65 protein-coding genes and 1 tRNA gene (1 of these 66 only partly in view) are annotated in these 40401 nt (G+C 64.0%); 25 read left to right on the top strand and 41 right to left on the bottom strand.

Going from position 1 to position 40401, the window contains the following annotated elements:
- The 34 genes from DFO63_RS20660 to DFO63_RS20485 all read right to left on the bottom strand — a co-directional run.
- Positions 1–3356, bottom strand: a 3356-nt coding sequence (locus tag DFO63_RS20660) for a DUF1983 domain-containing protein (RefSeq protein WP_259337451.1), incomplete at its 3' end; no start/stop codon positions are given.
- Positions 3353–3952, bottom strand: a complete 600-nt coding sequence (locus tag DFO63_RS20655) for a tail assembly protein (RefSeq protein ID WP_119007738.1) — start codon at positions 3950–3952, stop codon at positions 3353–3355. The genes DFO63_RS20660 and DFO63_RS20655, both read right to left, overlap by 4 nt.
- Complete coding sequence (locus tag DFO63_RS20650; RefSeq protein WP_119007737.1) at positions 3945–4685, bottom strand: C40 family peptidase; 741 nt, start codon at positions 4683–4685, stop codon at positions 3945–3947. The genes DFO63_RS20655 and DFO63_RS20650 overlap by 8 nt, the downstream gene beginning before the upstream one ends.
- A 60-nt stretch (positions 4686–4745) precedes the next feature.
- Positions 4746–5441, bottom strand: a complete 696-nt coding sequence (locus DFO63_RS20645; protein ID WP_119007736.1) for a phage minor tail protein L — start codon at positions 5439–5441, stop codon at positions 4746–4748.
- Positions 5438–6274, bottom strand: coding sequence for a hypothetical protein (locus DFO63_RS22060; RefSeq protein WP_147416500.1), 837 nt, complete (start codon positions 6272–6274; stop codon positions 5438–5440). Before DFO63_RS22060 ends, DFO63_RS20645 begins: the two co-directional genes overlap by 4 nt.
- A gap of 24 nt (positions 6275–6298) precedes the next feature.
- Complete coding sequence (locus DFO63_RS20635) at positions 6299–6634, bottom strand: phage tail protein (RefSeq protein WP_119007734.1); 336 nt, start codon at positions 6632–6634, stop codon at positions 6299–6301.
- Positions 6627–8798 carry a hypothetical protein gene (locus DFO63_RS20630; RefSeq protein WP_147416498.1) on the bottom strand — a complete coding sequence of 724 codons (2172 nt, stop codon included), beginning with the start codon at positions 8796–8798 and terminating at the stop codon, positions 6627–6629. The genes DFO63_RS20635 and DFO63_RS20630 overlap by 8 nt, the downstream gene beginning before the upstream one ends.
- 264 nt (positions 8799–9062) lie before the next feature.
- Positions 9063–9419: a phage tail assembly chaperone family protein, TAC gene (locus DFO63_RS20620; RefSeq protein ID WP_119007731.1), complete on the bottom strand. Its 357-nt coding sequence runs from the start codon at positions 9417–9419 to the stop codon at positions 9063–9065.
- An 83-nt stretch (positions 9420–9502) separates the two neighbouring features.
- Positions 9503–10006 (bottom strand): phage tail tube protein, encoded by a 504-nt coding sequence (locus DFO63_RS20615; RefSeq protein WP_119007730.1) that lies wholly within the window; start codon positions 10004–10006, stop codon positions 9503–9505.
- Between the two features lie 62 nt (positions 10007–10068).
- Positions 10069–10431 carry a DUF3168 domain-containing protein gene (locus DFO63_RS20610; protein ID WP_119007729.1) on the bottom strand — a complete coding sequence of 121 codons (363 nt, stop codon included), beginning with the start codon at positions 10429–10431 and terminating at the stop codon, positions 10069–10071.
- Entirely contained in the window at positions 10431–10919 is a 489-nt protein-coding gene (locus DFO63_RS20605; protein ID WP_119007728.1) for a hypothetical protein, read from the bottom strand. The genes DFO63_RS20610 and DFO63_RS20605 overlap by 1 nt, the downstream gene beginning before the upstream one ends.
- 5 nt (positions 10920–10924) lie before the next feature.
- Positions 10925–11263 carry a phage head closure protein gene (locus DFO63_RS20600; RefSeq protein WP_196769384.1) on the bottom strand — a complete coding sequence of 113 codons (339 nt, stop codon included), beginning with the start codon at positions 11261–11263 and terminating at the stop codon, positions 10925–10927.
- 1 nt (position 11264) lies between these two features.
- Complete coding sequence (locus tag DFO63_RS20595; RefSeq protein ID WP_119007727.1) at positions 11265–11609, bottom strand: head-tail connector protein; 345 nt, start codon at positions 11607–11609, stop codon at positions 11265–11267.
- Positions 11610–11611: 2 nt separating this feature from the next.
- Positions 11612–11854 (bottom strand): hypothetical protein, encoded by a 243-nt coding sequence (locus DFO63_RS20590; RefSeq protein ID WP_119007726.1) that lies wholly within the window; start codon positions 11852–11854, stop codon positions 11612–11614.
- 57 nt (positions 11855–11911) lie between these two features.
- Positions 11912–13099, bottom strand: a complete 1188-nt coding sequence (locus tag DFO63_RS20585; protein ID WP_119007725.1) for a phage major capsid protein — start codon at positions 13097–13099, stop codon at positions 11912–11914.
- A gap of 4 nt (positions 13100–13103) precedes the next feature.
- Entirely contained in the window at positions 13104–13991 is an 888-nt protein-coding gene (locus DFO63_RS20580) for a head maturation protease, ClpP-related (RefSeq protein WP_119007724.1), read from the bottom strand.
- A gap of 4 nt (positions 13992–13995) precedes the next feature.
- Positions 13996–15279 (bottom strand): phage portal protein, encoded by a 1284-nt coding sequence (locus tag DFO63_RS20575; RefSeq protein WP_119007723.1) that lies wholly within the window; start codon positions 15277–15279, stop codon positions 13996–13998.
- Entirely contained in the window at positions 15276–16973 is a 1698-nt protein-coding gene (locus DFO63_RS20570) for a terminase TerL endonuclease subunit (RefSeq protein ID WP_119007722.1), read from the bottom strand. Before DFO63_RS20570 ends, DFO63_RS20575 begins: the two co-directional genes overlap by 4 nt.
- Complete coding sequence (locus tag DFO63_RS20565; protein WP_147416496.1) at positions 16974–17324, bottom strand: hypothetical protein; 351 nt, start codon at positions 17322–17324, stop codon at positions 16974–16976. It abuts the gene before it with no gap.
- A gap of 223 nt (positions 17325–17547) precedes the next feature.
- Positions 17548–17739 (bottom strand): HNH endonuclease, encoded by a 192-nt coding sequence (locus DFO63_RS22225; protein ID WP_220452930.1) that lies wholly within the window; start codon positions 17737–17739, stop codon positions 17548–17550.
- A 124-nt stretch (positions 17740–17863) separates the two neighbouring features.
- Entirely contained in the window at positions 17864–18079 is a 216-nt protein-coding gene (locus tag DFO63_RS20555; RefSeq protein ID WP_119007720.1) for a hypothetical protein, read from the bottom strand.
- Complete coding sequence (locus tag DFO63_RS20550; protein WP_119007719.1) at positions 18079–18279, bottom strand: hypothetical protein; 201 nt, start codon at positions 18277–18279, stop codon at positions 18079–18081. Before DFO63_RS20550 ends, DFO63_RS20555 begins: the two co-directional genes overlap by 1 nt.
- On the bottom strand, positions 18266–18643 hold the full coding sequence (locus DFO63_RS20545; protein ID WP_147416494.1) for a hypothetical protein: 378 nt from the start codon (positions 18641–18643) through the stop codon (positions 18266–18268). Before DFO63_RS20545 ends, DFO63_RS20550 begins: the two co-directional genes overlap by 14 nt.
- Positions 18640–18942: a hypothetical protein gene (locus DFO63_RS20540; RefSeq protein WP_259337450.1), complete on the bottom strand. Its 303-nt coding sequence runs from the start codon at positions 18940–18942 to the stop codon at positions 18640–18642. The genes DFO63_RS20545 and DFO63_RS20540 overlap by 4 nt, the downstream gene beginning before the upstream one ends.
- Entirely contained in the window at positions 18918–19352 is a 435-nt protein-coding gene (locus DFO63_RS20535; RefSeq protein ID WP_119007717.1) for a hypothetical protein, read from the bottom strand. The genes DFO63_RS20540 and DFO63_RS20535 overlap by 25 nt, the downstream gene beginning before the upstream one ends.
- Complete coding sequence (locus tag DFO63_RS20530) at positions 19339–19605, bottom strand: hypothetical protein (protein ID WP_147416492.1); 267 nt, start codon at positions 19603–19605, stop codon at positions 19339–19341. Before DFO63_RS20530 ends, DFO63_RS20535 begins: the two co-directional genes overlap by 14 nt.
- Positions 19606–19610: 5 nt before the next feature.
- The gene (locus tag DFO63_RS20525) at positions 19611–19922 is read right to left on the bottom strand and encodes a hypothetical protein (protein ID WP_088470468.1); all 312 of its coding nucleotides are present in this window, start codon (positions 19920–19922) and stop codon (positions 19611–19613) included.
- Between the two features lie 2 nt (positions 19923–19924).
- Complete coding sequence (locus DFO63_RS20520; protein ID WP_119007715.1) at positions 19925–20425, bottom strand: hypothetical protein; 501 nt, start codon at positions 20423–20425, stop codon at positions 19925–19927.
- Positions 20426–20509: 84 nt separating this feature from the next.
- Positions 20510–20587 (bottom strand) — tRNA-Met (locus DFO63_RS20515).
- Positions 20588–20666: 79 nt separating this feature from the next.
- Positions 20667–21050 carry a GIY-YIG nuclease family protein gene (locus tag DFO63_RS20510; protein ID WP_119007714.1) on the bottom strand — a complete coding sequence of 128 codons (384 nt, stop codon included), beginning with the start codon at positions 21048–21050 and terminating at the stop codon, positions 20667–20669.
- The gene (locus tag DFO63_RS20505) at positions 21047–21442 is read right to left on the bottom strand and encodes a hypothetical protein (protein WP_065197438.1); all 396 of its coding nucleotides are present in this window, start codon (positions 21440–21442) and stop codon (positions 21047–21049) included. Before DFO63_RS20505 ends, DFO63_RS20510 begins: the two co-directional genes overlap by 4 nt.
- 198 nt (positions 21443–21640) lie before the next feature.
- Positions 21641–22009 carry a hypothetical protein gene (locus DFO63_RS20495; protein WP_119007712.1) on the bottom strand — a complete coding sequence of 123 codons (369 nt, stop codon included), beginning with the start codon at positions 22007–22009 and terminating at the stop codon, positions 21641–21643.
- Positions 22006–22476, bottom strand: coding sequence for a RusA family crossover junction endodeoxyribonuclease (locus tag DFO63_RS20490; RefSeq protein WP_119007711.1), 471 nt, complete (start codon positions 22474–22476; stop codon positions 22006–22008). The genes DFO63_RS20495 and DFO63_RS20490 overlap by 4 nt, the downstream gene beginning before the upstream one ends.
- Entirely contained in the window at positions 22464–22856 is a 393-nt protein-coding gene (locus DFO63_RS20485) for a Ref family recombination enhancement nuclease (protein WP_119007710.1), read from the bottom strand. Before DFO63_RS20485 ends, DFO63_RS20490 begins: the two co-directional genes overlap by 13 nt.
- Positions 22857–22888: 32 nt before the next feature.
- Between DFO63_RS20485 and DFO63_RS20480 the strand changes: the two genes are divergently transcribed.
- Positions 22889–23488 (top strand): hypothetical protein, encoded by a 600-nt coding sequence (locus tag DFO63_RS20480; protein ID WP_119007709.1) that lies wholly within the window; start codon positions 22889–22891, stop codon positions 23486–23488.
- Here the strand turns inward: DFO63_RS20480 and DFO63_RS20475 are convergent.
- The 4 genes from DFO63_RS20475 to DFO63_RS20460 form a co-directional block, all read right to left on the bottom strand.
- Positions 23482–24021 (bottom strand): hypothetical protein, encoded by a 540-nt coding sequence (locus tag DFO63_RS20475; RefSeq protein ID WP_119007708.1) that lies wholly within the window; start codon positions 24019–24021, stop codon positions 23482–23484. The genes DFO63_RS20480 and DFO63_RS20475 overlap by 7 nt on opposite strands.
- On the bottom strand, positions 24018–25502 hold the full coding sequence (dnaB, locus tag DFO63_RS20470; protein WP_119007707.1) for a replicative DNA helicase: 1485 nt from the start codon (positions 25500–25502) through the stop codon (positions 24018–24020). Before dnaB ends, DFO63_RS20475 begins: the two co-directional genes overlap by 4 nt.
- Positions 25499–26434, bottom strand: coding sequence for a hypothetical protein (locus tag DFO63_RS20465; protein ID WP_119007706.1), 936 nt, complete (start codon positions 26432–26434; stop codon positions 25499–25501). The genes dnaB and DFO63_RS20465 overlap by 4 nt, the downstream gene beginning before the upstream one ends.
- Before the next feature lie 91 nt (positions 26435–26525).
- Entirely contained in the window at positions 26526–26975 is a 450-nt protein-coding gene (locus tag DFO63_RS20460) for a phage regulatory CII family protein (RefSeq protein WP_119007705.1), read from the bottom strand.
- Between the two features lie 318 nt (positions 26976–27293).
- Between DFO63_RS20460 and DFO63_RS20455 the strand changes: the two genes are divergently transcribed.
- Positions 27294–27515, top strand: coding sequence for a hypothetical protein (locus DFO63_RS20455; RefSeq protein ID WP_119007704.1), 222 nt, complete (start codon positions 27294–27296; stop codon positions 27513–27515).
- A 17-nt stretch (positions 27516–27532) separates the two neighbouring features.
- Here DFO63_RS20455 and DFO63_RS20450 read toward each other — a convergent pair whose 3' ends face one another.
- Complete coding sequence (locus tag DFO63_RS20450) at positions 27533–27736, bottom strand: helix-turn-helix transcriptional regulator (protein ID WP_088470458.1); 204 nt, start codon at positions 27734–27736, stop codon at positions 27533–27535.
- A 92-nt stretch (positions 27737–27828) separates the two neighbouring features.
- Here DFO63_RS20450 and DFO63_RS20445 point away from each other — a divergent pair, with 92 nt between their 5' ends.
- The 20 genes from DFO63_RS20445 (at position 27829) to DFO63_RS20360 (ending at position 36813) form a co-directional block, all read left to right on the top strand.
- The gene (locus DFO63_RS20445; protein ID WP_119007703.1) at positions 27829–28503 is read left to right on the top strand and encodes a S24 family peptidase; all 675 of its coding nucleotides are present in this window, start codon (positions 27829–27831) and stop codon (positions 28501–28503) included.
- A 29-nt stretch (positions 28504–28532) separates the two neighbouring features.
- Positions 28533–29453, top strand: a complete 921-nt coding sequence (locus tag DFO63_RS20440) for a zinc ribbon domain-containing protein (RefSeq protein ID WP_147416490.1) — start codon at positions 28533–28535, stop codon at positions 29451–29453.
- A gap of 153 nt (positions 29454–29606) precedes the next feature.
- Positions 29607–30071, top strand: a complete 465-nt coding sequence (locus tag DFO63_RS20435) for a hypothetical protein (RefSeq protein ID WP_119007701.1) — start codon at positions 29607–29609, stop codon at positions 30069–30071.
- Between the two features lie 109 nt (positions 30072–30180).
- Positions 30181–30333, top strand: a complete 153-nt coding sequence (locus DFO63_RS22175; protein WP_182474444.1) for a hypothetical protein — start codon at positions 30181–30183, stop codon at positions 30331–30333.
- Positions 30323–30652 carry a hypothetical protein gene (locus tag DFO63_RS20430; RefSeq protein ID WP_119007700.1) on the top strand — a complete coding sequence of 110 codons (330 nt, stop codon included), beginning with the start codon at positions 30323–30325 and terminating at the stop codon, positions 30650–30652. Before DFO63_RS22175 ends, DFO63_RS20430 begins: the two co-directional genes overlap by 11 nt.
- The gene (locus tag DFO63_RS22170; RefSeq protein WP_182474443.1) at positions 30649–30798 is read left to right on the top strand and encodes a hypothetical protein; all 150 of its coding nucleotides are present in this window, start codon (positions 30649–30651) and stop codon (positions 30796–30798) included. The genes DFO63_RS20430 and DFO63_RS22170 overlap by 4 nt, the downstream gene beginning before the upstream one ends.
- Positions 30799–30841: 43 nt before the next feature.
- Positions 30842–31360 (top strand): hypothetical protein, encoded by a 519-nt coding sequence (locus tag DFO63_RS20425; protein ID WP_119007699.1) that lies wholly within the window; start codon positions 30842–30844, stop codon positions 31358–31360.
- A 91-nt stretch (positions 31361–31451) separates the two neighbouring features.
- Positions 31452–32345: an ATP-binding protein gene (locus tag DFO63_RS20420; protein ID WP_119007698.1), complete on the top strand. Its 894-nt coding sequence runs from the start codon at positions 31452–31454 to the stop codon at positions 32343–32345.
- A gap of 2 nt (positions 32346–32347) precedes the next feature.
- Positions 32348–32938 (top strand): hypothetical protein, encoded by a 591-nt coding sequence (locus DFO63_RS20415; RefSeq protein WP_119007697.1) that lies wholly within the window; start codon positions 32348–32350, stop codon positions 32936–32938.
- Positions 32935–33150 (top strand): hypothetical protein, encoded by a 216-nt coding sequence (locus tag DFO63_RS20410; protein ID WP_119007696.1) that lies wholly within the window; start codon positions 32935–32937, stop codon positions 33148–33150. Before DFO63_RS20415 ends, DFO63_RS20410 begins: the two co-directional genes overlap by 4 nt.
- Positions 33147–33377 (top strand): hypothetical protein, encoded by a 231-nt coding sequence (locus tag DFO63_RS20405; protein WP_119007695.1) that lies wholly within the window; start codon positions 33147–33149, stop codon positions 33375–33377. The genes DFO63_RS20410 and DFO63_RS20405 overlap by 4 nt, the downstream gene beginning before the upstream one ends.
- Positions 33374–33622, top strand: a complete 249-nt coding sequence (locus DFO63_RS20400; RefSeq protein WP_099604518.1) for a hypothetical protein — start codon at positions 33374–33376, stop codon at positions 33620–33622. Before DFO63_RS20405 ends, DFO63_RS20400 begins: the two co-directional genes overlap by 4 nt.
- A complete protein-coding gene (locus DFO63_RS20395; protein ID WP_119007694.1) occupies positions 33619–33837 on the top strand; it encodes a hypothetical protein in 219 nt (72 codons plus the stop codon). Before DFO63_RS20400 ends, DFO63_RS20395 begins: the two co-directional genes overlap by 4 nt.
- The gene (locus tag DFO63_RS20390) at positions 33834–34301 is read left to right on the top strand and encodes a hypothetical protein (RefSeq protein WP_119007693.1); all 468 of its coding nucleotides are present in this window, start codon (positions 33834–33836) and stop codon (positions 34299–34301) included. Before DFO63_RS20395 ends, DFO63_RS20390 begins: the two co-directional genes overlap by 4 nt.
- A complete protein-coding gene (locus DFO63_RS20385; RefSeq protein ID WP_119007692.1) occupies positions 34298–34909 on the top strand; it encodes a hypothetical protein in 612 nt (203 codons plus the stop codon). The genes DFO63_RS20390 and DFO63_RS20385 overlap by 4 nt, the downstream gene beginning before the upstream one ends.
- Positions 34906–35439: an HNH endonuclease gene (locus tag DFO63_RS20380; protein WP_119007691.1), complete on the top strand. Its 534-nt coding sequence runs from the start codon at positions 34906–34908 to the stop codon at positions 35437–35439. Before DFO63_RS20385 ends, DFO63_RS20380 begins: the two co-directional genes overlap by 4 nt.
- A complete protein-coding gene (locus DFO63_RS20375; RefSeq protein WP_119007690.1) occupies positions 35436–35636 on the top strand; it encodes a hypothetical protein in 201 nt (66 codons plus the stop codon). Before DFO63_RS20380 ends, DFO63_RS20375 begins: the two co-directional genes overlap by 4 nt.
- Before the next feature lie 4 nt (positions 35637–35640).
- A complete protein-coding gene (locus DFO63_RS20370) occupies positions 35641–35925 on the top strand; it encodes a hypothetical protein (protein ID WP_119007689.1) in 285 nt (94 codons plus the stop codon).
- A 104-nt stretch (positions 35926–36029) separates the two neighbouring features.
- The gene (locus tag DFO63_RS20365; RefSeq protein WP_220452929.1) at positions 36030–36539 is read left to right on the top strand and encodes a hypothetical protein; all 510 of its coding nucleotides are present in this window, start codon (positions 36030–36032) and stop codon (positions 36537–36539) included.
- A gap of 55 nt (positions 36540–36594) precedes the next feature.
- Entirely contained in the window at positions 36595–36813 is a 219-nt protein-coding gene (locus DFO63_RS20360; protein WP_065183319.1) for an AlpA family transcriptional regulator, read from the top strand.
- 316 nt (positions 36814–37129) lie between these two features.
- Here the strand turns inward: DFO63_RS20360 and DFO63_RS20355 are convergent, their stop codons facing one another.
- Complete coding sequence (locus DFO63_RS20355) at positions 37130–37546, bottom strand: hypothetical protein (RefSeq protein ID WP_147416488.1); 417 nt, start codon at positions 37544–37546, stop codon at positions 37130–37132.
- Positions 37547–37749: 203 nt separating this feature from the next.
- On the opposite strand from DFO63_RS20355, the gene DFO63_RS20350 reads away from it, so the two are divergent.
- Together DFO63_RS20350 and DFO63_RS20345 are read left to right on the top strand one after the other, a co-directional pair.
- A complete protein-coding gene (locus DFO63_RS20350; protein ID WP_119007687.1) occupies positions 37750–38196 on the top strand; it encodes a hypothetical protein in 447 nt (148 codons plus the stop codon).
- A 27-nt stretch (positions 38197–38223) separates the two neighbouring features.
- Complete coding sequence (locus tag DFO63_RS20345) at positions 38224–38709, top strand: hypothetical protein (protein ID WP_101765288.1); 486 nt, start codon at positions 38224–38226, stop codon at positions 38707–38709.
- A 14-nt stretch (positions 38710–38723) separates the two neighbouring features.
- On the opposite strand, the gene DFO63_RS20340 is transcribed toward DFO63_RS20345, so the two are convergent.
- Positions 38724–39185, bottom strand: coding sequence for an isoprenylcysteine carboxylmethyltransferase family protein (locus DFO63_RS20340; RefSeq protein ID WP_119007744.1), 462 nt, complete (start codon positions 39183–39185; stop codon positions 38724–38726).
- A 146-nt stretch (positions 39186–39331) separates the two neighbouring features.
- Between DFO63_RS20340 and DFO63_RS20335 the strand changes: the two genes are divergently transcribed.
- A protein-coding gene (locus DFO63_RS20335; RefSeq protein ID WP_119007686.1) for an alpha/beta fold hydrolase crosses the window boundary here: on the top strand, positions 39332–40401 show its 5' portion. The gene runs 952 nt beyond the window's last position; only the first 1070 of its 2022 coding nucleotides appear in the window; it begins with the start codon at positions 39332–39334; the stop codon falls past the right edge of the window.

Genomic DNA, 40401 nt, shown 5'->3' with positions numbered 1-40401 from the left:
GTTTGCCCTGACACGTAATCGTCGGACTGGATGGTGCCGCTGATCTTCGCGTTGGTGATCGCCGCATCGGCGATATTGGCGCTGGTGATCCACGCCGTGCCGATCAGCGCCTGGCTGATGAAGGTCTGGCCGCCCTGCACCACAAACGGTGCGGTCGTGGCCCCGTTGGCGATGTTGATCAGCGCGAAGCGGTCCACCTGGAACAGCGCCTGGCTCTGGAAGCTGCCGTCTGGCTGCTGCTCCACACCAAGGCCGAAGCCGGCGCCGTAGATCCGACCGTCTGAGGTGACCTGTGCTCGGAGCGTGTATGTGGCGCTGATCTTCCCATTGAGGTCAACCACAGCCAGCGAGGTCTGCTCGACCGCAGCCTGCGTTTCGCCGACTTGCGCCTCCACAGTGTCGGTCCGTTTCGCCTGGGCGTAGTCGCCCTCGGCGATCACCGTCTGGATGGTCAAGGTTCCGGCGAAGACCGTTTCGTCACCTGCGCCCCAGTCCTCGTCACCCGCCGCCTGAACGTTCAGCTGCACGAACAGCCCGTCCGTTTTCTGGCCGATGGCCTGAAGGCCCGTCTCCGGATCGTTGACCTGCAGCTCCAGCGTGTTCACCCGGCCAGCGACCGCGCCCGCTTCAGCAATGGCGTCGCCAACGTCTTGCCAGTTCGTGCCTGGTGGCTCTTCGTTGCCCGGATCCGTTCCCTGCCAGCTCCATATCTTCCCGTTGTACACGACGGTTTGACCCGGCTCGTAGGTTGCGGTTGCATCCCAGATCAACGGAACGATCTGGTCGATGCTGTCGATCTTGCCGCGCAGCGCCTGGCCAAGGGCGCTCTCGCTGATCTTTCCGGCGAAGTAGGCATCGTAGTCGGACTGGTTGGTGCTGGCCTCGCCCATCACCCCAGCGCCCGTCGGATACCACGGGCCGATGTTGCCACTGCGGTCGACCAGCCGCGCCCAGAAGAAGAAGCGGGCACCGGCGGCCAGGCCGTCCAACTCCAGGCGATTCTGCGGGTAAGCATAGTCACCCAGCTTCGTGGCCGTCTCGCGGTTCGGGCTGGGACTGCGCCAGATCTCGGTGCGCTGCGTGTCCGTTGCGCCTGGCGGGAAAGCCCAGGCCAGCCGAATGCCGAACACGATGGACGTTGCAGTCAGCGAGGTCACCGCCGGCGGCGGCTCGGTCTTGCCGGCGATCGTCGTGAGCGGGCTCATGGCCGGGAGCGAGACGGCATTAAGCGCGTTCACTGCCCTCACGCGCGCAAGGTACTGGCCGGCGTAGATCCCGGGCACCTCGATGCTGCTGGTGGCCACGCGCCCAGCGCGCACCCAGTTGAGGTCGTCGCGGCGCCACTCCACGTCGTACGCGATGGCCTTGTCGGCGGGGTCCCACTGGATGGTCAGCGTCGGGGTGGCGATGCCCTGCTCGATCACCACGTGCGAGGACAGGGCCACGTTGGTCGGCGGCGGTTGGACGCTGGGCGGGATGATGCTGATCGGCGGGAGTTCCAGGCGGGTGCCATCGTCGATCGCCGCATACTTGCCCGGGACGTGCTTCAGCGCGGTGATGTTGTAGGTCAGTTCCTCGCCTTCAGTGACGGCGATCACACGGAACAGCTGCAGCACCAGGTCGCTGGATTCGGTGGCCCAGACAGACTGCGGCACCGGGATTGCCGACCACGGTGCCGAGACTGTGACCACTCCCGTGGCGGGGTCTATCCCGTTGATGGTCCGGCCTTCGGTGCGCCCATTGGGTAGCGTGGCCCGCAAGGTGTCGCCCACGGCCATCGTCTCGGGCACCAGGTCAAGGGTGAGGCTGCTGGCGCCTGCGGCACGGATGCGGCCGGCGTTGCGGCGCCCTACCCGGTTCGGGTCGGCCACTTGGATGACGTCGCCTGGCATGCAGTTGAGCGCGTCCAAGCCTACTGAGAAGCTGACCGTCTCGGTCTCCAAGCTCTCCGTGTACAGGATGTGGTTGCCCACCCGCTGCGCCTGCGCACGCGAATGGCAGCCGATCGCCGTGACCTCGGTCTGGTTGACACCGTAGCGCGCGATGGCGTCGAGGTGCTGAACGACCTCCACCTTCTGCCGGCCGAAGTCGTCCGGATCGGTCCACGACACCAGCGCGACGGTATGGCGGGCCTTCCGGCCGCTGCCTTCATAGTGGAAGCGGCCCTCGATCACATTGGCCTGGCTGTAGGTCGGGCCCGGGTCCTTGGGCATGTCCGCCGAGGCCATGACCTGCCCAGCCGCGTAGAAGCTGATGCCGCGGAACATGCCGGCCATGTCCTGCAGCACCTTGTAGGCGTCCGCCCTGCTCTGCAGGTACAGGCTGCAGGTGAACCGCGGCTCTTGGCCGCCCATGCCATCGCTCACCAGCTGATCGCAGTACTGGGCGATCTGGTACAGCCGCCACTTGTCCACCCAGTCCAGCGGAATACGGTTGCCGAGGCCGAACCGGTCGTTGGTGACGATGTCGAAGAACACCCATGCCGGGTTGTTCGTCCAGGCCGACTTAAAGGTGCCGTCCCACACACCACTGTAGGTGCGGCCGATAGGATCGTAGTTGCTGGGGACGCGGATGATGCGTCCCCACACCCGATAGGACCGCGACGGGATGTTCTGGAACTGGCTTGCGTCGACCTGCACCGCGCACAGCGCGCTGTTGGGATAGCGAAGCTTCACGTCGATGATCTCGGTCATCGAGAGCACGTTGACCACGTCCGAGATCAGCGAGTTGTTCTGGTTCGGGGTCAGCCTGCGAATGCGCACCTGCCACTGCGAGCCGGCCGGCAGGTCAATCCGACGGCTGCGCTCATATTGCGTGGTGGTCTTGCCCGTGATCGCATCGTTGAGCACGGTGGAGTAGGCGCCACCGTCGACCGACACGTCCACTGCGTAGCTGATCGAGTAGCCGTTCCGGTCGCCGTTTTCCTCATCCACCTTCTGCAGGGCGGGGACGGCCAGCCGGATGCGCACGGCCGAGAGATCGGACCCGCTTACGGTGCGAACGACCGGCTGGTCGCTGCGCAGCTCCACGTTCACAGATATCTCGTTTTCGACCGAGGGGAACCCGGGGATGTATTCCTGGTCCTGCGTACCTGATCGGGTGTCGACGGTAACACCAGCGAAGTTCAGCCCGCCGTCCGGGTTCTGGATGGGAACCTGGTTCAGGTAGATCGACTGATTGCCGGCCACCAAGCCCCGGATCTCGCCCTCGCTGACAAGGTCGATGATCCTGGCCACGGCCATCGAGTGCAGGCTGTCCGGGGTCTCCACCGGCGTACGGCCGTTGCTGCCGCTCTTGCCGCCGGCGCCTGCCAGCTGCAGCCCGCGTGCGATTGGAGTTGCGACGGGCAGGTTCAAAGCTGATCCTCCGCCATGATGCCGCCGCTGATCACCGCGCTGCCGGTCAGCATGCCCTTCTGGTCGTGGCCCCCGTAGGCGATCGGCACAGGATTGCCCTGCGCTTGGGTATTGACGGTTCCGTTCATGCTGTAGCTCGGTCGGTTCTCGGCACTGTCTTGGGAGCCTAGGCCTTTCGGCTGCGGCCCCAGCATCTGGGCAACACCACCGATGACCATACCCACGCCGGCATTGATGAACGGCTGCCCCCAGCCACCAGCAATGTTTCCGTAGATGCCGACGACGATCAGGACGACTCCGAGGATGGTCTGCAGCACACCGCCTCGCTTGCTGCCAAGCAGCACCGGCGCTATGCGGATGTCTTCATTCCCCGGCGGGTCCTGCAGCTGCTCCTTGGAGAGGTTCTGCTTGCCGATGAAGACAGCGAAAGCCATGCCATTCCGCTTGGCGCCGTGGAGATACCGCTCGAAGCCCGGCAGGATCGCGCACAGCGCGCGCACGGCCTCGGCTGGGCTGTTGACGGCGAGGCGGAAGGAGCGGCCGAAGCGGCTGCCCAACTGTCCGTACAGGCGGATGGTGCGCAGGCGCTCAGACATGGCCGGCCTCCTTGTGGCGGACGATGTATCGGGTACGCTCGGCCCACATGCCGCCATAGGTGATCACTTCCGACAGGCGGCCGTGCATGTGATGGAGCAGCTGGCCGTCGCCTAGGTAGACGCCGGCGTGGTTCGGGACGGGCGAACGGATCTGCATCAGCACCATGTCGCCGCGCTGCGGGGCGCCTTCGATCAGGTCGAAGCCCTCGGCGCACAGCCGTTCCAGGCTGTAGAGGTCCTGGCCCTTCTCCCACCAGTCATCCTCCCGCTCGTACTGGCTGAGCTGGATGCCCAGCTCGCGGGCGTAGAAGTCGCGCACGAGGGTGTAGCAGTCCAAGGTGCCGTGTGCGAATTGCCTGCCCACCAGCGGCGCCTCGTAGCCGCACGGCTCGATCGTCTGCAGGTCACCGCACTCGGGATCGGCACCGGTGACCTGGCCAACACTGACGATGTGCCACGGCAGGCCGCTGGCCTCGCACATGACGCGGTCGGCATCGGATGCCGTGGCCGGCGCGTTCGGGTGGCTGTGCACGACGGCCAGCACTTCGCCCACATCCTCGGCATCGGCATAGTCCTCTGCCGGCAGGCGAAAGTGCTCGCTGGGCGTGGTGGCCACGTTCCGACAGGGGACATAGGCCTCTCCATCGCCGCCGGCCACTATCAGGCCGCATGACTCGCGCGGGTACTCGGCCACGGCGTGCGCCTGGATGGCCTGCAGGGTGCTCAATTCCATGGTTCGCTCATAGAAAAGCCCGCGTCTGGCGGGCTATGGGACACGGACATTGCCGATAGGTCAGGTGCGCAGGAGGCCGGCGGCCGGGAATCCGCCGTAGGGCAGCGGCTTGTCGGCACCGAAGCGAAGCTTGCAGCTGTTCACCCTGCCACCGCACTGGTCACGGGCCGGGTCCGTGGTCGGCACGTCGTTTGCGTCTGCCACGGCCGGCCCGGTGTAGCCGCAGTAGGGACCGCGATAGCCACCCCGGATCAGCCAGCCGCAGACGCCGGCGATGACCTGCCGGCCTGGCAGCTGCTCGCCGTTGAGGTCGATCGCTGTGGTCAGCTCGAACTCGACCGCTTCCTTCGTCTCGGAGATCTTGCGCTCGATGAACCAGATCTCGTCGAGGAAGTGCTCGTTGGGGTCGGCCGTGGGGTTTCCTTCGGGAAAGTTGACGGCGTCAAGGTACTTGGCCAGCGTCTGCCGGCGGATCACGCGCGCGCCGACCAGGTCGTCGAACAGCAGGCACAGGGCGGTGATCCGGCCATCGATGTTGCTCACCTTCAGGCGAGGGTTCGGCGGCTGATCGCTTGTCCGGGAAAAGCCTGTGGCCTCGATTGGCCATGGCCCGTACTCCTGTCCTTGCCACCAGATCACGCCCGACTGCAGGTGCGCGTGGAAGAAGAGCTGGTCAGCACCGAAGCTGCTGGCATCCAGCTCGAACAGCGTGATGCGCCCACCTGGCTCAAGCTGCTGCGCGTCGGCGGTGATCACGGCGATGAACCTCCGTGGGAAGCTGCCTCTAGGACAGCCAAACGTTCCTCTAGAGCCATGCGAGCAGTCGCTTCTTCCCTGAGCGCTCCCCACAGTTTGGAACAGACCGCCAGCGGATCAATATTCTGCGGCTGTGGCGTCCCGTTGAACTCGTTCACAGCATCTCGGTCACCAGACACCAACGTGGGATCTACATCCTCCAGCTCATTACTATTGAAGCTGCGCCGCCTGACGCCGTCATCGCTCCAGATGGCTATGTCCCGAAACCTCCACGTCTTCGGGACCACCGAAAGAACATCAGCCAGATCACCAGGCCCAACCGTCTCCCACAGGTGCTTGATGCGAGGGTCGGAAACCGTTGCGATGGTTCCGACATTCATGCCGTCCACCCACATGCGCATGCCCGAAGTCCATTCGAACGTAATGTAGTTCGGGCCATACGCTATGTTGTTCCTTGAACGAATGCCCGTGGACTGGATGAATCCGAAGCGCGGGGTGGCAGTCCAATCTTGACCGATGTCGGTACGGGCGACACTGTCAGGCAGATCAACGACAGCGATAGAACGCAGCCCTGGCGTTCCACTACCCTGTGCCGGTGTCGCCCAGAACAATCTCTGAGATCCACTCTCTGCCACAGGGCGGATCGAATCTGGCAGATCCGACACAGCTAGACGACGAAAGTCTGCGACGCCCTCAGCTGTGGAAGGGGCTGCGAGAACAGCACCCATCGCCTTGGGAGCGGTGAAGTTTCCGAAGTTGTCGTTGACCTTACCGAATGCCGTCTTCGCCGGATCACCCTTGTAGCTACCGTGATCCGTGGTCGTGTCAACCATTGTGAATTGCATAGCATTGAGTCCTTACGGTTGGAACGTCTGTTCGAATGTGGCATTCAGCGTGAACACGCCATTGCCATGGGGGATGAGGCTGTACGTCTTGCACAGGTACAGTCCCTGTACGCCGAGTGGTGGCGTCCACAGGAAAGACTCGGCCCCCTTCCGCGCGCGTAGGAAAGCCAGCGCGGGGCCGACCTTCGACTCCTTACCCACGATGGAAATAGGCCACTGCTGGGTCTCGTTGTTCAGCCCATCGGCAGCGGTCTGTCTGTAGCCATCGCCGAACCTGGCCTCTCGCGTCAGGAAGTCGCCGGTGCCGGTGATCTCGGTGCGTACGCACCAGGTGAAGACCTCAGCCATTGCGCACGCTCATCTGATGGAAGAGGCCACCGGGCCGAGACTGTTGGGTGGCCCACTCGTTCATCTTGGAGGCGAAGAACTGATTGAGCCTGCGTGCATCCTCGCTACCGTCGCCCTGCTGGGTAGTGTTGGTGCCGTCGGACGAAATGTTCATCGTGGTGTTGAAGTTGTTGGTGATCCCGCCACCGCCGCCAATGGCGGATGCGGGCATGCCTGCGGTGATCGGACGCACCGAACCGGCGTCGCCGGGGATGAGGTAGGTTTTGCCGCCCTGGTCGAACAGTTCCGGACGACCACCCTCGCCGACCCGGTACATGCTGCCGCCGGCAACCGGGCCGCCACCGGCGCGGCCGCCAGACGAACCGCTGATGGCACCGCCGATGGCATTGATCCAGCCGGCACCCGCGCCGCTGTAGCTGCTCGCCCAGTTTCCAATCATCTTGAATATCTGCGAAGCCGCAGCCTGCGCTGCCATCTTCTGCAGCGTCTTGGCGAAGCTCTGAACCATCCCGCCCAACCCTTCGGAGAACGGATCGAACAGGAAGTCGGCGAATGCATCCTGCATGTTGCGGGCGGCTTGGTCAGCGTAGGTGCTCCACTGGCCAAACGTTTGTTCCACCGAAGAGCTGGCGTCATCGATGCCGAACATGCCATCGAAGGCATCGGCGAACTTCTGGGCGCTCTCGCCCATGATCGACTCGGCCTCGTCAATGTTGCCGAGCATGTCCAGCAACGATGCGCTGGAGCGGAGCGCAGCCTGCGCGGCGGAATCGATTCCTTTCAGGCCACCGGACTGGATCTCGTAGTTGACACGGCCGAGCTCTGAACTGTCATCGAAGAGCGCGATCTGGCGCTCCAGCTGCTCGTTTGTCGAACGATAGGAGTCCTGAAGCTTCTTTGCAGCCTTGTCTTGTTCCGTGGCAGCGGCCTTTTGCTTCTTCGCACTCTCCGCCCACGACGCCTGGAGCTTGGCCTCCCATTCGGCAGCCTTCTGGCGCTGCTCCGCCTGCTCCTTGGCGGCCTGTACTTCTTCTGCGGTTGAGCGAGTGCTACGTCCTCGCGGGCCACTGCGAGCGCCGTCTGGAATGGCTCCGCCGCCACCTTGGGATGCCGCCCACCCCTTGTCCGCGTAGGCCGTACCGGCCTGATAGTCCTTCGCGAATGCGCTCCAGCCCCCACCCTGTGAGCCAAACAATCCGCTGTACTGGCCGGTAGCCAGCTTCACAACCGCGTTGCCCTGCTTCTCGACAGCCACCAGCCCGCCGCGCAGACGGTCGAGCCAGTCCTCGACCGCGCCGAAGATCTCCGCGGCCTTGCCAATCTCTCGGAAGGCACTGGCGATGCCGTGGGCCACGTCCCGCACACCGCCGCCTTCCTTAGCCACGTCCACCAGCTGCGTGGTCAGGTCAGTCAGCGTCGGCAACAACTCACTGGCCAGCTGGGTGAACCAGCCCTGCGTCGCGGCCCGGAGGTCGTCCAAACGGTCATTGAACTCGGCGGCCGCGCCAGCGGTGTCCGAGTCGATGACGATGCCCAGCGAACGCGCCCGTTCCTCCATGGTCCGCATGCCGTCGGCGCCGAGGCTGAGGAACTCCAAGAATTCCGCGCCTGACTTGCCAAACAGCTGCATAGCCAGCGCGGTCTTCGTGGTCTCGTTGCTGATGCCAGCGAACCGATTCTGCACCTCGGGCAGCAGGTCCTCGAAGCTCCGGAGGTTCCCGGCCTGGTCCTTGACCGAGATCCCAAGCGCCCTGAAGGTCTTGTCCGCGTCGCTGCCGGCTTTCGAGGCATCCGCGATGTTCTTGCTGAACTTCGGAATGATGCCGACCAGCCCTTCCAGGTCCGAGCCAGTCATCTTGGCGGCGTAGCCCCACCCCGACAGCGTCTCCGTCGAGATACTGAACCTGGCCGACAACTCGTCGATGCGATCGGCCGCGTTGATCGCATTGCTCAGGCCAGTGATCGCGGCATCCATGCTCGCGAAGGCTGCAATGGCTCCGCCGATCACGCTGCCGATGGCAGTGAAGCCGGCCACGATGCCCTTGCTGACGCCAGCCGCGGTCCGCTCCATCGACTTCATGGACTTCTCGGCCCGCTGGGTGTCCGTCACGAACGACCCAGTTTTCATCAGCAGGTCGATGACGATTGAGCCGGCAGTTGCCATGCGATCAGCCTCTCGGGGGTTTCAGGCCGAATGCTGCGAGGGTTCGCAGGTCGGCATCGGGGAACTCATGGGCAACCGGAGTCGGCTGCAGGAAGTCGAGGTTCTTCTGGATCGACCCGCCGAAGCTGGCGCCGATAAGCGCGGCTGGGCGGTGGTAGCGATGCAGATCGTCGAAGGGGTACAGCTGGTAGAACGCCAGCCATAGTTGAAACTCCCACTCAGGAAGATCATCGATCTCCCTGAGTGTTTTGCCGAGCGCGAGGCCTAGGATGCAGCTGAAATACTCGCGTCCACGCTCGGCGATGACTTTTTTGCGTCTTCACCGATGCCGGCCACAGCCATGACGTGGGGGAACAGGTCGGTGAGGCCGTTTGCAGTCAGGTTCTGCGACTCTGCCTCGCTCAGTACCAGCTTCCCGTCGGCGTCGCACAGGCTGGCCGCAACCAGGCGCTGCATTGCAAAGCAGGTTTCGTCTTCGTTGCCGGAGGCTTCCGCCGCACGCCAGCGGCGCATCTGGCCGGCGCTGACCTGCCGAAAGTGCACGGTCTCGGTGGTTCCGTCGCTGAATTTCACCTCGCGCGCGACGGGGGCGTTGCTCGTCAGGATCTTGCTCTTGTCCATCAGCCGTTCTCAGTAGGTGGGGGCCGGGTACGCGACGGCTGGGCGCGCAGAGCCGGACACCCCGAAGGTCTATGTGCGAGCCGTCAGGCCGAGTACGGCCCGTTCCAGTGGGGGACGACGCTGCCGCTGCGCTGGATCGTCAGCGTGCCGCGCACGATCTCGTTTGTGGCGATGTCGATGTTCAGATCAGCGACGTAGCCGCGGAAGCCGATCGAGGTGCGCAGGGGCGATGCCGGGGGCACCAAGGCATCGCCGGTGCCCAGGGTGGGCGCAGCTACGCCGTCGCTCAGGCCGATCAGCCAGTCGATGACCTCGCGCGATTCCTTCAGATCGAACAAGATCTGGTGCGACTGGCTGCGCGGGATGAAGTTGAACGGGACGCTTACCTGCCCCGGATTGCCCAGGCCGCCCTCGAACTCCTTGTCACCAACAGTGCTCAGGCAGGTGGATTCGATCTGGTCGGCAGCGCCGCCCAGGCCGGTGATGCCAGTCGGGCACTCGAACTTCAGGACCGAGGCGACGCTGGAACTCAGCTTGTCCACGGTGAAGAGCTCGGACCCCTGGGTTTTGATGACGCCCTCGGTCATTGCAAAGTCCTCTGGTCAAAGAAAAACCGCCTCGCGGCGGTCGTTGGGGTGATGCCAGCGGCTCAGCGCTGGTCGATGAAGTCGGCCTCCATGCCGACCCGGAAAAGCCCGGTGTCAGGGTCGCGGTTGTTGACCACCAGTCGATTGCAGATCAGGTCCGCGTCCAGTGCAGCCCTCACGGCGGTTGCCAACGCCTCCACTTGACCGTCGGCGTTATCGCCACCGCAGTAGCAGTCGATCTGCACCGTTGTGAAATCACCGGTTGGCGCGCTGCTGAGATTGTCGAAGGGCTGACCAGAAATGATCTGCCAAGTGATGTAGGGCCTCTTCTCCGTCTGTTTGACGAACCCGTGCCGGCCGATTCGGTCACCGACGATCGCCTCGACAGCCGGCGTGTGTATGGTCCGGAACACCTTCGGGAACATCAGCGGCCTCCCCGGTTCTGCTGGGCCAGCTTGGTCACCAGGCGATCAATCCGCACGGTCAGGTCTCCGACCACAAGGTTGATCGTTTCCTCGCCACGCTCGTTCACCGTTCGACGGATGAAAGAGCGCGCGGGCTGGTGCACAGACCCGTACTCCTTCAGCTGCGCCGACTTCAGGGTGCTGACCTGCTCCCCCTTGCGGCCCGGGTACATCCTGCGCTTGATCCGGACCAGGTAGCGCTCGCCGTTGCCGTCGCTGGGCGCCTTTCCGCGCGTCGCGATGATGTTCTGCGCCAACAGGCCGGTGGACTCATCGCCCGGTTCGAGCACCGCCTGCAGGTTCTGGCGCTCCTTGTCGCGCAGGAAGCGCGCCCCCTTGGCCAGCGCCAGCTTCACCGGCCCACCCTTCTTGCTCACGACCTCGCCCGGTAGGCTGCTCAGCGTCCGGATGATCCCGGGTATTCCGGTGATGTTGAACTCGACCTTCATGTCGACTACTGCCCGTCGTTGACGCCGGCCGAAACCGGGATCGTGATGTACTCCAGCCCAGACGTCTTGTCAGGCAGCAGACCTGCAACGTTGAAGATCTCGCCGCGATGTATCAGGCGCATCGACGGCAGCAGTCCATCGCGGTGGCGCATGGTGATGCGTGCGGTGACCGCCGATTGGGTCTGCCCGGATTGGATGAACTCGCGGGCCGAGAGCGGCTCAACCGAAGCCCATACCGTGGCCACGTCGACCCACGTCGTGGTCTGCACGCCGTCCTCGTCCTTGGTCGTCACCTGCCGCTGGATCAGCACGCGGTGGCGGAGCTTACCTGCCGGCAGGCTCATGTCAGACCCCGAGGCCGATTCGATAAGGCCATAGCAGGCTATGGGCGCCCATCGGGACTTGGACCGTCGCCCCGTCGCTGCCCTGCACGTCCTCACGCGTGCGGTACAGGTGCCCCAACATCAGGAGGATTGCCGCCCTGATTGAGTCGTTGGCCAGCATAGGATCGACGCCCGCCGTACCATCCAGGACTGCGGCGGCCATGGATTCAGTGTCTTTGAACACACGGCGATTGAGAAACTGCTGAGCAGCCCCTTCTGACGCGGTCCCGTAAAGCTCCAACAGCGCGTCATCGTCCGTATCGACACGGCAATGTGCTCGGGCCTGTTCCAGGGTGATCAGCTCCATGGTCAGGCCCTCGCCTTGCCTTGCCGTGCCTTCTTGCCAGCTGGCTGTTCGCTCACGGCGTCGGCGGCCTCCGCAGCGGCTTCAGTGACAGTGGATTCTTCCGTCACCGGCTCCGGCAGCTCTGCCGGGGGCTGTTCGCTCACGGCGTCGGCGGCTCCGGTGTCGATGAAGTACTGCCCGCGGCTGCTGTCCATTCGAACGGTGGTGCCGGCGCGCGGATCCGGCTCTTTGAACTTGATCAGCATGATCCTCTCCGAACCCGGCCTGCACTGTGGCAGGCCGGGATAGCCTGGAACGGTGGATTAGGCGACGTTGCCCAGGTCGCCGTAGATGAAGGCCTGCGGCCGGTAGACCGCCAGCGCCAGGCGCTCTTCGGCCAGGATGGTCACCAGGTTCTTGACGAAGTCGTCTTCGTTCTCGGTGGCCACCTCGACACGTGCCTGCCAGCGATCGAACAGCTGCGCCCCCAGCTTGAATGCGCCAGTGAGGAACTTGTCCTCGGCGATCGCCTGGGTTGCAACGACCGGCAGGTTCCACAGCGTGGCGCCGATGACACCCTGCGGATTGCCGATGATGTAGCGGCCGGTGGTGTCCTTCAGGAGCTCGACACGTGCCCAGTCGATCGGGTTGAGCACGATGCCGCTGGCCGGGAACTCAGCCAGCTGCGCCTGCAGCATGGCCAGGCGGATCTTGTCGATTACCGTGGCATCGGCCGGCTCGAACGGTGCAGCGTAAGCCGTCGCCTGCGGGATGATGCCCAGCAGGTTCTGGCCGGTGCCGTCACCATTGAGAAGCTGCTGCTCTTCCTTGAACGCCAGACCGTAGCGCAGGCGGCCATCGATGTAGCTGGCGAGCTGCGAGGCATCGCTGAGGATCTGGCGCGATGCCTTCATGTAGTGCGCGACCACCTTGGCAGTGGTGCTCACCAGGTCGAACTTCAGGCTGGACTCGGGCTTCTTCGCACCCTCGGCCACCGGTGCGGCATTGTTGGTGAAGCCAGTTTCCTTCACGTACTCCAGCGTGTTGCCGTCCATTCGGCCCGGCGTGATCAGGTCGCGGACAGTCAGGCGGCGGTCCGGCGGCGCGCTGACACCCGGCAGACGGGTGGGGGTGACCAGGTCGCCGGCCGCGCCGTCGGTGTCGGTCGTGACCGAGGTGATCGCAGCACTGAACGTCATGTCGACGCGACCACGCGGGGTGGTCTTGCTGGCAAATGCCTGGAACTCGTCGCTGTTGACGAACTGCTGGCCGAACGACTGGTGCTGCACGTCGCCGCCGGCGCCGTTGGCCTCGATCTTTGCCAGCTTCTGCTCGGCAGCCTGCAGGTTGGCCTGCAGCTCACCTTGCTTGCTCAGCATTGCGTCGACGTCGGAGCGGAGGGCGGCGTTCAGATCGCCGGACTTTGCTGCAGCTTCGGCATGTGCTTTGAGCTGGTCGCCGACCGTCTTGAGGTTGGCGTTGATGCTCTGGATATCGGTTTCGATGGACATTGAGTTACTCCTTGTGGGACTCGGTGGTGTTGATGTTGGTGAGTGTTGCGGCCAATGCAGCCGCACTACTGAAAGCATCCGGCGATAGCCGGGGCTGTTCGGTGGGATCGCCCTCACCGCTGCCAGCGGGATCACCCCGGCTGGACTTGATTTCGCTGATCAAGCGCATGGCTTCTGACTTCGGCATGCCTGTCGCACGCAAGCCTGCCTCCACACGGCGCACCGCTGAGGCGTTCTCTTTGCTTGCGCCCTTCTCCACCTGGTCGGAGGCCAGAAGTTCATCTGCAAAGCCGTCCTCCACTGCGGAGGCGCCGCCGATCCAAGTCTCGGCATCCATCAGCTTGGACATGGCCTTCTGCTCGGCTCCGGTGCGCGCGGCGTAGATGCTGGCCATCGCGTCGTCGAAGGGCTTGAGCGTCGCAGCCACGTCAGCAAGGTCGTGCCGATTGCCTACGGCAACGACCCAAGCGTTGTGGATCATCAAGAAGCCGGCGCGCGCGATCTGGACCGTGTCACCGGCCATGGCGATGACGGACGCAGCCGATGCAGCCAAGCCCAGCACCTTCACAGTGACCTCGCCGTCGTGCTCGCGCAGCAGGTTGTAGATCGCCAGGCCTTCGAACATGTCGCCGCCGGGGCTGTTGATGTTGACCGTGACCGGTCCTTTCCCCATCGCACGCAGGGATGCCGCGATGCGCTTGGCGGTCACGCCTTCGCCCGTCCAGTAGTCGTAGCCGATCACGTCATAGATGCTGATGGACCGCTCCGCATCGGTGTCGGAAGCCGCCCTGACGCCAGCCTCCCAGCGGTCAAGGGCGCGCGGCTGGATCTGGCTGCTGACAGCGGCGCAGGGGCGTCCCTCCGGTACACCCGGCAGCGTCTTGATCGTCATGTGGTCAGTCCTTCTTGTCTTCGGAGAAGCCCAGGAACGCGCGGATAGCGGCCCGGGCCTGGTCAGCATCTGAACCAGCGCCGATGGAATCCAGCGTGGTCATCGCGGTTTGCACGGTGAGCACGGCGGCATTACCGCCCATCGGCTCCCTGTCTTCCAACTCGCGCACTTCATCACGGGTCAGAATGCCCTTGTCCACCATCACCCCGTAGAACGCAGCGCGTCCGGCGCTGTCCGCGCGCAGAAGGCCTTCCACGGTGAACTTAGGGTAGTAGCGCAGGCGCTCGGCCGGCGTCAGCAGGTCCTTGCTGATGGCCTGCTCGATGCGCCGCAGCCACGGCCCCAGCGTGAAGGTCAGGAAGCCGATCATCTGCTGCTCGATACCGGTTCCCCAGCTCGTCGACTTCTCCGTATGGCCAACCATCCACGGCGGCACGCGGAACCAGCGGCAGATCGACTCCACAGAGAATGCCCGCGACTCCAACAGCTGCGCGTCGGATGGCTTGATGCCAAGCGTACCGGCCTCCGTTCCACCTTCGAGCAGCGGGGTTTCACCGCGCTCAATGGAACCCATCAGGTTCTTCTTGAACTCCGTCCGCTGCTCAGGCTTCAGGAACGCCTGGACCTTGTAGTAGATCGTCTGGAGCAGCCCGTTTCGGAATGTGCGAGCCGCTGCTCGGTCTGCAGCGATGGCGTTGCCGAACACCTTGGCACCGTAGGCGATCACGGACACGCCGTTCTCGCCATCCAGCGTGAACCCGGGAATGCGCCAGATCCTCGCCGGCGCGATGATCCTGGGAGCACCGTTGGCGCGCAGGTAGCGATACACCTTGTTGCCGTTCAGGTCACGATTGATGGTGAGCCTGGCCGGATCAAGGAACTGCAGGCCGATCAGGCGTTCGCCGGCATAGAGCTTCTCAGCGAAGGCGTTGCCACGAAGCAGCATCGCGACAACCATGGCCTCCCAGAACACCGCCGCAGTCGAGTCGATGTTCGGCTGGTCGTGGACAACGAAATGCAGCGGGTGCTGGCTCGCGACGCGCTTTCCGGTCTTCGTCCTCTCGTACATCGACAGGGGCAATGTGGCGATCGTCTCAGAGATCAAGCGGACACACGCCCAGGCTGCGTCGACTTGGAGAACCGCCTTTGCTGTGACGGCTACGCCGGCCTCATTGGCCATCTCGCGGTCAATATAGAGCTCGGCGTCGCGGGTCGTGAATGACCGCACCCAGCCATCGACTGCCGCACGAACTCGCCCGAGGACGCCTTGCCGTGGTTTCGTCTTCATGCCCTACCCGCCATGACCGGATCGCTCAGCCAATCGTCCATAGTTCCTTTCGCTTCTGGGTTGCGCGACATTAGCTCGACCGCATTCATCGCCGCCATCAGCGGGTCGATCTTTCCGGTTCCGCTCGCCGCCTTGGTGACATAGAGGGCGTTCTTGGATGCTTCGACCTTGGCGTTGCCCACGCACCAATCCATCAGCCGCGAGCCGTCATGCTCTAGCAGGCCGTCGGAGAGCCAGCGCTCGAACACCTTGCAGGTTCCGGTCAACTGCCAACCCTGGCGGATGCCAATGATCAGATCGGGATCGATTTGCTCGGCCGCCAATGCGTCGAGCACAGTGCCCAGCCCTGATGGATCCACGCCGATTCCCGAAAGCAGGCCGGCGTCCTCCACCAACTTCACCATCCTGGCCATGTCGCGCAGGTCGGTGGCACCTTCCTCCTCCATGCCGCCGACGAACATGCTGCCGTCCTTGATAAAGCCGGCATATCGCTCCTGCTCGCTCTTGCGCCGCTCAACCGCCTTGGGGTGTGCAAAGGCGAAGGACACCAGCATTCTCCGCTTGGTGTACTTGTGCCGACCGCAGAATGAGAGCCCCAACAAGTCGTCCAGCCCGCCACCGTCGATCCCGGCCGTCATGACCTCGCAGACCTTCAGCATGTGCGCGAGCTTGAGCTTCTTGTTGGCCTGTTGCTCCCAGTACTCTGCCCCCGCCCAGCTGCCCTGGTGCAGCGCCACGCCGATCTGCACGTTGAGGTGCTGCGACGCCCAGCTCCGCAGCTCGGCCTCACTGGTGCCCACTGCGTCTTCGAACTCTTCCACCATGCGCTCCAGCGTCATGGCCCGGCCGATGTTCGGGTTCAGCAGCGGCCACAGCTGCGGGTCTTTCCACTGCTGGTCCTTCGACTCCTGTATCTCCTGCGGGAACTCGAACAGCACCGGCAGCATCTTGCCCACCCGCTTTCCGTCGCGGATGTCCCGAGCCTTCTGCAGCTCGTCGGCGAACACCCCGACTGGCTGCTCATCGCTCTGCGTGGTGATGAACCACAGGAACGCTTCCGGGTAAGGCACCATGCCGCCGCGGATCTGGCGCAGCGCCTGGGCGGCCTTGGCCTTCTTGGCGCACACGTGCAGCTCGTCGATCAGCGCTCCGCCCGACACCTTCACGCCGGTCAACACCGCAGGGTCAAACGTCATGATCTCCAGCGAGGCCTTCGTCTCGCGATGGATGATCGTCTTCAGGTGGTGGCGGATGTGGAACTTCGCATCCAGCACCGGGTCCAGTTCGATCGCCCCCGCCGCTGCATCGAACGCCAGCTGTGCCGTGTCCTGCACCGGTGCCGTCATCAGGAACGTGGCACGTGGGCGCTGGTTCATCAGCGTGGCCGTCACCATGCCTAGCGCCCCGAAGGTCGTCTTGGCGTTCTTCTTCGGTACCAGGGCGAAAAGGTCGCGAATCTCGCGGTCTCCGTTCTCCGGGTTTACCGAGCCGAACATGTTGCGTGCCACGTCCTGGAACCACTCGCCGCCCGCCTCCGCCAGGGTGGGCGTGCCAGGTACGTCCGCCAGGCGAAGCCGGCCCAGAATGGCTGCCGCGCGTTCCGCCTGTTGGGTCCATAGGTGCAGCTGCGCGACCGGCAGCTGGCCGGCCTGCAGCTTGCCCCACCAGTCCCGACAGGAAAGGTCCCAGCTCACTTACTTGGCGGCCCGGCTGATGGGGGTGACGTTGTTGCCCAGCAGGCCTTCCCAGCCGGTACCGGTCTCCGCACCGACCGCATCAGCATTGGCCTTCTCCTTCTTGCCCACCGGCTTCTCCTGCGGCACCGGGGGCGCAGCCAGCGTGGGAACCTGCGCAAGGAACGCTTTCTGGGCGGCCACGTTGCCCTTAAGTGCCGTCCTCGCCATGGCGTCCATCACCTCCATTCGCCGGCGCAGTGCAGCTGCCGAGATCTCCTTTTCGAAGTACTTCTCCAAGGTGTTCCGAGAGATCCCCAGCGCGATCGAGATCTCCTGGTGCGTCATGCCGCTGGCCGCTGCGTTGGTCACCAGCCGGCGCTGCACCGCGGTGGCCTTGAACGCCGGGCGGCCAGGTTTCGTGTTTTTGCGCATAAATGGCCCTCAGCCTGAAATTCCGGCCGAGAAAAAAACCTCTGAATGAGTGGGCGGCGGGTGTCCGTGGCAAAGGGCATGAAGTTTTCCCCCTCCCCCCCGGGCTATTCCCACCGATGTGAAACAGTCGTCGTGTCGCGCCTGGTTCCACGCGGTCGGTTCAACGTCGTGCCGCACCTCGCCTTGCCTCTGCCTGGGTCTTCACCCCATGGCATTCGGTGCAGATCGCCTGCAGGTTCGTCTCGTCGTCGCTGCCTCCATCGGCCACGTTGACGATGTGGTCCACCTCTGTGGCTTCGGTGATGCGCCCCTGCTGCTTGCAGGGCTGACACAGGTACTGGTCACGCTGCATGACTGCATCCCGCTTCCTACGCCAGGGCCTGCCACCCCTGCCCTTCCCATACGTGGGTACGACCGGCGTGGCCGGCTTCAGCCTGCTGGGTGCGCTGGCGATGCGCGGTGCCAATGTGGTGACCCTAGCCATCAGGGAACTCCACTTCGACCTTTCCGCGAAGGGTCCTGCTGATGGCTCGCTTCCCATGCTTGTGGATGCGCAGGGGCTTCTCGTAGAAGCGCACGATGCCCTTGCGCGTATCGGCATAGAACACCTGCTCTACAACCGTTCCGTTCACTACCACCTTGCGCCGGCCACGGCCGTCATCACGGGTGTGAATGTGTGCTGGTGTGGTCATCAGCCGAGGCTCTGCGACTGGTCGCGCTCGCCGGGCACCAGCTCACCGTCCAGGCTGCGGGCTGGCTCGTCTTGCTCTTCCTCGCCCTCAGCGGCCAGCGCGGCCAACAATGCATCAACCTTCCCTTCTAGCCTGGCGGTGGCCTGGCGCTGCTCTTCCTGCTGCAGCTCGATCCGGCGCAGCCGATCAGACAGGCTCATCGGTCTGCCCCTCGCTCGGCCCCATGCCTTGGATCTTGAAGTTGCCGTCCTTCCTCAGCGTCCACGACGTGTCAGGACCACGGCCATGGAGCACGCCACCTGGGCGGGACTCACGTTCAGCCCAAGCGGCGGCCGCCTTTTCGATCTTCTCAGCAAACGCCAGATCCAAAGACGCCTGAGCATCTGCGCATCCAAACGGCTGAGAGACTGGCTTCCCCTGCGCATCGGTGTCCACCACGGCAAAGCGCTCTGCCGTCAGGGTCAGGCGGTTCGGCAGTTCCTGACCGAGAGAGGCTTCCGCCGCCGTCGGCTTCAGCAGCCAATTGCGCAGCCACACACGCGGGTTGAATCGGTCGACGTTCACGGTTTCACCTGCTTCTGGTCGCCGGCCGGGGCCAGCTTCTCGATGGCGCTCATCCTGCTATCGCAGTCCTCCAGAGTCAGGAGGTTGGCGTTGTATGCAGCGACGACGGCTTCCACGGTGCGGGAGGTGGCCCGCTTCGCCGGGCAGCGGGCGGTCAGCGCCGCCGGCACTGCCACCGTGCGCTCGACCGGGACATACACCACCTTGGGAATCTCAGGCTTCTGGGCCTTGCTGCAGCTGCCGAACCCACACATCGGCAGGGCCGCCGCCAGGATCACAGCAACGGAATGGCGTCGCATAGGTTCTGCTCCAACTGCTGCCGGCACCCCGGCTGGGTCTTGGCCGCCTGCAGGGCCTGCTCGGCCTGGTTGGCGCGGCGCTGGCTCTGAGCTGCTGCCGCTTCAGCCCGACGCGCAGCCTCGTTCGCTGCCGCCTTCTGACGGGCCGACTCGTCGATGGCCGCTTGGGTCTGCCGGTTCACCTCCTGCAGCAGCTGGCCGCAGGCGTTGGCGGCGCGCAGGTTCTCGTCTGCATCGGCCTGGGCCTTATCGCGCTGCTTCTCGGCGGCGGCGATCAGTGTCTGGTCCTTCTTCGCCCGGTAGTCCGACCCGAGCCGGGCGCCCATCAGCAGGACAGCGGCGACTGCCGCAATCCACAGCCCCACGCGGATCAGGCCAACGTAAGGCCGCAGCGGGTCAGGGATCAGCATCGCCGCTGCTCAGCTTGGGCTGCACGAAGATGCGGGTCACCGCAGCCAGGAACGATGTCAGGCCAGCAGATGCCAGTGCGCTGTAGGCCACGGCCTGCTTGAACCCGTCGTGCACCACCGGCAGCCAGTCGGCGGGCAGCAGCACATACGCGCCGATGATGCCAAGCGCGGTTGCGCTGATGATGCCGGCCAGCAGCGACAGGCGCACCGACCAGAACCGCCAGAAGTGGCGCCGGTCGCTTGTGAGTTTCACGTTCTTCACTTCAGCCCCCTGAGCTGCTTCAGCTCCTTGATGTCCTGCTTGTTCTGCTCGACCTGCACGGCCTGCTTGGCCAGTTCGAGCTTCAGCGCTGGGACGTCGGCCAGCTGGGTGTTGAAGGTCTGCAGCTGCTGCTGCACCGTGGCCATCTGCTGGTTCGTCACCTGCTGCTGGGTCAGAACCGCCTGCATGGAGCTGATCAGCCAGTACCCGCCGGCGACGATGAATCCGGCGAAAGCGGTCACGAACCACTTTTCCACCGGGCCGAGGGAAACGCGGGTGCGGCCGTCCTGGCTCGGCTGGACTTCCATCGTCACGCCCTCACCGCCTCAACCGCGGCGCGGTAGTTCCTCGGCCAACGGTCGATGTGCGGCTTGCCGGGGCGCCAGGCGTCCAGGTACTGCGCCCAAGCCACCGAGACGTTGCCGATCGGCGGCAGGCGCTTGGGCAGCGTGAACAGCAGCAGGCGGGCGAACCCAGCGGCCAGGATGTCGTCCTGTTCCAGCTGGGCATACACGCCGGCCGGCGTCGCGGTGACCCCGCGCGCGCCGCAGAGAAGCGCGGCCGCTGCCCGGGTCGACGGGTGGTTCAGTACCCCGCGCACGCCGCCGCCCTGTTCGAACTGCCACAGGCCACGGGCCGGACCCTTCACCTGTCGGCGGTTGGCCAGGCCGGATTCCTGCCCGGAGATGGCCAGCAGCATCACCCGCGCCTCGGGCGAGTCGTAGCGGGCGGCTCCCAGCAGTGCCAGGGCCGGAACAACCACGTGTTGCAGGCACTGCGCCGCGGTCATCGGCAGCCGTAGCTGTGACATGGGTGGATCTCCGGCGATAGGGTGCCAGTCACCGCAGCCCGGCAGGCTCGGCGAATGGGTCCGGTGAGGGTGGACGGGCGTAGATGGTTGCGGGGCCCGGATTCGAACCGGGGACTTCCGGGTTATGAGCCCGGCGGCTTAGACCACTGGCCCACGCCCGCAGGAAAAGTAGTCCCGGAAACGCAGAAGCCCCGGCGCTGGCCAGGGCTTCAGGGGGGACTTCTCGAATGGTGCCAAGTTTCTAGGCCACATTGTCTAGACGCAATACCTTGCACAACGACCGGATCGCATCGAGGCTCATGTGCTTCCACCGGGTCTCGCTCACGCCGAAGTGCTTCACGACCAAGGCCGTTGCATCCTTCATCGCCTGCTTGTGGAGAGGGTCAGACAGGTTCATGCGGAACCACTCACCCTGCGTGTGATAGGCGCGAAGCTGGTCATGGAACATGGCCTCAGCTGACCGAGCTCCACGGGGCAGGTCTAGGTAGGCCACATCGGTGATCGGCATCGGGCAGCCGGTTTGCACGGCGCTGACCCGCGCAGCCAGATCGGTGGTCACCCCGATCTTGCAGAAGCTTTCACCACAGCAAGCGTCGGCGATCATCATGTATACGCGCATCTTCATGCAGCGTTCTCCTTCGAAAGTTGACCCATCACGAATGCCTTTGCGATGGCGAGATAGTCGTAGTAGGTCGGCCGCTTAATATCGATCCCCGCGCGCCGCAGGTTCTGCAGCTTCAGTTCCAGTGGCGCCGACTTCAGGAAGTACTCGCATCGCAGCGTCCGACCGGGCCGGATGTAGCCATACGCCTCCATGGCAAGCACTGCGGATTGGACTTCGTCCCCAGGCGTGTTGATGAGAATGCCGCGGTAGCCACCGGTACCCGGCACGAACCCCTGATGCTCAATCAGGGACTGCAGGAGGTTCCGACTGGAGTAGCCGATATGCTCGTACCGGCCACCGCCATACTCTTCCGCCCACTGGATCAGGCGCGCCTCGAGCTGCTTCTTATCCATCGCGCATCCTCTTCAACACGTTCTCATCGAAGCGAAACACCGGCAACAGGCCATCGGTGTCGCAGCTGCCCTGCCGGTCCGGCCGGCGCTGGCAGTGCGCCGGGCTGCTCCCGCGCTCGCGCATGGTGCAGACCGAGCAGACGCCATGCCGGCGCAGGTAGGCGTTGTATCGCTTCCGGGTGCGGGCCTCTGGCGTGGTCAAAACCCTTCCTCCCGCCGAATCCGATCCGCCATATCCCGGATCTTCCAGTCAGAAGCGCCGCTCGGAATCGTCACCATCTTCTGGCAGCAATTGCATTTGACCTTTGTACGGCCTTCCAGAAGGCGGACGTGGGCCGAAAGCATCGACCAGCGCTGAATGAGACTGCTGTCCTCGCGCGCCAGCTGTGCCAAGGCCCAGATCGGGCTCAGCTTCTCTCCGCAGTCCCGACAAGTAACCTCGGATGCACGCTCGTCTACCAAGAAATGGACGTGCTGGCAGCCGCCATAGCGGTTGACGATGGTCAGCTCGCCGGTGCAAGCGTGCTTCGGCTTAACCGGTAGCAGTACTACATTGTCATCGCTCATGCCGCCACCTCGCCGAACAGGGACGGCGCTGCAGCCAGGTACTCGATGGCCACCTCCAGCCGCGCGCCCTTCTCGTCCGGCTCCATGCGTTCCAGCAGGGTCCGCCGGATCTGCTTGTCGTCCACCCAGGCGATGCCGTTTAGGGCATCGGAGAGCACCTTTTCGCAGTTGCCGAGGTCGATGCACTGCACGGTGTCGTCCCAGGTGTGCGGGTCCTTCCGTGCGCGCTTCGCCCAGTCCTGCGGCCGGTGCGGGAACAGCTTGATGTGCAGCACCACGCGGCCGGTCGCCGGGGTGCGGATGCCGGCCGCCCTGGCCAGGTGCCCGACGGCGGCCTTGTAGGCCTTCGCTTCCTCGGTCACGTAGGTGATTGCCAACGGCTTCGGCTTCTTCGGAATGACGCGAACGGCCCAGTAGCGGTTCGCGCTGATCGGGTACGGGAGGGTCAGACGGGTCAGGCTGCCCATGAGCGGCGCTCCTTCAGGTGTTTTTCGATCAGGGTGTTCTGCAGATCCAGCAGGTAGTCGTCGCTGCCGATCTCCTGGCGGAACTTGCGGGGTTGGCGGGCATAGGAGGGGCCAAACAGCTCCTCGCAGCGGGCGGCCGACCAGCCGCAGAAAGGCTCGCCACGGTGGGACCATGGGTTCAGGCCGATGGTGAAGTCGTGGCCGCGGCGCTTGGCGCCATGCTTGCCGCCGACCGTCAGGTGATGCACCTCGGCGGGGATGGGCCTATCGCCCAGGTCGATGCCTAAGCCATGGGCTACGATGCAGCCGATTTCGCTGATCGCATCCATCCGCTGCTGCTGGGCCACGGTCGGCTTGCCGGTAGAGCGGCCTCGCTTCATGCTGCACTCCTTGCCCAGGCCAAGGACCGACCATGATCGACGTTAATGTGGCTGAGACTATCTATTGCTCTCCACTCAACCTGTTCTGCCATCCACTCGATTGGTGGTCCTCTGCGGCCAGCTGGGCGCAAGCAATCCTCACTGTCGCTACCTTCCTTGGCACCGTTATCTACCAGGCCAAGCAGACTTCCGCCCGAGACTTGGCAGAACGGAATCGCGAAAGCCGAGAGACAATCGTCAGACGCCGCCGGGAGATGGCGCTCGCCAGAGTCATCGCCGCCCGCGAACTCCGACGCTGGCGTCGCGCAGTTCGATCGCTCGCAAGCCAGAAATTCGAGGACGAAGAGAAGGAAGTCGCGTGTGCGCGACAGACACTCGAACAGATCCGCTGGGAGGGAACGTCGGATGAATTGGTGATGCTTGGCGAGGTAGCCGAAATTCTGGTGGATCTGATAGCCACCGCCGACGAGATCTCCGACAGCCTCGCCCATCCGTCGTTCCAACCTCAGCCCCTTGGGCCAAATGTGACTATCCAGGAGCTGCGAGAGCTCTGGAAGCGGCTGGAGACTGGTATCACCCGCGCACTGGAGTCGATGGAAAAGACGCATAATCGCCTTGCTGAGCATCAGTGAGCCCTCCGATTCTGGCCAGCCATTTCCCAGAACTCCGCACGCACGTCGTCGAGCATCACGTGGGTGTAGTGTCGGCCGATGTGCTCAGTGATCCCATCGAACAGGACCTGGAATCGGTCCTGTTCCATTTCGTCGAAGGACAGGCTCTCGGCCTGCTTGACCATCAGGCGGCCGACGCCGGAGACGTCGATCTCTATTTCCTCGCAGCAGATGCCGGACTCGCGCTGTAGACGCTTCACAGCGTCGTGGCTGCCGAACTGCTCCCAGCCTTCCACGTTGTCGACCATCAGCTGGCCGATCTTGTGCACCAGACGATGCTGCCAGCCTTCCCGAGGCTGCTTCAGTTCAGCCCGGACCTCGCGGCCTACCTTGAACTTCCGCTCGCGCATCAGGCGCTGGTCGACGTCATGAGCCGGCACAAGTGCGCCCACCAGCTCACCGGTGGCCGGATCGATCAACTTGGTCACGACCATGTAGATCGGACGGCGCGCTCGCTTGGCGCGGATCTTCTTCGCGGCTGCTGTCGTGGTCATGCGCGATCTCCTGCAGCGCGGTCCTTGCCGCTCCTGCGGTGGCCTGCCGGCGCGTCGAACCCACCGTCATCGTCGCCAGCGCTATCCCGCACCAAGGTCTTCAGGGTGTAGTTCGGCTTCTCGCCGTGGTAGTTCTCGAAACGGCTACATTCCAGGTGGTGGCGCAGGTATGCGGTACCGGTCTCGCCCTGGCGGTTCTTGGCCAGGATGAACTCCGAGATCCCGGGAGCACCGCAGACGTCCTTCGTGTAGTAGTCGTCGCGGTAGATGAAGGCGATCACGTCCGCGTCCTGCTCAATGCCGCCTGACTCGCGCAGGTCGGCCATCACCGGACGCTTGTCGGTACGCGTTTCCAGCGAGCGGTTGAGCTGCGACAGTGCGATCACCGGGCAGCCCAGGGTCTTGGCCAGCTTCTTCAGCGTGCGCGAGATGTAGGAGACTTCCTCGGTCCGGTTGCCGGCCTTGGCCGGGCCCGACAGCAACTGCAGGTAGTCGACCGCGACGACGCCCAGCCCGCCCTTTACCTTGGCGTGCATGCGGGACGCGCGCGCGACCAGCGAATCGACCGGCAGCGAGCCGCAATCATCGATCGCCAGCGGCAGGCCGTGCAGGAAATTGCGGGCGATGCTCAGCTTGTGCCAGTCGTCGTCGGTCAGCTCGCCCTTGACGCGCATGCGCGACAGCGGCACGCCCGAATGCATACTCATCAGCCGCGCGAGCAGCTGCCTGCGCGCCATCTCCAGGCTGAACACCGCAGCGTGCTTGCCCTGTGCCGCGACGCTGTAGACCCACTCGAGCATGTTGGCCGTCTTACCCATCGACGGCCGAGCCGCGAGGATCATCAGGTCGGTGGGTTCCAGTCCGGGCAGTTTCCTGGCCACGTTCTGCCACGGCGGCACCAGGCCGAGGTCAGCGGTTCCGTCGTAGCGCGCCTCCATTTCCTCCCACATGCCCTGCAGGTCGCTGCGCACCATCACCAGGCCACCGTTCCCGCCCGACTGCACGCTGAGGTTGGCGAACTTGGCGGTGGCGCTGGCCACCAGGGCATCGGCGTCCTCGTCGGCAGTGCCGTAGGCATCGTTGGTGATCTCGGTCGCACGCTCGATCACGCCCCGCAGCAGCGCCTTGTTGCGCACGACCTCGGCATAGCCGCGGATGTTGGCCGCTGACGGCGTGGTGCTGGCCAGCTCGACCAAGTACGCACCGTCGCCAACCAGCTCCAGCTGCCGCTGGTTCTCGAACCAGTTGATCAGCAGCACCGTGTCGAATGGCTGTTCCCGGTCGGCCAGATCGCAGATGGCGTGCCAGATCAGCTGGTGATCCCGGCGATAGAAGTCCCGTTCGGTCAGCAAGTCGCGGACCTCGCGCAGCGCTTCCGGCGCCAGCATCAAGCCGCCCAGGACGGACTGCTCAGCGTCGATCGAGTGCGGCGGCACCGGCAAATGGCCGTAGTCGTCGCGGTAGGCAGGCTGAGCACTCATGCGGCCTGCTCCTGATCCTGCTCCCGGGCCCGCTCGGCATCGCGCTCACGGGCCAGCTGCACGCCGGCCGTTGTCAGCTCGCAGGGTCCGGTCGCCGGGAACCACCAGAGCTTGAACCAGTTGCGGCGAACGGCGTCGCGGAAATGGGCCCGCCAGTCCTTCTGCATCCGGCCGCTGTCGCGATGCCGAGCGGCGAACTCGCGCCACGCCAGGTGCAGGAAGTCCCTCGGGATCCCGGTGTCCGTGGCGAACGTGAAGATCGGGTCGGTCCGCGGGATGGCCGACTCGCCCGCCTCCTGGCACAGGTCGAGGAACGCGGCGAAGGTGATCTTCTCCCGCTTCCGTCGTCCGGGCTTTGCCCCCTCGGCGTCAGCCGGGGGGGTATGGGGGGGCTTTTCTTCTTTTGGAGACGGAGACGGAGACGGAGACGGAGCATTGCTAGAAGCTGCTAGGCGCATTGCTGCATCGCTGCTCCCAGCAGTGCTACCAGCATCATTTTTATTGCTACTAGCATCCGAACCGGAGTTTGCAGCACGAATCCGTGCGTACTCTGGAACCTGCCGGTCAGCCTCAGATTCGCCGTGGTGACGCTTCACCGCGTTCCATTTCGCTTTCAGTGAACGCAGGTCCGACCCTGCCGACCACGGTTGGTGATCAGCCCAGTCGTGCAACTGGTAGGCCCCTTCCACACCATCCAGGAAACCAACGGACGCCAGTTCACGGACGAACGCATCGTTCTCGCCGGTCCAATCAGCGGCCAGCTCAATGTCCTCGGCTGACATCCCGGACAGGTCGCCATCGGGCCGGTTGGCACGGGCCCAGAGGATCAGGCACACCAGCGACCAGCCCGCCGAGGCGTCCAGACGGCGGATCAGCTTCTTCGTCTTAGGGTGGCCAGGAAGGCCGACGCTCAGGCGCGCATCGGTGCTCATCACGCACCCCGCAGGAGTTGCAGGCAACCAGCGATGTGCCAGCGCTGCTGGACCAGCCAGATGGCCCTGGCGAGCGGATCGGTCAGGCGCTTCATGCCACTACCCCACGCTGGCCGGTCACAGCCCGCAGGCGCGCCAGCAGGTTGATCATGGCCTCCACCTGCGCAGTGCCGGCGCTGCTGATGGCCTTCATCTCGTTCTCGCTGATCAGGCCGTCAGACAGCGCCTCCTGCAGCGCCTGCGCGAACGCGCCTTGCTTGGCAGCGTTCTCCAGCATCGCGCCCATAACCGACGCCATGCCGTCCGCCTGCATCTTCTGGAGGGTGTAGCCGTGCTCAGCGGCCATCGCATGCAGGATGCGGTCGTCACCGGTCACGCCCATGATCTCGCTGGCTTCGGCCAGGGTCAGGTGATGCGTGTTGTTGTTCGGGTTTACCTTGTTGCGCAGCACCGCGGCGGACATGCCGATGCGGACGGCTAGCGCTTCACTACCACCGGGGTAGTCCTTCACGGTCTTGTGTGCGGCGTCTGTGATGTTCATGGGCGGTCTCGGTGAACGTGGTTTGCGTTACGACGCCGGCGCAAGATGCGCGGCATGGAGAAGCGAGCGAAAAAGGAAGCAAGGCTGCTGTGGGCACCGAATGTGGTCAGGCTGGTGCACATGGCGGGGAGGTCGTACGCGATCAGGAGGGTCAAAGGCCGGGATGTGGTGCGATGCCTGCGCCAGCACCGCCGAACGCCAGGGACGGCGCTGGGGGCGGTGCTCCCCTTCCCTGCTAAGAGGGCCGTCCGTTGACGCCTCCCCTGCTCTCGGTACGGTCGAGGTGCAACACCCACCCAACCGATCAAGGAACTACCCATGTACGAGATCAAGAAGCTGGAACTGCGCCTGCGGCATACCGAGGCGCGGACCGAAGCCCTAGAGGAAATGCTGGTGATCGTGAGCAAGGGACTCATCCCCGGATCCCCCGCAGCCGCCGCGGTCCAGGCGCACCTGCGAGACGCAGCTGCATACGCAGGCCCGTCCGTAGCGAAGAAGGAACTGGCCTCCCTCGCCCGAGCCGTGGGCAACCTGCAGTAGCTACTCCGACGGCCATCTCAGGCTGCGGCCCCGGCGGGTTTAGCGCCGGTTGCATAGAGGTGATGGAGCTGGACGGCAGCCATGCCGCCCGGCTCTTTAGTCCTGCCCTGTTTGATGTCGCTCACGGTCTGAGGCGATTTGCCGATGGCACGGCCAATTTCGGTCAGGGACCAGCCGCGCTGTTCGAGCGCCTTGATTCGGTCTGCCCAGGTGATTTCCATGTGCGCGTTCCTGTTGGGTCGCCCAAGACTATGGGATGCCATAGCTTCATGTCAACGGCATCCCATAATGGGTTTCCGTAATGCTCGCAGCCATGAACACGATTGGTGAACGAATTAAGGAAGCTCGCCGGATACGTGGCCTGTCTCGGCCTCAGTTGGCTGAGGCAGCCAAGATCAAGTACCCGACGCTTGCCGGCATTGAGAACAACGACCAGGCGGGTACGACCCAGCTACCTCAGATTGCAGAGGCCCTCAGGGTGTCCGCCAAGTGGCTTCAGACCGGAAAGGGGGCGATGGAGCTCGCCGAAGTTGGACCTGATGACTCTGACTACACTGACGTCACCGGTTACTCCCAGGCGGTGGGACTGGGTGCGGCAGGTGCCGAAGCTGAAGAGTATGCGGAGACCCACAGCCTCAAGTTCAAGAAGACCAGCCTAAGGCGCAGGGGCATCTATGGACGCAATCTGGCTGTCTACTACGGCAAAGGCGACTCGATGGAACCGACCATCGAGGACGGAGACGCGATCTTGTTTGACACCTCAGATACAAGGGTGGTGGACGGAGCGCTCTACCTTGTCCAGGTTCACGGCGCCGCCAACCCTGAGTACTACGTCAAGCGCGCTATGGTGCTGGAAGCAGGTGTTTACTTTGCGAGCGACAACCCTAGAGGCGACCATAACTGGCAAAAGCCGAGGCCGATGGATTCAAAGAGGGAGCCAATCACCGTAGTTGGTCGTGTTCATTGGATAGGTGGTTGGGCTGACTGAACCCTTGTTTATTACTTAAGGAAGACTTTATGGCACTGGTCGTTTGCCGAGAGTGCGGTGGAAAGGTTAGCGATGCCGCACCCGCTTGCCCTCATTGCGGGTTCCCGCAGACTTCACTTGATTCCCCATCCATCCCCAGCTACCAATCGCCAGCAGAAGTGAAGAGCAAATCGGTCCGCAGCGGCTGCTTAGCAGCTGTTGTTGTAGTCGTTGGCCTTGTAATTGTGCTGCTGGTGCTATCTAACCTGCCAAGAGGCCACGGAGGTAAGGCAAGCACCGATGGAGATTCAACGGGCCGCGCACTGAAGAGCGAGCAGGAGAACCTGCTCCGAGACGTGAAAGACCCATCGATACCTCTCGCCACTAGGGCGGTCCGTGCGGAATACTTGATCGAAAAGTACCCTGCCACTGCGGAGGCAGCGGAGGCTAAGCAGCTCATTGAGCAGATACGGGCTCAGCAGGAAGCGGCTAACCAAGAAGCACCCAAGCTTGCCGCTGAAAGCATTGGAAAGCAGTGGTCGTATTCGACCTTCAAGGACGATATGACGAGCAAGACTGGATACTCTGCATCGGTTACCAGCACGAACAGCTTTGAGTTTGAGTTCCCCTACCAAGGGAAGCAGCATGCACGGTTGACGTTGAGGAAACATCCTCGCTGGGGCAACGACATCCTGTTCTCGATAGAGAAGGGCCAGATCCTTTGTCACTCCTATGGCGATTGCTCCGTTCGCGTGAGATTCGACGAAGGCCCTGCCATGACGCTGACCGGAACTGATCCTTCCGACAACAGCACAGAGACCGTCTTCATCCCAGGTTTCCAAAGGTTCTCATCGCAGTTGGCTAAGGCAAAGACGGTAAGGATCGAGGTGAACGTCTTCCACCAAGGCGCACTTACGGCGACCTTCGACGTATCGGGATTCGACCCGAAGCGGCTCAGTTCCGCCCAGTAGCGCTGAAGCAAGATATCCGACAGCTCTGAACCCCGCCCCGGCGGGGTTTTCTGTTCTCGCCAAAGAAATTTATGGGATCCCATTGACAGTGAACTATGGAATGCCATAGCTTAGCCCCGTCGGCCCACCCGGGCCATCCAGACGGGGCTCCACATGTTCGAGAACCTGCCGAGGAACACCGCGCGGTCCCGCTACCTGGGCCTGCGGTCGCACCTGCGCTGCCAGGACGATTGCCGCGAGGAACGGGGACTTCCGCTGCACCCGGCCAATGGCTTCATCGCCTGCCCGGACTGTGACGGCACCGGCGAACACACCCGCAACGACAGCGCCATCGGCGACCCGCAGTGCGAGTACGGCGTGGCCTGCGGCCGCTGCAACGGCGAAGGCGAGATTGCCGATGGCCTGATCGACCCGCTGCTGCTGATAGCGAAGTACCGCAAGGGCCGCTTCGGCTGGGCCATGAGCGAGCTCCGGGCGGCTGACCGCCGGTACCACTACAACCTGTACCGGATGCGCGCCATGCGCCCCTGCAGCGGTCTGGCTGCGGTCGACATGCTGGCCCGGGCACAGATGTGCGCCAACGACACGGCCCGCGCAATGCAGCAGGTGGCCGCATGACCGCCGCCGACCGAGCCCTGCACTTCCAGGCGCTGAAGCTGGCTTCGGGCTACCTGCTGGCCTTCTGCCTCGGTGTGGCTTTCACCGTCACGGTGCAGGCGGTGCTGTCGTGAGCCCGTTTGACCATCTGGACGCAGCCTTCGCCGACCACTTCGGCTTGCCCCCGATCACCCCGCCGATGTCGCTGGCGGAAGCCCGAGAACAACGCAACCGCGAGGCCGTGGACGGCCTGTGCGTGGAGGAAAACGACGATGAGCAGTAAGCACACCCCGGGGCCGTGGGCCTATCAAGAGGACAGCGACGCTTACACGCACATCGTGCGCGGCTCCAGCAACCGCTTCATCTGTCAGCTGGCTCAAACCACGTCGGCCGAGATCGAAGCCAACGCCCGTCTGATCGCCTCAGCGCCGGAGTCGCATGAAGCGAACCAACTGTTCGTGCAGGCGATCAACGAGATGCAGGGAATCAGCCCTGACCACAGCGACGAGCGCATCTACGACGAGATGCCGAGCAGCCAGCTGGCTATCGCCTACTTCGCTGCCCGCGCCGCCATCGCCAAGGCCACGGGCGGTGCGCAATGAGCCGCCGCTACCGCATCGCCTGGGCCGCCGTCGCGCTGTTCGCCGCCGTCGTCGTGCCGCTGCGCATCGCCGAGATCCACCAGGCCCACTCCGACTGTGACGCTGCGAAGGCCCGCTGGGCCAGCACCAGCAGCGTGCGCGGCTGACCATCCCCGCCGGCGCGGCCGGCTCCTACGAGAGGCACCACCGATGTTCCAACTCGATCAACACGATGCGGTCTTCTCGCATCTGAACCTGCGGAAGGAAAAGCACGGCGACGAAGACGCGGCCGCTGCTGACCTGAAGTTCTCGCTGAACGCTCCGAACACGATCCTCAACACCATCGACCCGGCCATCCTGCCGGCGTTCTGGAAGAAGGCCGACAAGGGCCAACAGCAGAACCTGCCGATGGAAGGTAGCACCGACCTGGTGGCGCTGAATCTGCCGCTGCTGGGCGAGCAGGACATCACCGGGAAGTTCGAAGGCTACGAGCTGTCGATCGGCTCCCTGATGGACCACATCGAGCCGGTGTTCTTCGCAGACGCCAAGGTGAAAAAGATCACCTGGAAGCCGCTCGAAGGCGGCAGCGTAGCCATGGGCTTCACCGTCTCGGTGCTGCTGGACGAGGACGAAGACGCCGAGCTGATCTCTGCATGGCGCCGCGGTCAGGTGCGCCTGACCCTCACGCCGCCGAGCGCAGCCGCCCAGCAGGCCGACCTGGCCGCGTAACGAATTCCCCGCCCTCACGGGCCCCGCGCCGGCCTGGATTCCACGACGCCGGCATCCATTCCTCGACACCACGCCAACGGGAGTTCTAACCATGGCACTGCGCATCATCCGCTCCACCGACCCTATCACGGTCACCCGCCTGAACGTCTGTATCTACGCTGCGCCCGGCCTGGGCAAAACGTCCATTTCGTTCACCGCTGACAAGCCGCTGCTGCTGGACTTCGACCGCGGCGCCCACCGCTCGGCCAACCGCAAGGACACCGTGCAGGTGGAGCGCTGGGAAGACGTGGCGCACATCACCGCCGACGACCTGGCCGACTTCAACACGGTGGTGGTCGACACGGCCGGCCGCGCGCTCGACACCCTGACGCCGGACATCATCCGCCGCAATCCGAAGATGGGCCGGGGTGGTTCGCTGACGCTGCAGGGCTTCGGGCAGCTGAAAAGCGAGTTCGTCGCATGGCTGAAGCACCTCAACAGCCTGGGCAAGGACGTGGTTCTGATCGCCCACATGGATGAGCAGCGCAACGGCGACGAGATCATTGAGCGTCTGGACGTTCAGGGCGGCAGCAAGGGCGAGATCTACAAGGCTGCGGATGCCATGGGCCGGCTGTCGATCCGCGACGGCAAGCGCATGCTCAACTTCAGCCCGACCGATGCGTCGTTCGGGAAGAACCCGGGCCAGCTGGAGCCGCTGGAAGTGCCTCACCCGGAGCGTGACCCGCAGTTCCTGGCTCGCGTGATCCAGCAGATCAAAGACCGGCTCAACGCCATGACCGAGGAACAGCGCGAGGCTCAGGCTGCACTGGAGAAGTGGCGCGACCGTACCACCGCTGCCGGGGACGTTGCCGCGATCAATGCGCTGCTGCCGGAGGCAAAGGGCGGCTCGCAGGCCATGAAGGTGCTGCTGAACGACCGTGCCGCCGCGCTCGGCCTGACCTTCGACAGCAAGGCCGGCCAGTACGCCGCGCCGAAGGCGGCCTGACCGTGCTGGCCCGCGTGTCCAACATCGAGGCGTTCCGGAAGTGGCGGGACGCCGACGACCAGCCGGTGGCAGACCTGGTGCGCTACATCACCGTGGATCGGCCCACCAAGGCGATGCTGGCCGGTACCGCGTTCCACGATGCTCTGGAGCACGCGGTGCCGGGCGACTACGACGTGCTGCAGGCGATGGATCACACGTTCCATCTGCCCGACTGCGAGCTGGTACTGCCGACGATCCGCGAGGTTCGCGCTTATGGCGAGTACGGCGGCCTGACCGTGACCGGCAAAGTGGACTGCCTCGACGGAAAGCGCGTCGATGACCACAAGACCACCAGCCGGTTCGATGCCGAGCGGTATCTCGCCGGCTACCAGTGGCGGTACTACCTGGACCTGTTCGGCGCCGACGTCTTCCGCTGGAACGTATTCGAGCTGAAGGAGGTGGGCGAACTGGAGTACCGCGTGTCGCCCCCGCAGCTTCTGGAGGTGACCCGCTACCCCGGCCTGCACGAAGACTGCATGCAGCTGGCGCTGGACTACCTGGCCTTTGCCGAGGAACACCTGCCGGCCAACTACCGCGCCGAGGTTGCGGCATGAGGGGCCTCAACTACGACTATCCCCACGTCGGTACGAAGCGCGGCGGCAACAACCGCGCCCGCCAGTTCGACCACGTGATCGACGGGAAGCGCGTCACGACCATGGAAGTGGCCGAGGCGCTGGGCCTGACGAAGAAGCAGGCCGCGGCGCGGCTGAAGCTGGGCCCGTTCCCGCTCACCTGGGAAGGCCTGCGCGGAGATCCGCTGGCATGAAGACCTGCACGAAGTGCGCGGCCCGGCTGCCGCTGCGGTTCTTCCCCCTGATCAACGGCAAGGCCACCGCCGCGTGCGCGCCCTGCCGGAACACCGAGCGCCGCCTGCACGACCCGCTGCGCCCCCTGCGCCGCGACCCGCTGCAGGTCCACCTGAACAACCTCACCCAAAGCTGGCAGCGCCGCACCCGATGGCCGCTGCTGGCACATCAGGAGTCGCAACGATGAAGAACGGAGATATGCCCACAGCCCCGATGCTCAATGAGCATGGCTGCCCCCAGCATTACTCATCGATTCTGGTCCAACAGGGGCAGGTCACTGGCCTGACCAAGCGCGAACTGATCGCGGCAATGGCTATGCAGGGGTTCTTGGCAAACAAGGCCCATGCAACTCACTTCATGCCTGAGCACGACGCACGCTACTGCATCCAGATTGCCGACGCGCTTCTGGCCGAGCTGGAGCAGAGCGCATGACCAGCATCCACGTACAGCCGACCTTCGACCTGGCCACGCAGGCCGAGAAGAACCGCCAGCGGGCGGAGATCGACGCCGATATTGCGCGCTTCGAAGCCGCCGGCGGCAAGGTCCAGAAGCTCGGCAACAGCCCCATCGACCGATCCACCATAAGCCGCCGCCAAGTGGTCGAGGGTGGGCACGACAGCCGCACGAAGAAGGGAGCCCGCGCATGAGCAGCAATATCAAACGTTGGGATTACGACCATCTGGCGGGTGGACCCACCGAGGACGCAGAGGGCAGCTACGTCCTCCACTCCGACCACGAGGAAGAGGTAACCCGCCTGCGCGCTGAGCTTCAGAACGCCGCCAAGGCCGCGCTCGATGCAACTGCGCTGGCCTGCGAGAAGGAGCGGGAGGCGGATGCGCTGCGGGTGAAGTGCGACGAATTGTCCATGCTTCATGTGGCGGCAATTCAGGACAAATCGCATCTTGAAATCAAGTATCGCAATGCATGCAGCCGAGCTGATCGTGACCAGGAGGATGCGGAGCGGTATCGGTGGCTGCGCAACAAGGCGAATGACTCCTATCGATCTGCGCCCATGGTTGCGGCAAATCCGATGGACCGCGAGACCACAAGGCTGATCCATTCCGAAGAACTGGACACAGCCATCGACGCCGCAATGGGAGCATCCGCATGACCACCGACAACAAGACCCTGGCGGACGTGCAGTCCGGTGGGAGGGTGAGGCTGGGGGGTGCACACTCGCTCGCTGATCGCATCACCGACCACCTTTGCAATAACGAGTACGACATTGGTGGTCGAGCTGAACTGCTGTCGTGTGTATCTGAAGCCATCGCCGCCGATGCGCGTGAGCGTTTTGAGGCGTGGGCGCGGCTGAGGGGTCACACCCTCACGCGTGCAGCTGACGGCGAATACTGCTTCATCAATGTTCGAAACCTGTGGACTCAATGGCAAGCTGCCCTCTCAACCCAGCCCTCCCCGGGTGGTCAGGGGGATGCGCTAGAGTTGCTGGAAGCCTATGACCAAGCCGTTGAAGACCTATCGACGGAGCGCTCCGATGGCTGGAACGAGGACAACCGACGCCCGCAGTTGGAAGCCGATGTTGCCGAACTGCGCGCCGAGTTGGTCGCAGCACTCGCCGCCCGCCAGCCGGTGGGGGAGCCGGTAGCAGCTATTGGCACGATTGAGGAAGACGAGGGCGGATTCGTTGTTCATCTGTATCCCAGCGAATCGTTGCCAGTCGGGGCAAAGGTCTACGCCGCACCGCCAGGAGGTACGGAATGAACAAGGTTCCGATGGCGCGACTGCGGGAGCTCCTGAGGCTGGATGCAGATACTGGACTGCTGCACTGGTTGGTTGGAAGGCCAAATGGAGCTAAGGCTGGCGATGTGGCTGGAGGACAGGACCGCAACCGGTACGTACGCCTGGAGGTAGACCAAGTGAAGCTGGCCGCCCATCGGGTGGCGTGGGCACTGCACACAGGCTACTGGCCGCCAGATGGAATGCAGATCGACCACATCAACGGGATCAAGACTGACAACCGGCCGGTGAACCTAAGACTGGCGAACAACAGCGAGAACCAGTGCAGTGCCAAGTCTCGCCCGGGCCGCTCCGGTCTGCGAGGTGTTGATTGGTCGATCCAGATGGGCCGTTGGAGGGCAAAGATCATGAAGGGCAAACGCACCATCCACCTAGGCTACTTCCACGACAAGAACGAAGCCCACGCTGCGTACTGCCAAGCAGCAACAGAGATCCATGGTCCGTTCCATAACACCGAGTCACGGAAGGCAGATAGCCAGGCGGTGGGCAAATGAGCGCCGACAGCGAGCAGGATCCACCCCGATACGTGGTGCTGAAGGCATCCGGCAGTCGGTACGCCTACGTCAACGACACCCACGAACGCCGCACGGTGACCCGCTGGGACATTCTGAAGGCGAACGGCTGGGACAAGGCTGAGCTGCAGTGCAAGCGGCTCAACGAAGAGTATGAGCGAGGGCAGACCAATGGCTGATCCAATGATCCTTGTAGCCCACGGCGCAAAGGCCAAGCAGAACTTCGACGCCGAGCCTCCGCGCTGCATGACCTGTGTCTACTTCCGCCGCGAGCCGCACACCCTCCACGAACTTCGGCAGGTCAAGACTCATCGAGGGAAGATCAGGACGATCAGGGTTCCCAAGCGGAAGGACGCCATCCTCAACCCGATCGTAGACCGCTGCAGCTTCGGAAATTTCCTGGTTAAGCCTCACGCGATATGCGACGAGTGGCGGAGCCGCGCTGGCGAGGTAATTGACCATGGCTGACCAGCTGCTCACCGCTGCAATGGAGGACTACGTATGAGAGTTCTGATCGCCTGTGAGTACAGCGGCGCAGTCCGGGATCAGTTCCTTGGGGGGGGCATGAAGCGATGAGCTGCGACCTCCTCCCAACCGATGTTCCTGGACCGCACTACCAAGGCGATGTGCGCGACGTGCTGGACTATCCGTGGGATCTGATGATCGCCCATCCGCCATGCACCCACCTATCGGTCAGCGGCGCGCGGCACTTCGAGGCCAAGCGCATGGACGGCAGGCAGCAGTCGGCGGTTTCATTCTTCATGATGCTGGCGAAAGCAGATATCCCGATGATTGCCATCGAGAACCCGGTTTGCATCATGTCCTCGATGTGGCGTCAGCCGGACCAGGTTATCCAGCCGTGGCAGTTCGGCCATGGTGAGACAAAGGCTACGGCGCTGTGGCTGAAAGGCCTTCCCCGCCTAACGCCTACCAACATCGTGGAAGGCCGTGAGGATCGAATTCACCGTATGGCACCCGGCCCCGATCGCTGGAAGGAACGCAGCAAGACCTATCCGGGGATTGCCGCAGCGATGGCCGACCAGTGGGGATCAATTCTGCACCTGCGGAGGATGTCCGCATGAACACCGCCACCGAGCAGCTGCGCGCTGCGCTGGCCACGAACTGAAGGAGGACACCATGGCTACCGAGCCGCTCGTTTTCATCAAGATGCCCGAGGTCAAGCGCCGCACGGGCCTGGGCAAGACCACAATCTATGACCGGATCAGCGCCGGCACCTTTCCGGCGCCTGTGCCGCTGGGCGGCAACGCGGTAGGCTGGATCGAGGCTGAGGTGGACGCCTGGCAGGCCGCCCGGGTTGCCGAGCGGGATGGAATTGAACCCGCCAAGGCTGCATAGAGTGGGGGTATTGCTGGGGGTATCGGTTTCGGACACCAGCACAAACCACCTTCACCATCAACAACTTGCGTTCACATTGCGGTAGGGCCCACCTCCACCAATACCGGGTCCGCAAGGGTCCACGAAAAGCCGGAATCCCTCGTCAAATAAGGGGTTCCGGCTTTTTCGTTTTCCACCCTTGTCCACCGGTACCGACTAGGCCCCGTATCCGTCGCTTAGTCTCACTGACGAGGCAATCGTTGACGGCGGGGGCCATTTGATTCAGCGCCTGGAACGCGTCGCCTGGAAGCACTTCAAACCTTGGATGAGCGGCAACCTACTGCCGCTCCATCGTTGGCCGTCCACCGGCAGGCCATGAGATGCGATAGGCCAGGACATCGCTAGCAGCGACCGTCACATTCTGGAATGTTGAGACGTTCTGGCAAAGACCGCCACCGGCCTCAAGCTTCAGGAAGTAGGTTCCAGGCACCACGTGCATGCTGACCGATTCGCCTGGCTTCAACGCAACGACCTTCTGGTTGTCTATCAGGATGTCGAACGAGCAGCCACCGCCCGCAAACCCTTTATCGCGAGTCACGTTGATGGTGGCCGAGCGATCGGGACTGCTTTCAAGGTAACTGGCGTCGTACATTCGACCGGCTGACACAGCCTTCGCTGTCCCCGGGTTGACTGCCGTTGAGGAGCATCCGGCGGCAAGCAGGACCAAGAACCCCAGAGCCGAAATCTTCTTCATACGTCCTCCCTGTAGGCAGGCGAGTCTACCCGGCCGACAAGTTCAAGGAAAACCTGCCCGTCCGGGGCAAGAAGCCGGATCCCGTTACGACCGGGGTTCCGGCTACGTTTATGCCTGCACGTCTGGAAGGCTGTAACTCCAGGCCCTTTTCATTGCATCATTCCGTCCATCGAGACCCCGATCTCCGCCAAGGAAGAACTGTGATGAAGAAGCTGCTCGTCCCTGCTCTGCTGATTACCGCACTGTCCGGCTGCATGCCTACCAAGCAGGCATCCCCCGAGCAGATCAAGGACGCTCCGGCCGCACGCATTTTCCCGATCGACGCCCAGGGAGAACCCACGGGCACCATCACGGTCACCCGCGACGTTGGATTCGTGGGCAGCGGCTGCTACATGGGCGTCATGGTCGACGGGAAGATGGCCGCACATCTCGACCCCGCCGAGCGCCTGTCCCTTGTCCTGGCCGAGGGGCGCCACGTACTGACCGCCACGCCTGTCCAGGGGCGGGGCCTGTGCGGCGTGCTGCAATCGGAGAAGACCAACAATTCCCGCCGGCGCTCGACCGAAATCAACGTCCGCGCTGGCGCCACACAGGCCTATCGCCTCTACTCCTCCGCTGAAGAGTTCCCGGTGATCGAGCCAGCGTTCTGATTCCTGCTACCGCCAGAAGGATCTGCAATGAAAACCGCCACAACCACGCTCGCCCTGCTCCTCGCTGCTTTCGCCGCTGCCCCAGCCACACACGCTGCCACACCAGCCATCGCGCCCCCCGGCACCGCCACGCTCGAAGCGCTGCTGGCCTGCAAGGCCGGCTCGAACTTCAGTGCGGCCGAAGCCATCGATGCGCTGCAGGCGGCCGGCCTGGCCAAGAAGCCAGGCGGCACGTTCGAGCCGGAGGACAAGCCGGTCGCGCTGTTTGGCGGCACGGTCACCAGTGCCGATGTAAACGTGGCCGAAGGCGAGAAGAGCCTCTTCGTGTACTTGAACGGTGTCGATTCCAAGCGCCTGGCCAAGGCCTGGTCGGTGACCGAGGTCAACGAGCACGCCAGTACCGAAGAGCCGTCCTACGTGAAGCGCATCGACAAGCGCCACACCCTGCACGTGATCGCGGGTGACGACTACGAAGGCTATTCGGCAGCGGTGAAGTGCCAGATCAGCCGCTGATGGGGTAGCCGACGCTACAGCCAGCGTGGCACGCGATGACGGTACTGCGCGTACGCCTCCGGAAAGCGGGCCATCAGTGCCCGCTCCTCCGGCAGGATCTGCAGCCAGGTGATGTACACCAGGAACAGCGGCACCACCAGCAGCGCGATCAGGTTCTGCAGGTACACCATGGCCCCAAACAGGACCAGCGCCTGGCCGAGATACATCGGATTTCGCGTGCGGCGGTAGATTCCGCTGGTAACCAGCGCGCTCGACGCCGAAGGCCGCAGAGGATTGACGGTGGTACCGGCGCGCTGGAACGACAGCTTGGGCAGCAGATTGAGCACGACACCCAGCGTCATCGTCACGCCTGCCAGCAGGATCGGCACCGGCACACGAAGGTGCAAACCCGGCAGCAGCCAGCGTGCTGCAAAGCCTGCAGCGGCGCACAGCAGCAGTACCACGGGCGGGGGAATGCGGGTTTCAAGCCAGGCCATCGCGATCACCGTGTCCCTTCCATTCACCGCAGTGTCACACGGGAATGGCTGAATCGCCCACGGCGGCCAGGCCCAAACCGACCGCCCGGTCTATTCCGCTTTGACAGGCCGGCCGCTAGAGTGGCGCCACCGCGCAGGAGGATCGTATGGCTACCACGGGCTTGGGCTTCATCGGCCGCACGACCCTCATCATCACCGTGCTGCTCACCCTGGGCGGCTGCGCGACGCTGCGCCAGTTCGGGCCGTCGGTGCAGGTTGCCTCGGTCACGCCCGGCCAGTACATCGCGCTCAAGCGCGGTGACATCCTCACCTCCGGCAAGCTCAGCGCGGCGACCACCGAGACCCTGCGGGTGGCCGGCCTCGACGAAGGCGTCTGCGCCAAGCCCGGCCTGCCCTGCATCGAGGCGATGGAAGGCAGCATCGTGGTACGCGAGGAAGACAAGCGCTCCAGCCTGGCCGAGCTGTGGCTGCAGTATGCGATGACCCTGCCCGCGCCGAAGCGCGAGTACTCGGCATCCGGCCGCGCCAAGACTGCGATCACCGAGCTGGATGCCGACTTCCAGCCGCGCCTGGACGCCTGGATGCAGGTTGCGCGCCAGGCCTATGCCTATCTGTTCTTCACCGAACGCACCGCCAACCAGCGTGGTTTCGAAGACCGCCAGACCCAGGTGCGCGACTACTACAACCTGGCTGTGCAGGAAGCCTCGGTGCAGCTGTACAACGCGTATGCCACCGGGCGCGTGCACAGCCAGGCCAGCCATTTCCAGCTGGGCCGCTGGACCTTCGTGCTGGCGCCTTCAGGCGAAGCATCGCCGCTGGATACGCGTACCCCTACCGAGCTGGTACCGGCGGCCTCGCTGTCCTTCACCGGCACGCTGCGCAGCGTGCATCGCCGCGATGGCTTCGGTGCCGAGCTGGTGGCGGTGATGGACGACCCGGCCGGCAGCACGGCTACCCCGCCTGCAGCAACGACGCCTGCCACGCAGGCAGGCAGCCCGGCCAGCCAAAGCTGGAGCGAGATGCCCTCGCCTTCGATGACGGTGCTGCTGCGCTTCTCGGGCAAAAACCTGTGGGAGGTGCTGCATGACGACGAGCCGGAACTGGAGATCCACGATCCCTACCAGGTCTCGGAAGTGACCCTGCATGGCCAGCAAGTGCCGTTGGCGGCCAACTTCACTGCGGGCTATGCACTGTGGCTGGCACGCTCGAACTTCAG

This window comes from Stenotrophomonas sp. AG209 (genome assembly GCF_003550055.1).
Taxonomy (GTDB): domain Bacteria; phylum Pseudomonadota; class Gammaproteobacteria; order Xanthomonadales; family Xanthomonadaceae; genus Stenotrophomonas.
This window is presented reverse-complemented; position numbering and strand designations above follow the sequence as displayed.

What these genes read in the sequence shown, in the direction of transcription:
- DFO63_RS20520 (WP_119007715.1), bottom strand. Translation starts at nt 20,425, where the DNA reads ATGTCACAGCTACGGCTGCCGATGACCGCGGCGCAGTGCCTGCAACAC.
- DFO63_RS20370 (WP_119007689.1), top strand. Translation starts at nt 35,641, where the DNA reads ATGATCCTTGTAGCCCACGGCGCAAAGGCCAAGCAGAACTTCGACGCC.
- DFO63_RS20430 (WP_119007700.1), top strand. Translation starts at nt 30,323, where the DNA reads ATGAGCAGTAAGCACACCCCGGGGCCGTGGGCCTATCAAGAGGACAGC.
- DFO63_RS20390 (WP_119007693.1), top strand. Translation starts at nt 33,834, where the DNA reads ATGAGCAGCAATATCAAACGTTGGGATTACGACCATCTGGCGGGTGGA.
- DFO63_RS20435 (WP_119007701.1), top strand. Translation starts at nt 29,607, where the DNA reads ATGTTCGAGAACCTGCCGAGGAACACCGCGCGGTCCCGCTACCTGGGC.
- DFO63_RS20510 (WP_119007714.1), bottom strand. Translation starts at nt 21,050, where the DNA reads ATGAAGATGCGCGTATACATGATGATCGCCGACGCTTGCTGTGGTGAA.
- DFO63_RS20375 (WP_119007690.1), top strand. Translation starts at nt 35,436, where the DNA reads ATGAGCGCCGACAGCGAGCAGGATCCACCCCGATACGTGGTGCTGAAG.
- DFO63_RS20420 (WP_119007698.1), top strand. Translation starts at nt 31,452, where the DNA reads ATGGCACTGCGCATCATCCGCTCCACCGACCCTATCACGGTCACCCGC.
- DFO63_RS20635 (WP_119007734.1), bottom strand. Translation starts at nt 6,634, where the DNA reads ATGGCTGAGGTCTTCACCTGGTGCGTACGCACCGAGATCACCGGCACC.
- DFO63_RS20395 (WP_119007694.1), top strand. Translation starts at nt 33,619, where the DNA reads ATGACCAGCATCCACGTACAGCCGACCTTCGACCTGGCCACGCAGGCC.
- DFO63_RS20480 (WP_119007709.1), top strand. Translation starts at nt 22,889, where the DNA reads ATGATCGACGTTAATGTGGCTGAGACTATCTATTGCTCTCCACTCAAC.
- DFO63_RS20600 (WP_196769384.1), bottom strand. Translation starts at nt 11,263, where the DNA reads ATGAGCCTGCCGGCAGGTAAGCTCCGCCACCGCGTGCTGATCCAGCGG.
- DFO63_RS20605 (WP_119007728.1), bottom strand. Translation starts at nt 10,919, where the DNA reads ATGAAGGTCGAGTTCAACATCACCGGAATACCCGGGATCATCCGGACG.
- DFO63_RS20490 (WP_119007711.1), bottom strand. Translation starts at nt 22,476, where the DNA reads ATGGGCAGCCTGACCCGTCTGACCCTCCCGTACCCGATCAGCGCGAAC.
- dnaB (WP_119007707.1), bottom strand. Translation starts at nt 25,502, where the DNA reads ATGAGTGCTCAGCCTGCCTACCGCGACGACTACGGCCATTTGCCGGTG.
- DFO63_RS20385 (WP_119007692.1), top strand. Translation starts at nt 34,298, where the DNA reads ATGACCACCGACAACAAGACCCTGGCGGACGTGCAGTCCGGTGGGAGG.
- DFO63_RS20630 (WP_147416498.1), bottom strand. Translation starts at nt 8,798, where the DNA reads ATGGCAACTGCCGGCTCAATCGTCATCGACCTGCTGATGAAAACTGGG.
- DFO63_RS20590 (WP_119007726.1), bottom strand. Translation starts at nt 11,854, where the DNA reads ATGCTGATCAAGTTCAAAGAGCCGGATCCGCGCGCCGGCACCACCGTT.
- DFO63_RS20350 (WP_119007687.1), top strand. Translation starts at nt 37,750, where the DNA reads ATGAAGAAGCTGCTCGTCCCTGCTCTGCTGATTACCGCACTGTCCGGC.
- DFO63_RS20365 (WP_220452929.1), top strand. Translation starts at nt 36,030, where the DNA reads ATGAGCTGCGACCTCCTCCCAACCGATGTTCCTGGACCGCACTACCAA.
- DFO63_RS20340 (WP_119007744.1), bottom strand. Translation starts at nt 39,185, where the DNA reads ATGGCCTGGCTTGAAACCCGCATTCCCCCGCCCGTGGTACTGCTGCTG.
- DFO63_RS20475 (WP_119007708.1), bottom strand. Translation starts at nt 24,021, where the DNA reads ATGACCACGACAGCAGCCGCGAAGAAGATCCGCGCCAAGCGAGCGCGC.
- DFO63_RS20450 (WP_088470458.1), bottom strand. Translation starts at nt 27,736, where the DNA reads ATGGAAATCACCTGGGCAGACCGAATCAAGGCGCTCGAACAGCGCGGC.
- DFO63_RS20540 (WP_259337450.1), bottom strand. Translation starts at nt 18,942, where the DNA reads ATGCGACGCCATTCCGTTGCTGTGATCCTGGCGGCGGCCCTGCCGATG.
- DFO63_RS22060 (WP_147416500.1), bottom strand. Translation starts at nt 6,274, where the DNA reads ATGGTTGACACGACCACGGATCACGGTAGCTACAAGGGTGATCCGGCG.
- DFO63_RS20400 (WP_099604518.1), top strand. Translation starts at nt 33,374, where the DNA reads ATGAAGAACGGAGATATGCCCACAGCCCCGATGCTCAATGAGCATGGC.
- DFO63_RS20595 (WP_119007727.1), bottom strand. Translation starts at nt 11,609, where the DNA reads ATGGAGCTGATCACCCTGGAACAGGCCCGAGCACATTGCCGTGTCGAT.
- DFO63_RS20485 (WP_119007710.1), bottom strand. Translation starts at nt 22,856, where the DNA reads ATGAAGCGAGGCCGCTCTACCGGCAAGCCGACCGTGGCCCAGCAGCAG.
- DFO63_RS20455 (WP_119007704.1), top strand. Translation starts at nt 27,294, where the DNA reads ATGTACGAGATCAAGAAGCTGGAACTGCGCCTGCGGCATACCGAGGCG.
- DFO63_RS20410 (WP_119007696.1), top strand. Translation starts at nt 32,935, where the DNA reads ATGAGGGGCCTCAACTACGACTATCCCCACGTCGGTACGAAGCGCGGC.
- DFO63_RS20525 (WP_088470468.1), bottom strand. Translation starts at nt 19,922, where the DNA reads ATGGAAGTCCAGCCGAGCCAGGACGGCCGCACCCGCGTTTCCCTCGGC.
- DFO63_RS20355 (WP_147416488.1), bottom strand. Translation starts at nt 37,546, where the DNA reads ATGAAGAAGATTTCGGCTCTGGGGTTCTTGGTCCTGCTTGCCGCCGGA.
- DFO63_RS20380 (WP_119007691.1), top strand. Translation starts at nt 34,906, where the DNA reads ATGAACAAGGTTCCGATGGCGCGACTGCGGGAGCTCCTGAGGCTGGAT.
- DFO63_RS20585 (WP_119007725.1), bottom strand. Translation starts at nt 13,099, where the DNA reads ATGTCCATCGAAACCGATATCCAGAGCATCAACGCCAACCTCAAGACG.
- DFO63_RS20615 (WP_119007730.1), bottom strand. Translation starts at nt 10,006, where the DNA reads ATGACCGAGGGCGTCATCAAAACCCAGGGGTCCGAGCTCTTCACCGTG.
- DFO63_RS20405 (WP_119007695.1), top strand. Translation starts at nt 33,147, where the DNA reads ATGAAGACCTGCACGAAGTGCGCGGCCCGGCTGCCGCTGCGGTTCTTC.
- DFO63_RS20650 (WP_119007737.1), bottom strand. Translation starts at nt 4,685, where the DNA reads ATGGAATTGAGCACCCTGCAGGCCATCCAGGCGCACGCCGTGGCCGAG.
- DFO63_RS20460 (WP_119007705.1), bottom strand. Translation starts at nt 26,975, where the DNA reads ATGAACATCACAGACGCCGCACACAAGACCGTGAAGGACTACCCCGGT.
- DFO63_RS20610 (WP_119007729.1), bottom strand. Translation starts at nt 10,431, where the DNA reads ATGTTCCCGAAGGTGTTCCGGACCATACACACGCCGGCTGTCGAGGCG.
- DFO63_RS20550 (WP_119007719.1), bottom strand. Translation starts at nt 18,279, where the DNA reads ATGAGCCTGTCTGATCGGCTGCGCCGGATCGAGCTGCAGCAGGAAGAG.
- DFO63_RS20440 (WP_147416490.1), top strand. Translation starts at nt 28,533, where the DNA reads ATGGCACTGGTCGTTTGCCGAGAGTGCGGTGGAAAGGTTAGCGATGCC.
- DFO63_RS20495 (WP_119007712.1), bottom strand. Translation starts at nt 22,009, where the DNA reads ATGAGCGATGACAATGTAGTACTGCTACCGGTTAAGCCGAAGCACGCT.
- DFO63_RS20465 (WP_119007706.1), bottom strand. Translation starts at nt 26,434, where the DNA reads ATGAGCACCGATGCGCGCCTGAGCGTCGGCCTTCCTGGCCACCCTAAG.
- DFO63_RS20360 (WP_065183319.1), top strand. Translation starts at nt 36,595, where the DNA reads ATGGCTACCGAGCCGCTCGTTTTCATCAAGATGCCCGAGGTCAAGCGC.
- DFO63_RS20535 (WP_119007717.1), bottom strand. Translation starts at nt 19,352, where the DNA reads ATGCTGATCCCTGACCCGCTGCGGCCTTACGTTGGCCTGATCCGCGTG.
- DFO63_RS20445 (WP_119007703.1), top strand. Translation starts at nt 27,829, where the DNA reads ATGAACACGATTGGTGAACGAATTAAGGAAGCTCGCCGGATACGTGGC.
- DFO63_RS20620 (WP_119007731.1), bottom strand. Translation starts at nt 9,419, where the DNA reads ATGGACAAGAGCAAGATCCTGACGAGCAACGCCCCCGTCGCGCGCGAG.
- DFO63_RS20655 (WP_119007738.1), bottom strand. Translation starts at nt 3,952, where the DNA reads ATGTCTGAGCGCCTGCGCACCATCCGCCTGTACGGACAGTTGGGCAGC.
- DFO63_RS20505 (WP_065197438.1), bottom strand. Translation starts at nt 21,442, where the DNA reads ATGGATAAGAAGCAGCTCGAGGCGCGCCTGATCCAGTGGGCGGAAGAG.
- DFO63_RS20425 (WP_119007699.1), top strand. Translation starts at nt 30,842, where the DNA reads ATGTTCCAACTCGATCAACACGATGCGGTCTTCTCGCATCTGAACCTG.
- DFO63_RS20580 (WP_119007724.1), bottom strand. Translation starts at nt 13,991, where the DNA reads ATGACGATCAAGACGCTGCCGGGTGTACCGGAGGGACGCCCCTGCGCC.
- DFO63_RS20555 (WP_119007720.1), bottom strand. Translation starts at nt 18,079, where the DNA reads ATGACCACACCAGCACACATTCACACCCGTGATGACGGCCGTGGCCGG.
- DFO63_RS22225 (WP_220452930.1), bottom strand. Translation starts at nt 17,739, where the DNA reads ATGCAGCGTGACCAGTACCTGTGTCAGCCCTGCAAGCAGCAGGGGCGC.
- DFO63_RS20575 (WP_119007723.1), bottom strand. Translation starts at nt 15,279, where the DNA reads ATGAAGACGAAACCACGGCAAGGCGTCCTCGGGCGAGTTCGTGCGGCA.
- DFO63_RS20345 (WP_101765288.1), top strand. Translation starts at nt 38,224, where the DNA reads ATGAAAACCGCCACAACCACGCTCGCCCTGCTCCTCGCTGCTTTCGCC.
- DFO63_RS22170 (WP_182474443.1), top strand. Translation starts at nt 30,649, where the DNA reads ATGAGCCGCCGCTACCGCATCGCCTGGGCCGCCGTCGCGCTGTTCGCC.